38 protein-coding genes, 1 other RNA gene and 1 pseudogene are annotated in these 47,279 nt (G+C 43.0%); 17 read left to right on the top strand and 23 right to left on the bottom strand.

All coding sequences use genetic code 11. The features are described from left to right. The 8 genes from EYR97_RS22565 to tkt all read right to left on the bottom strand — a co-directional run. Nucleotides 1–255: efflux RND transporter permease subunit (locus tag EYR97_RS22565; protein WP_258313275.1), on the bottom strand; the 255-nt coding region annotated here is incomplete at its 3' end. After that, nucleotides 236–1,141 carry an efflux RND transporter permease subunit gene (locus EYR97_RS20865; RefSeq protein ID WP_258313274.1) on the bottom strand — a complete coding sequence of 302 codons (906 nt, stop codon included), beginning with the start codon at nt 1,139–1,141 and terminating at the stop codon, nt 236–238. The genes EYR97_RS22565 and EYR97_RS20865, both read right to left, overlap by 20 nt. A 9-nt stretch (nt 1,142–1,150) precedes the next feature. Then, entirely contained in the window at nt 1,151–2,236 is a 1,086-nt protein-coding gene (locus EYR97_RS20860; protein ID WP_131095687.1) for an efflux RND transporter periplasmic adaptor subunit, read from the bottom strand. A 219-nt stretch (nt 2,237–2,455) separates the two neighbouring features. Then, on the bottom strand, nt 2,456–2,770 hold the full coding sequence (locus EYR97_RS20855) for a hypothetical protein (RefSeq protein ID WP_131095686.1): 315 nt from the start codon (nt 2,768–2,770) through the stop codon (nt 2,456–2,458). Between the two features lie 251 nt (nt 2,771–3,021). After that, complete coding sequence (locus tag EYR97_RS20850) at nt 3,022–3,918, bottom strand: fructose bisphosphate aldolase (protein ID WP_131095685.1); 897 nt, start codon at nt 3,916–3,918, stop codon at nt 3,022–3,024. A 266-nt stretch (nt 3,919–4,184) separates the two neighbouring features. Continuing rightward, a complete protein-coding gene (locus EYR97_RS20845) occupies nt 4,185–5,360 on the bottom strand; it encodes a phosphoglycerate kinase (RefSeq protein ID WP_131095684.1) in 1,176 nt (391 codons plus the stop codon). A gap of 147 nt (nt 5,361–5,507) precedes the next feature. Further along, on the bottom strand, nt 5,508–6,518 hold the full coding sequence (gene epd, locus EYR97_RS20840; RefSeq protein ID WP_131095683.1) for an erythrose-4-phosphate dehydrogenase: 1,011 nt from the start codon (nt 6,516–6,518) through the stop codon (nt 5,508–5,510). Nucleotides 6,519–6,537: 19 nt separating this feature from the next. Continuing rightward, nucleotides 6,538–8,529 carry a transketolase gene (gene tkt, locus EYR97_RS20835; protein WP_131095682.1) on the bottom strand — a complete coding sequence of 664 codons (1,992 nt, stop codon included), beginning with the start codon at nt 8,527–8,529 and terminating at the stop codon, nt 6,538–6,540. Nucleotides 8,530–8,996: 467 nt separating this feature from the next. Between tkt and metK the strand changes: the two genes are divergently transcribed. Together metK and EYR97_RS20825 are read left to right on the top strand one after the other, a co-directional pair. Beyond that, nucleotides 8,997–10,142, top strand: a complete 1,146-nt coding sequence (gene metK, locus EYR97_RS20830) for a methionine adenosyltransferase (protein ID WP_131095681.1) — start codon at nt 8,997–8,999, stop codon at nt 10,140–10,142. A 307-nt stretch (nt 10,143–10,449) separates the two neighbouring features. After that, on the top strand, nt 10,450–10,920 hold the full coding sequence (locus EYR97_RS20825) for a hypothetical protein (RefSeq protein WP_131095680.1): 471 nt from the start codon (nt 10,450–10,452) through the stop codon (nt 10,918–10,920). 29 nt (nt 10,921–10,949) lie between these two features. Here the strand turns inward: EYR97_RS20825 and EYR97_RS20820 are convergent, their stop codons facing one another. Then, complete coding sequence (locus tag EYR97_RS20820) at nt 10,950–11,453, bottom strand: exonuclease domain-containing protein (protein WP_131095679.1); 504 nt, start codon at nt 11,451–11,453, stop codon at nt 10,950–10,952. 312 nt (nt 11,454–11,765) lie between these two features. On the opposite strand from EYR97_RS20820, the gene EYR97_RS20815 reads away from it, so the two are divergent. Next, entirely contained in the window at nt 11,766–12,941 is a 1,176-nt protein-coding gene (locus tag EYR97_RS20815) for an ABC transporter substrate-binding protein (protein WP_131095678.1), read from the top strand. A gap of 2 nt (nt 12,942–12,943) precedes the next feature. Next, nucleotides 12,944–15,820: an ATP-binding protein gene (locus EYR97_RS20810; protein ID WP_131095677.1), complete on the top strand. Its 2,877-nt coding sequence runs from the start codon at nt 12,944–12,946 to the stop codon at nt 15,818–15,820. Between the two features lie 7 nt (nt 15,821–15,827). Here EYR97_RS20810 and EYR97_RS20805 read toward each other — a convergent pair whose 3' ends face one another. The 4 genes from EYR97_RS20805 to EYR97_RS20790 all read right to left on the bottom strand — a co-directional run bounded on the left by EYR97_RS20805 (nt 15,828) and on the right by EYR97_RS20790 (nt 20,365). After that, nucleotides 15,828–16,787 carry a DMT family transporter gene (locus tag EYR97_RS20805; RefSeq protein ID WP_131095676.1) on the bottom strand — a complete coding sequence of 320 codons (960 nt, stop codon included), beginning with the start codon at nt 16,785–16,787 and terminating at the stop codon, nt 15,828–15,830. 186 nt (nt 16,788–16,973) lie between these two features. Next, nucleotides 16,974–17,324, bottom strand: an RNA gene (rnpB, locus tag EYR97_RS20800) — RNase P RNA component class A. Between the two features lie 44 nt (nt 17,325–17,368). Further along, nucleotides 17,369–19,912 (bottom strand): protein translocase subunit SecD, encoded by a 2,544-nt coding sequence (gene secD, locus EYR97_RS20795; protein ID WP_131095675.1) that lies wholly within the window; start codon nt 19,910–19,912, stop codon nt 17,369–17,371. 75 nt (nt 19,913–19,987) lie between these two features. Continuing rightward, nucleotides 19,988–20,365 carry a hypothetical protein gene (locus EYR97_RS20790; protein ID WP_131095674.1) on the bottom strand — a complete coding sequence of 126 codons (378 nt, stop codon included), beginning with the start codon at nt 20,363–20,365 and terminating at the stop codon, nt 19,988–19,990. Between the two features lie 434 nt (nt 20,366–20,799). Here EYR97_RS20790 and EYR97_RS20785 point away from each other — a divergent pair, with 434 nt between their 5' ends. The 6 genes from EYR97_RS20785 to EYR97_RS20760 all read left to right on the top strand — a co-directional run bounded on the left by EYR97_RS20785 (nt 20,800) and on the right by EYR97_RS20760 (nt 30,643). Beyond that, on the top strand, nt 20,800–24,099 hold the full coding sequence (locus EYR97_RS20785; protein WP_131095673.1) for a DUF2126 domain-containing protein: 3,300 nt from the start codon (nt 20,800–20,802) through the stop codon (nt 24,097–24,099). A gap of 21 nt (nt 24,100–24,120) precedes the next feature. Then, on the top strand, nt 24,121–26,697 hold the full coding sequence (locus EYR97_RS20780) for a circularly permuted type 2 ATP-grasp protein (RefSeq protein WP_131095672.1): 2,577 nt from the start codon (nt 24,121–24,123) through the stop codon (nt 26,695–26,697). Further along, complete coding sequence (locus EYR97_RS20775) at nt 26,694–27,569, top strand: transglutaminase family protein (protein WP_131095671.1); 876 nt, start codon at nt 26,694–26,696, stop codon at nt 27,567–27,569. Before EYR97_RS20780 ends, EYR97_RS20775 begins: the two co-directional genes overlap by 4 nt. 14 nt (nt 27,570–27,583) lie before the next feature. Continuing rightward, the gene (locus EYR97_RS20770) at nt 27,584–29,059 is read left to right on the top strand and encodes a circularly permuted type 2 ATP-grasp protein (RefSeq protein ID WP_242635150.1); all 1,476 of its coding nucleotides are present in this window, start codon (nt 27,584–27,586) and stop codon (nt 29,057–29,059) included. A gap of 13 nt (nt 29,060–29,072) precedes the next feature. Further along, nucleotides 29,073–29,993 (top strand): alpha-E domain-containing protein, encoded by a 921-nt coding sequence (locus EYR97_RS20765; RefSeq protein ID WP_131095670.1) that lies wholly within the window; start codon nt 29,073–29,075, stop codon nt 29,991–29,993. Between the two features lie 296 nt (nt 29,994–30,289). Beyond that, the gene (locus EYR97_RS20760) at nt 30,290–30,643 is read left to right on the top strand and encodes a hypothetical protein (RefSeq protein ID WP_131095669.1); all 354 of its coding nucleotides are present in this window, start codon (nt 30,290–30,292) and stop codon (nt 30,641–30,643) included. Between the two features lie 61 nt (nt 30,644–30,704). On the opposite strand, the gene EYR97_RS20755 is transcribed toward EYR97_RS20760, so the two are convergent. Further along, on the bottom strand, nt 30,705–31,163 hold the full coding sequence (locus tag EYR97_RS20755; RefSeq protein WP_131095668.1) for a DoxX family protein: 459 nt from the start codon (nt 31,161–31,163) through the stop codon (nt 30,705–30,707). A 387-nt stretch (nt 31,164–31,550) separates the two neighbouring features. On the opposite strand from EYR97_RS20755, the gene EYR97_RS20750 reads away from it, so the two are divergent. Further along, on the top strand, nt 31,551–32,477 hold the full coding sequence (locus tag EYR97_RS20750) for a LysR family transcriptional regulator (RefSeq protein ID WP_131095667.1): 927 nt from the start codon (nt 31,551–31,553) through the stop codon (nt 32,475–32,477). Here EYR97_RS20750 and EYR97_RS20745 read toward each other — a convergent pair. Next, complete coding sequence (locus EYR97_RS20745) at nt 32,474–33,385, bottom strand: PhzF family phenazine biosynthesis protein (protein WP_131095666.1); 912 nt, start codon at nt 33,383–33,385, stop codon at nt 32,474–32,476. The genes EYR97_RS20750 and EYR97_RS20745 overlap by 4 nt on opposite strands. 98 nt (nt 33,386–33,483) lie before the next feature. Here EYR97_RS20745 and EYR97_RS20740 point away from each other — a divergent pair, with 98 nt between their 5' ends. From EYR97_RS20740 to EYR97_RS20730, 3 genes are all read left to right on the top strand, one after another. Further along, on the top strand, nt 33,484–34,419 hold the full coding sequence (locus EYR97_RS20740) for a LysR family transcriptional regulator (RefSeq protein WP_131095665.1): 936 nt from the start codon (nt 33,484–33,486) through the stop codon (nt 34,417–34,419). Nucleotides 34,420–34,435: 16 nt separating this feature from the next. Continuing rightward, nucleotides 34,436–34,747, top strand: a complete 312-nt coding sequence (locus EYR97_RS20735) for a hypothetical protein (protein WP_242635149.1) — start codon at nt 34,436–34,438, stop codon at nt 34,745–34,747. A gap of 273 nt (nt 34,748–35,020) precedes the next feature. Further along, nucleotides 35,021–35,902 carry a hypothetical protein gene (locus EYR97_RS20730; protein ID WP_131095664.1) on the top strand — a complete coding sequence of 294 codons (882 nt, stop codon included), beginning with the start codon at nt 35,021–35,023 and terminating at the stop codon, nt 35,900–35,902. Nucleotides 35,903–35,999: 97 nt separating this feature from the next. On the opposite strand, the gene EYR97_RS20725 is transcribed toward EYR97_RS20730, so the two are convergent. Together EYR97_RS20725 and zapE are read right to left on the bottom strand one after the other, a co-directional pair. Further along, entirely contained in the window at nt 36,000–36,722 is a 723-nt protein-coding gene (locus EYR97_RS20725) for a YebC/PmpR family DNA-binding transcriptional regulator (protein ID WP_131095663.1), read from the bottom strand. Between the two features lie 239 nt (nt 36,723–36,961). Further along, on the bottom strand, nt 36,962–38,059 hold the full coding sequence (gene zapE, locus EYR97_RS20720; protein ID WP_131095662.1) for a cell division protein ZapE: 1,098 nt from the start codon (nt 38,057–38,059) through the stop codon (nt 36,962–36,964). Nucleotides 38,060–38,321: 262 nt separating this feature from the next. On the opposite strand from zapE, the gene EYR97_RS20715 reads away from it, so the two are divergent. Next, nucleotides 38,322–38,759: a ZapG family protein gene (locus EYR97_RS20715; protein ID WP_131095661.1), complete on the top strand. Its 438-nt coding sequence runs from the start codon at nt 38,322–38,324 to the stop codon at nt 38,757–38,759. 88 nt (nt 38,760–38,847) lie between these two features. After that, a complete protein-coding gene (locus tag EYR97_RS20710) occupies nt 38,848–40,209 on the top strand; it encodes a DegQ family serine endoprotease (protein ID WP_131095688.1) in 1,362 nt (453 codons plus the stop codon). Nucleotides 40,210–40,690: 481 nt separating this feature from the next. Here EYR97_RS20710 and EYR97_RS20705 read toward each other — a convergent pair whose 3' ends face one another. The 5 genes from EYR97_RS20705 to EYR97_RS20685 all read right to left on the bottom strand — a co-directional run bounded on the left by EYR97_RS20705 (nt 40,691) and on the right by EYR97_RS20685 (nt 45,089). Next, on the bottom strand, nt 40,691–41,692 hold the full coding sequence (locus EYR97_RS20705) for an alpha/beta fold hydrolase (protein WP_131095660.1): 1,002 nt from the start codon (nt 41,690–41,692) through the stop codon (nt 40,691–40,693). A 29-nt stretch (nt 41,693–41,721) separates the two neighbouring features. Next, entirely contained in the window at nt 41,722–43,164 is a 1,443-nt protein-coding gene (locus EYR97_RS20700; RefSeq protein WP_131095659.1) for a serine hydrolase, read from the bottom strand. Nucleotides 43,165–43,236: 72 nt separating this feature from the next. Further along, nucleotides 43,237–44,157 carry a winged helix-turn-helix domain-containing protein gene (locus EYR97_RS20695; RefSeq protein WP_131095658.1) on the bottom strand — a complete coding sequence of 307 codons (921 nt, stop codon included), beginning with the start codon at nt 44,155–44,157 and terminating at the stop codon, nt 43,237–43,239. Between the two features lie 390 nt (nt 44,158–44,547). Continuing rightward, nucleotides 44,548–44,850 (bottom strand): type II toxin-antitoxin system RelE/ParE family toxin, encoded by a 303-nt coding sequence (locus EYR97_RS20690; RefSeq protein ID WP_131095657.1) that lies wholly within the window; start codon nt 44,848–44,850, stop codon nt 44,548–44,550. Beyond that, nucleotides 44,847–45,089 carry a type II toxin-antitoxin system ParD family antitoxin gene (locus tag EYR97_RS20685; RefSeq protein ID WP_131095656.1) on the bottom strand — a complete coding sequence of 81 codons (243 nt, stop codon included), beginning with the start codon at nt 45,087–45,089 and terminating at the stop codon, nt 44,847–44,849. The genes EYR97_RS20690 and EYR97_RS20685 overlap by 4 nt, the downstream gene beginning before the upstream one ends. A 763-nt stretch (nt 45,090–45,852) precedes the next feature. Between EYR97_RS20685 and EYR97_RS20680 the strand changes: the two genes are divergently transcribed. Continuing rightward, complete coding sequence (locus EYR97_RS20680) at nt 45,853–46,923, top strand: trypsin-like peptidase domain-containing protein (protein ID WP_131095655.1); 1,071 nt, start codon at nt 45,853–45,855, stop codon at nt 46,921–46,923. A gap of 97 nt (nt 46,924–47,020) precedes the next feature. Here the strand turns inward: EYR97_RS20680 and EYR97_RS20675 are convergent. After that, nucleotides 47,021–47,279 (bottom strand): annotated as a pseudogene (locus EYR97_RS20675) (UDP-N-acetylglucosamine 1-carboxyvinyltransferase); the annotation flags it as partial.

Here is a 47,279-nt window from a genome sequence, read left to right as displayed (position 1 = left end):
TGTACCAATAAGTGACACCGGTACCGCTAACAATGGGATCAATGTTGAACGCCAGTCGCCAAGGAATACAAACACAACCAAGGATACAAGAATGAACGCTTCCACAAGTGTATGAAGTACTTGCTCTATCGAGGCATCTAAGAATTTAGAGACGTCATAGTTAATTTCATACTTCATACCTTCGGGGAAAGTTTTTTCAAGCTCCGCCATTTTCGCTTTTACTTGCGCGATGACTTCATTTTGCACTGCTGCCATAGTTTTGTTTTAAAACAATCGCCGCAGAGGGATAGCCATCTTTGTTAGAGTAGATATCGAAGAACTCACTGCTAAGCTCTACGTCGGCAATATCGCTGAGCTTAAGCAAGCGACCATCGCTGTCTGCACGAATAATAATGTTCTTGTATTCTTCTGGCTCGTCGTAGCGCCCTTCATAAATAAGAACGTACTCTTTTGACTGCGCTGTAATACCAGAGCTTCGTCCTAAACGGCCAGGACGACCAATAAGACTCTGCTCATCAATAGATTCCATTATTTCATCTACCGAGATATTGTAAGCACGCATACGGTCAGGCTTAAGCCAAATACGCATGGCGTATTGCCTGCTACCTAAAATTTTCGCGCTCGCAATGCCATTAACCCGCTGAATTTCAGGAATAAGATTAATATTTGAGTAGTTATACAAGAATTTTTCATCGGCTGCTTCATCCGTACTATAGACGTTGATATACATGAGCATACTCGGCTGAACACGTTCCAATACCACCCCTTCAAGCTGCACCAACTGAGGCAGACGGTTCATTATCTGATCGAGCCGGGTTTTAACATTGATAAGTGCTTGGTTGGGATCAACATCAAGGTCAAAAATAACCTGAATAGTGGCCTCACCCGCACTGGTCGCATCCGATACAATGTACTTCATACCTGGTACACCGTTGATTGAACGCTCAATGGTTACCAAAGAGGATTTCACCAACACGTCTGCACTTGAGCCAGGATACGCCAACGAAATCAAAACCCGAGGCGGCGCGATATCAGGAAACTGCGAGGTGGGTAAGCTAAATACCGACAACACACCCAAAAAGATGATCATCAGCGATAGCATGATTGCCATTACTGGACGTTTTATAAATACACCAAACATAGTGCCCCCTTATTCTGCGTGTAGTGACAGTTCAGCTAATGTGTCACTGGCTGAAATAAGTTCTGGCTCTATCTGCTGGCCATTGCTAACCCGGCGCAAACCTTCAATTAAGATGATGTCGTCTTCTTTAAGACCGTCCTCAACTACATACATGTGAGGCAACTCTGCACTGATAGAAATATGTCGAGTAGCAAGCTTATTTTCATTGTCTAAAACGTAAACATAGCTTTGATCGAGAATTTCAAACGTGGCCTTTTGTGGGATCACTAAGCTGTCTGGGAAGTCAACATCAACCAAGATATTGCCGGTTTGTCCGTGGCGTAAAAGTTGGTCGGGATTGGGGAACGATGCGCGCATTTCTATAGTCCCCGTGTGATTGTCGAAATCTGCTTCGATAGTATCGATAACCCCTTCGTACGGATAAACGCTGCCGTTAGCCAGCTTTAATCGCACCTTGGTATCTTTAGTGGCTTTTCCACTTTGTGCGTAGTCTAAGTACTCGGTTTCAGGCACATTGAAATACACCCACATCTGGCTTAAATCAGACATGGTGGTAAGCAACTCACCCTCATCAAGTAAACTTCCCGTTCTCGCTTCTAGACGGTCCATCTTTCCAGTAAATGGTGCCTTTATGTCTGTGAATGACAAGTGGGCTTTCGCTAGCTCCACTTCCGCCAACGCCTTTTGGTATTCGGCTTCCACTACCGCTAACTCATTGGGAGAAACGATATTCTGCTCTACCAAAGATTTGGTGTTTTTAAATTCCATAAATACCGCTTGCGCCTCAGCTTCCGCTTTACGCAATTCAGCTTCATACACCGTGGGCATAATTTTGAACATAGGCGCACCCTTCTCAACCGTTTGTCCTTCATCTACGAAGGTTGATTGCAGGTATCCTTTTTCCATCGCTCTTACTTCAATGTGTTGAATAGCATGAATTTGGCTGACGTATTGCTTAACCAATGTGGTGTCCTGCCGAATAGGATGCGTCACATCAAATTGTAACGTTGCGTGATGGGTGTCGTGCTCTTGATGACCACAACCGCTTAGCATTGCAGTGAGGATACTTACTGCTACAAGTGTTTTTTTGCTCATGATGTAAATTCGTTTGATAAGAAAAACCATGGTCCCTGCCCTCTTTCAGACACGGCGACCTTTCACGGGCTTTAACAATCAACAAACCGAATTAGTTTGTTGAGTATTGAGAAACACGTGACCTAGCCAGCTTTTGCAAAGCTGGTTTTAATGTAATAGATGTCAAATGAAAGTGACTTTTCTGGTTGTGACGTATAAAAAACACATCGACGAAAAGTCTTACGCCAGAGGAGGTGCTCGGGTAAGCGGTGTGATGTAACTAATGGATTGAATGACACTGGTATATGGCGGCTGAAATAACGTTTTACACAATGTAAACGCGACTTCCACCACGCCTATATTATCAGGCGTAAAGGTGTCATTTTGTGCGTTTTCTTCAACTTCAAATTCAAGAGCCAGCTCCGTCACCGACACATCAAAATGATGTGTATCAGAGATTGGCTTGTAGCCTTGCTTAAGACCAAGTACACAGGTAAACAGAAGCATTATCATGGCAAATGATAATTGCTGTTTTATGAAGTGCTTACTGCTCACTTAAGATATACCCGATAATTAAAAATAGTAGAGTTTAAAAACGCGTCGCTATGCTACACATAGGGTGTGTTTTTGACAAGCGACATTAGGCGATGCCTGACGCAAAATAACGCACTTACGTCACATTGAACATTGAACATTGAACCTTTAAGCAAAGGCTTGCGCGCATAGAAAAAAGTTAAAAAAAGAAAAACGCCCCAAGCTGTTGAGCCAAGGGCGCTTTAAAATATTCTAGCTAAACGACAAGTGTATTATTTAGACGCTTGATAGATACTTTCAATGGCAGCATCTAGTGTTGCTTCAAATTCCTCTTCAGACTGCTTTGCAGATACGCCTTCAGTTAGCGCGCGCGAGAAGCTTGCAATCATGCCTTGGTTTTCAGCTAACTTAGCATTCGCGTCATCACGGCTATATCCACCTGAAAGTGCAACCACTTTTAGCACACGCGGATGGTCAACGAGTTCTTTGTAGAAGTTTGCTTGCGTAGGCAATGTTAGCTTAAGCATCACTTCCTCACCTTCGTTAAGAAGGTTTAGCTGGGTAAGAATTTCAAGCTTAAGTAATGCTTCGGCTTCCGCTTTCTCAGGGCTATTGATATCCACTTCAGGTTCAATAATAGGAACTAGTCCCGCAGCAAGAATTTGCTTGCCTACTTCAAATTGCTGTGCAACAACGTCTTTAATACCTTGTTGGTTGGCAAGCTTTACTACACTGCGCATTTTAGTACCGAAAACGTCTTGCGCCACGGCTTTAGCTAGCAGCGCGTCAAGTTCAGGCATTGGTTTCATTACCTGAACACCGTTGCTTTCATCAGCTAGGCCTTTATCAACTTTAAGAAATGGAATCACGCGCTTTTTCTGCCACAGGAAGTGTGCCGTTGAAAGGCCTTCTATTTCTCTGTCTAGCGTGTTTTCGAACAAGATGGCGCCAAGTACGCGCTCGCCACTAAAAGGGGTGCTGGTGATAATGCGTGTACGCATTTCATGTACAAGATTAAACATCTCTTCATCTGAGCTATATTCAGACTCTTCAATGCCATAGAGACGTAGTGCTTTTGGGGTACTACCGCCACTTTGATCTAACGCTGCAATAAAACCGGTTTGCGTTTTCAGTTTATCCAGCATAGCTTGCTGAGCTTGTGATGCCATTGCAACACTCCTTTTATAGGTTACTGCCTGCTGTAGACAGATGTAGGGTTTATAATTATGAATTGGCTAACGTCTGTGTAGTGCCAATAAAATTGCTTTAGACTGATTTTCAGACTAAATCGCTGCGCCCAAAAATGCTGTTATGTACGCAGCGCATGTACTTTTTTATATTTTTTAGACAGTCGCTAGTGCGGTATTGATTTGCTCACACCAGCGTCTGCTTATCAGTTTATAACGTAGTTTTGTTATTATTCTTTGTAACTACGTTATTTATTTTTCTCTTCTAATACCGCCACTGCTGGCAATGTCTTCCCTTCAAGGAATTCAAGGAACGCACCACCACCTGTGGATATATACGATACCTTATCAGCAATACCGTACTTATCTACCGCAGCAAGTGTATCACCGCCCCCCGCAATCGAGAAAGCCTCGCTCGCTGCGATAGCTTCTGACAAAGCCTTGGTACCGGCACTGAATTGCTCAAATTCAAAAACACCCACTGGGCCATTCCATACAATGGTACCGGCGTTTTTGATGATATCTTCTAGCGCTTTCGACGAGTCTGGGCCGATGTCAAAAATCATGTCATCGTCGGCGACATCAGACACTAACTTCAACGTTGCTTCCGTGTTTTCGTCAAACGCCTTACCCACCACAACATCGGTCGGTACTGGAATGTTACCACCGTTGGCTTGGGCTTCACTCATTAACTGCGTTGCTTGCTCAGTTAAGTCCATTTCTACCAATGACTTACCTACATTGTGCCCCTGTGCAGCAATAAATGTATTCGCAATACCGCCACCCACAATAAGCTGATCTACTTTTTCTGCTAATGTCTTAAGCACCGTAAGTTTCGTCGATACTTTAGAGCCACCCACAATGGCCACCATTGGGCGTTTAGGGTTATCGAGCGCTTTACCTAATGCATCGAGTTCCGCAGCAAGTAACGGACCAGCACAAGCTTTTGGTGCAAACTTAGCTACACCGTGAGTAGATGCTTGCGCGCGGTGCGCAGTTCCAAACGCATCCATTACAAAAATATCGCAAAGTGCTGCGTACTGTTTCGACAAGGTTTCGTCATCGTTCTTTTCACCCTTGTTAAAACGCACGTTTTCAAGAATAACAAGTTCACCGTCGTTAAGCTCAACACCATTTAGATAGTCTTTAACCAATTTAACAGGTACGTCGAGCGCTTCATTAAGATAGTCAACAACAGGTTGAAGAGAAAACTCGTCGGCCGGCTCCCCCTCGGTCGGGCGACCTAGATGAGACATCACCATGACGGCTGCGCCAGCATCAAGTGCGGCTTTAATAGTAGGAATTGATGCTTTGATACGAGCATCAGAAGTCACTTTACCGTCTTTAATCGGTACGTTTAAATCTTGTCTTATCAATACGCGCTGACCGTTTAAGGCCAAATCACTCATACTTGGAATTGCCATTGTCTTTCCTTGTTAATTTAAAATTGTATAGAGAGCGCTCACCAAAATAGTGCAAGAAAATACTTTCTTTCATCTCGATGATGCACACTCAAATTAACTGTGAAAGCTGCGCGGGCTGGTGCTACCAACCCTTGGCAGCATCAATGCTTACTTTGCGTCGAACATCACTTTAGCTGTGTCGAGCATACGGTTTGCAAAACCCCATTCATTGTCACACCACACCAGTGTTTTGACTAACTGCTTGTGGCTGACCCTTGTTTGTGTGCCATCTACAATACACGAGTGTGGGTCATGATTAAAATCTACCGATACCAATGGCTCTTCGGTGTAGTCCAAAATACCCTGTAGTCGACCGGCTTTGGCGTTGCGAAGAGCTTGGTTTACTTGTTCGATAGTTACCTTACTATTTAACGTCACACTTAAATCCATCGCCGTCACATTGATAGTGGGAACGCGAACTGCAATGGCTTCAAACTTACCCGCAAACTTAGGCAGAATGCGCTCTATACCGGCGGCAAGACGTGTATCGACAGGAATAATTGATTGGCTTGCAGCACGGGTACGACGCAGGTCTTCGTGATAGGCATCGATAACTTGCTGATCATGCATAGACGCGTGAATAGTAGTAATCGTGCCACTTTCAACACCAAAGGCCGCATCGAGCGCTTGGATAACTGGAACGATACAATTTGTGGTGCACGAGCCGTTAGAGACTAATTTTTGTTCACTGGTCAACGTGTCTTCGTTGGTGCCAAAGATAACGGTATTGTCTAAATCGGGTGCCCCTGGCGACGAAAACAAGACTTTACCAGCACCTGCGTCTAAGTGAGCTTGCCCCGACACTCTATCGTCGAATTTGCCGGTACATTCCAGCACAATGTCCACACCAAGTTCTTTCCAGGGTAAATCGCAAATATCACTAACAGCAAGCAGTGTAATATCGTCACCAGCTACGGTGAGTGTGTTATTTTCTAAGGCCACATCAAAACGGAACCGCCCGTGGGCGGTATCGTATTTAAGTAAATGTGCGATGCCTTCGGGCTTGGCAATGTCGTTGATGGCCACAACATTGAATTCGTTATTGCGCCCACTTTCATAAAGTGCGCGCAAAACGTTGCGACCAATACGACCAAACCCATTTATGGCAATATTTACCATAGGCTTATTTATTTACCTCTTACAGAGACAGTGCAGCCTCTACTACAGCGTCAGTGGTAATGTTGAAGTGCTTGAAAAGGTCGCCTGCAGGTGCAGACTCACCAAAGGTATCCATACCCACAATAGCGCCATTAAAGCCTACGTATTTGTACCAGCTGTCTTTCGACAATGCTTCTACCGCAACACGCTTAACAACACTTGAAGGCAGAACACTTTCACGGTAATCAGCAGACTGGCGATCAAATACGTCGGTTGATGGCATAGATACAACGCGTACCGCTTTACCTTGCTCGGTAAGTTTCGCTGCCGCTTCTACCGCAAGCTGTACTTCTGAGCCTGTACCGATGAGAATAAGCTCTGGCGTACCAGAGCAATCTTTCAGCACGTAACCGCCTTTGGCAATATCAGCCACTTGCTGTGCTGTTCTTTCTTGCTGCGCAAGACCTTGGCGGGTAAAGATTAACGTTGTAGGGCCGTCAGTGCGCTCGATAGCAGACTTCCACGACACAGCAGACTCAACTTGGTCACACGGGCGCCAGTTATCAAGGTTAGGCGTTGCACGTAGCGCAACCACCTGCTCTACCGGCTGGTGCGTTGGGCCGTCTTCACCTAAGCCAATTGAGTCATGGGTGTAAACGAAAATTGCAGGCTGCTTCATTAATGCGGCCATGCGTACCGCATTGCGTGCGTATTCCATGAACATTAGGAAGGTTGCACCGTATGCTTTAAAGCCACCGTGAAGGGCAATACCGTTCATCATGGCAGACATACCAAATTCACGTACACCGTAGTAGATGTAGTTACCTGATGCATCGTTTGCTTCAACGCCTTTACTGCCTTCCCAAATAGTCAGGTTAGAACCAGCAAGGTCAGCAGAACCACCTAATAATTCAGGAAGTAAAGGACCAAATGCATTCAGTGCATTTTGCGACGCTTTTCGTGAAGCAATGTTTTGAGGGTTGGCTTGAAGCTCAGCAATTATTGCATCGGCCTTTTCGCTGAAATCAGCAGGCAATTCGCCATTTACACGACGCTTAAACTCTGCTGCCAACTCAGGATAAGCAGCTTCATACGCAGCAAAAGCCTCGTTCCACGCATTTTCTGCTGCCGCGCCTTTGTCTTTACCATTCCAGCCATCGTAAATGTCTTCTGGAATTTCAAATGCGCCATGGCTCCAACCAAGCTTTTCACGTGTAGCAACAATTTCATCTTCACCAAGCGGTGCACCGTGACAAGACTCTGTGCCCTCTTTATTTGGAGAACCAAAACCAATAGTGGTCTTACAACAAATTAATGTAGGCTGAGTAGTATTCGCTTGCGCCTTTTCAATAGCCGCTTTTACTTGCTCAGCGTCATGACCATCGACGCCTTCAATCACATCCCAGCCGTAGCTTTTGAAACGCGCTGGTGTGTCGTCTGTAAACCAGCCTTCCACTTCACCGTCAATTGAAATGCCGTTGTCATCCCAAAACGCAATAAGCTTACCAAGGCCTAGCGTACCCGCTAGTGAGCACGTCTCGTGTGAAATGCCTTCCATTAGACAGCCGTCACCTAAGAATGCGTAGGTGTGGTGATCGACAATATTGTGTTCGTCACGATTAAACTGCGCCGCCAATACTTTTTCAGCAAGCGCCATACCTACTGCGTTACTGATGCCTTGACCTAATGGACCTGTAGTGGTTTCAACACCAGGAGCATAACCATACTCAGGGTGCCCCGGTGTTTTAGAATGCAATTGGCGGAAGTTCTTTAACTCTTCAATTGGTAGCTCATAGCCTGACAAATGAAGAAGTGAGTACAACAGCATAGAGCCATGGCCGTTTGACAGCACAAAGCGGTCGCGGTTAGCCCAAGACGGGTTCGCAGGGTTATGAGATAAAAAATCACCCCACAAAACTTGGGCAATATCTGCCATCCCCATTGGGGCGCCTGGGTGACCAGATTTAGCTTGTTGAACAGCGTCCATGCTTAATGCACGGATTGCATTGGCGAGTTCACGACGAGAGGGCATGTTGTCTCCTGATTTAATTCGTTTCTAGTTGTACCACTGTGATAAATTGGTGTGAGCAGGCAGACATACCAATTATACATAAATAATGGCTCGCTCAGCGGGCAATTATTTATGCTAAATGGAAGACATCAATAATCTGCTCAAGCTTTACTTCTCGGCACTTTTGAATGTGGGGGTATTCTTACCTATGCCACCTTTCAGTTCAATGAGTTTTCATTGCCATTATTGAAAGTAAATTTAAAATAGTCATTTTAATTTATTAACCAATAATCACTGCCGATAATTCATCATCCAACTTTCTCTTCGTTCTACATCAATTTAACCCTAATAATAATTGGGTTATGTCAACTATTCGTAACAATCAGAACAAAGAGACTTTTAGACGTCTAGAAGTAAAGACTGGTATTTATAACTTGTTTTGGTACACTATACGACTAATTTGATAATTTAATGTTTACGGAGCTTTTATGGCCACGCATTTATTCACTTCCGAGTCTGTATCTGAAGGACATCCGGACAAAATTGCTGATCAAATCTCAGATGCGGTACTTGACGCTATTTTAGAACAAGATCCCCGTGCTCGGGTGGCCTGCGAAACATACGTAAAAACCGGTATGGTGTTAGTGGGCGGCGAAGTAACGACCTCAGCATGGGTAGACATTGAAGAGCTTACCCGCAACACAGTAAAAGAAATAGGTTATACCCATTCAGATATGGGTTTTGATGCAGACTCGTGTGCTGTATTGAATGCTATTGGTAAACAATCACCTGATATTAACCAAGGTGTTGACCGCGAGAGTTTGGAAGAACAAGGCGCTGGAGACCAAGGTCTTATGTTTGGTTATGCCAGTGACGAAACTGACGTACTAATGCCTGCTCCAATTACGTACTCTCACCGCTTGGTACAAAAGCAAGCCGAAGTACGCAAGTCAGGTAAGTTGAACTGGTTGCGTCCTGATGCCAAAAGTCAGATTACCTTCAAGTATGAAAATGACAAGCCTGTGGGTATTGATGCCATTGTATTGTCGACACAACATTGTGACTCAGTGAGCACTGAAACCCTTCGCGAAGCGGTAATGGAAGAAATCATCAAACCGGTTATTCCTGCTGAGTGGATTGACGCTAACACGCGCTTTCACATCAACCCAACAGGTCGTTTCGTAATCGGAGGTCCTATGGGTGACTGCGGCCTAACTGGTCGTAAAATCATCGTAGATACCTACGGCGGTATGGCACGTCACGGTGGCGGTGCATTCTCAGGTAAAGATCCATCAAAAGTAGACCGCAGCGCAGCTTACGCGGGTCGTTATGTAGCTAAGAACATTGTTGCAGCAGGTCTTGCTAAGCGCTGTGAAATTCAGGTGTCTTACGCTATTGGTGTTGCAGAGCCTACGTCAATTAGTATCGATACCTTCGGAACTGGTGTAGTTGATGAAAAAACGTTAGTTGCACTTGTACGTGAGCACTTTGATTTACGTCCTTACGGTCTGATTCAGATGCTTGATCTTGAACGTCCAATTTATCGTCCTACAGCGGCCTACGGCCACTTCGGACGCAATGAATTCCCATGGGAAGCAACCGATAAAGCAGCAGCGCTTAAAGCATCTATCTAGTACACTGCACCTCAATATTATTGGCGATATGCACTTCTGTATATCGCCAATGACAACACACTAATAAGCATAATCCTCTCTAAATTATATTCTCTAAAGCCTATTTATCTTTAATGGGCAGCTCCGCAGAAGTATAAAAACTCAACCAATTTATTTTCGTGAATTGCTATTTGCAACTATGCTAAATGATGAGACGAGCTTTTCGGTATGCGCAGTTCAAGCCAGATGTATCCCGACATGACTTTAAATCACGGCCTTGGTGTTCATTGTAAAGGCCAACATGCTCTTATTGCTTGGGTTACATACTATGAAATCAAGTAAAGTACATTTTAGTTTGCTTATCATTATTTTGAGCTTATTGCCATTTAGTATTAGCGCGGACGTTGGCAATACGTATTTCAGCCCAATTTCTTTTAAAAGCAAAAAAGTCACAGAGTGGCAGATTAAAAGCCACTTTCGGCGTCTGTCGACGACAGAATCTCATCGTTACGATAGTAGTTTTACCTATTCCACTGGCTCACAAAACATAGTTAGCGCTAGTAGGCAATTTAACACCTTAGTCCCTCAAAAAGTCTACGCCGTGCACAAAACAAATAACACCGCATTTCAACATTATGCAGAGTGGCTCTATATTCCAAGCGATGTTGGCACTTTTACACGTATGGGATGGCTATTAGGGCAGAATCAAGGGTTTAATATGGCTGTTGAGCTTGAACATAGACAAATGGGAAGAGAAGAAAACACGGCACTCTCATTGGGAGTTAACTACGTATTTTGATGGTATAACCGTGCACATTGAGCTGCTTTTCATTTCTGTGATAAGCAACGTGTATGTGCATATGTTTGTTGAATAAGAAGCGCATCAGCACTCGCCCTATGACGTCGTGTATCTAGCTCTTTTGCTAATCTATTTTTCTCTTGATGCCATATATCCATTTGCCCTTGCTTAAGAATATACTCTAACGCACGGCATGAAAATGACATGTCGATTTGTGCCGCGGCATAAAGTTTAATCAACCAAGGGTTATCTACCACCCACCCATCACTATATGCAATAGTATTACCAAGAAAACTGTTGAGCTCTCTACACACTCTAACAGGCTCGACACCATGAGTATTTAACATTTCCAATGAAATGCCATGCAACGCTTCTGCTTTCTTATCCCAATGTACCCAATCATCGAAAGGGCGAATTAGTTTACACCACTTTGCACCATCATAGCGCACAACACCAATTTCTATCGGGTAACTTGCTGCACCAAACCCACTCGCTTCAACATCTAGAATGGTTGGCAGAGTATTTTTTTGCACGCATTCTCCAATCCAATTATTGCCGTGAACCACTGTTTTACTGGCCACCAGCTACTTCCTACTACCGCATGGATTAGGGCGTTTTACTAACTTGCTTACCGCTAGTATCGCTCCATCTCTCATGGGGAGTGCCGAAATAACAAACACAATGGAATGACAGAATCATGCCACTTTTAACTTTATTGAATTCGAATTATTTTTCCTAGAATTGCCGATATCGAAACCCGCACTATACTAAAGAATATATAACTAACCTAAACGACAAACTCTCTTTGCTATACACTAAAGCGTGTTCACGGATTTCTATTACCTATGGCTGTCAGACGTTTTTCTTTTTTCTTTTTCACAGTATTTCTAAGCTTAACATCAGTTAACGCCCAGCAAAGTCGTGTACCTATTATTATCGGTATTGATGCAGATTTTTCTGCCGTCGCCGCAGAAGGAGGAACAGCAATTAAACGTGGAGTAGAACTCGCCGTTGAAGAAATTAACCTTGCAGGTGGTATTCTGGGTAGGCCCGTTGAAATAATTCCGCTTGATCATCGTGGCAATCCAGCAAGAGGTATTGATAATATCAAGCAACTCGGTCAACGAGACGACCTTCTGGCCATTGTTGGTGGTGTACACACCCCCGTTTTACTTGCGGAAATCGAAACCATACATAAGTTTGATGCTCTAATGCTCGTTCCTTGGGCAGCAGGTACGCCTATCATTGACAATGGGTATTCGCCCAACAATGTCTTTCGAATTTCGGTAAGAGATTCTGAAGCGGCACCTGTATTGGTCGAACACGCTATTAATCAAGGCTATACATCTCTGGCTTTAGTGTTAGAACGCACTGGATGGGGTCGGTCTAATTTAATCGCTTTACAAAAGGCGGCTGATGAAAAAAAGGTGTCAATTAGCTCTGTTCATTGGATAAATTGGCAACAAACAGATTTTTCGGAAGACATTAGTGCTATTAAACGAAATAACACAGAAGCGATTATTCTTGTATCCAATGCCCCTGAAGGCTCTGTTGTACTCAACGAAATGGCTAAGCAAAAATTAACATCATTCCCGGTGATTTCTCATTGGGGAATTGCGTCGGGCAATTTGGCGTCACGTCTTTCAACACCTATTCATCAATTTAACCTATCGGTACTTCAAACCTTTCATTTTGATCGGCAAAAGAACAACAAGGCATCTCGTTTATTCATGAAGTATAAAGAAAAATATGGCGCAAGCGATACTACATCAATTAAGGCTACTACGGGACTTGCTCACGCCTATGATTTAACACATTTAATCGCAAACGCAGCTAAGCAAGCCAATAGTACTAACATCAATGCTTTGCGTGAAGCGCTAGAGTCCATACCCTATTATGAAGGTGTTGTAAAAAACTACGCTCCACCTTTTACGGAAAACAAGCATGATGCTTTATGGTCAGAGGATTACTTTATGACGCGATTTAACGAGCTGGGCGACCTAGTATATTCAGGTAACTGAGCATGCAGACAGTGCCGCCGCGGCTTCGAACGCTTCTCATCTCAAGTACATTACCTAGACTATTGGTGCTAATAGTAACAGTTTCAATAGTACTCTTTTCCGTCACGCTCTACTTTATTTTCAAAGAAGCCAATAAATTACAACAACAATCAATAAGTGATCTTGAGCAAAACTTGTCTTTCGTTGTTCGAGACACCACTCGACAGCTAGCCGATTTAGCTGGCAACGATATTATCATTAATGCGCTTATTGATTTTGAGCAACGTGATAATTATTTGCCTATGTTTTTTCGCTCTTTGAGTTTGACCCAAGCTAAGCGTGTTGAATTTGCGCTTTTTGATTATGCAGGTAACAAAATTATTGATAAAAATTGGACCGTACAGATCCCCAATTTCCTTGATGCTGAATGGAGACAATACACTCTGGGTGCATCAATTCCGCACTCTTCAATATCGCACAATGGCGTCATTATCAGTGTTCCGATTTTAATAAGAGGTGTAGCGGAGGGAGCACTTGTCATGTACGTTGACAGTTTACAATCTCTCCTTGCGCCTTATCCGAGGTTAACCAATCAATTAGTTACCGATAGTGAAGATAGAGTACTTTTTAGCAGCGAGGTTTCCCTCATTCCTCCGAGTTCTAACATAAAGAATTTTGATCACGGTAACTACTTAATCAAAAGTAAGAAATGGCAAAACCTGACACTTTTCAGTTTGAAGCCCAAAAGTGAAATACTGCTTCAAGCGGTATGGATTGGTGTTGTTTTACTGATCATGATTATAGGCTTTATTTTCATTACATGGCATATGCTCACGCTAACGGCACTTATGGCTGAAAGTACACTTCTAGATTTGTACAAAGACATAAAATCGAAAATTGATGGTCAACCTACTTTACATAAAAGCAGAAAACAAGATGACGCAAGAGAACTAATCAATATCAGACAGGCGTTTGACAAGTTGGTTAATGACCTCACAAACGTCTCTATTTCAAAAGAGCAATTTTCCAACATTCTCGAATCAATAGGCGACATGCTCTTCGTAGTTGATGAACGCAACAACGTATTACTATGCAATAAACGTTACAGTAATTTCTGTGATTCACTAGAATGTAGTCACGATGATACGTTGCAATTTATCTTGCAGCGACTGTCTTCAAAACAAAGTGATGAGCTTACTCATTTCGCCAAAAGCGATAATGGAAAAGCTTATATTCGATGGACAAAAACATCGCTAATTGATTCCCACGGCACTTCACAAGGTTCTATTTATGTGGGTAGTGATGTTACACAAAGACGCACACTTGAAAGTAATGTAAAAATACTCAACCACGCTATAGAAGAAGCGACCGTTTCAATTATCATTTCTAACGTTACAAAAAGCGACCAACCCGTTGTATACGTTAACAGCGCATTTGAAGCACTAACCGGTTATAGAAAAAATGAAATAATTGGGCAAAATTGTAAGTTCATGCAAGGTCTTGAAACTGATTGCGAGGCCATAGAGGCAGTGAGAACAGCCATTAAAAACAGGGCTCCTATCGATATCACATTACTCAATTATAAGAAAAGCGGACAACCTTTTTACAACAGACTTAATCTAACTCCTGTTTCTATTGATGGAGAAGTCACACACTACATTGGATTTCAGCAAGACGTTACTCAGCAGCATCAAACCGAACAATATTTGAATGACGCAAAAGAAAAAGCAGAAGAATCGGCTCGCCTAAAATCTAGCTTTTTAGCCAGTATGAGCCATGAGATAAGAACACCCATTCATGGAATATCTGGCGTACTTCAATTACTTGAATCATCCCCGTTATCAGAAGACCAAGCCCACTACCTGTCTTTGGCGAAATTCAGCATACAAAGCTTGCTACATATCGTGAATGACATTCTAGACTTTTCAAAAATTGAAGCAGGTCAAATGCAAGTTGAGGACTTCACGTTTGACATTCGCACTACATTAAACAATTTAGAAAGTCAGTATGCCATTATTTGTGAAGAAAAAGGCTTACAACTGCTATTTTCAAACGATCTACAAGGCCATGACTTCATTAAAGGCGACGAAGTTCGCTTAAGGCAAATACTCTCTAACCTTTTAGGCAACGCAATTAAGTTTACTGATACAGGAAGTATTAAAGTTACCACTCACATTGAAAAGCAACCCGATAAAAAACTTGTACTTAACTGCAGTGTCGAAGATACAGGTATAGGTATTGCGCCTGAAAAGCAGGCCAATATTTTTGATGTTTTTACTCAAGAAGATTTATCTACCACACGAAAATTTGGCGGTACTGGGCTAGGGTTATCCATCAGCAAACAACTCTGTGAATTGATGGGTGGGAGTATCCATTTAAACAGTGAAAAAGGAGTAGGGAGTACATTTTCTTTTTCAGTAGAATTTGAGGTGGCAGACGAAGTAGAAATAAACACGACTAAAAGCCATGCTCTATTAAAATCGCAACCCCATAAAAAGTACAAAGTACTTATTGTTGAAGACAATGAGATTAACCAAGTTATTGCCAAGCAACACTTAGCAGACTACACCACATTAAGTGCTATGACAGGAAAAGAAGCAATACAAGCGCTTAGCCAAACCAAAGTGACATTTGATGTTGTACTGATGGATTGCCAAATGCCTGAAATGGATGGTTTTGAAGCCACTAAGAGAATTCGTCAGGGTGAAGCGGGTGAGCGCTATATCAAAGTGCCTATTATTGCCCTTACGGCTAATGCCATGAAAGGAGATAAAGAAAAGTGCAAAAACGCGGGAATGGATGACTACTTGAGTAAGCCCTTTGAGGCAGAAGACCTGATTGAAAAAGTCGAATACTGGTCTTGCATAAACGATGATACAGACCCCTACCCCGTGATATAAGTAAGTCCTAGCTAACTGACTCACTGTGACACGTACGTTTTCTGGGCAATTTATTCCTGTTAAAAAAGGGCAACTTCACTGACTGGATGATTAAGCAAATACAAACCAGCAACATACCTATCCAACCAATTGATTTGAAAGACTCACCAATTAGAAATATTGCGAACAAAGTAGCAACTAATGGCTCGATAAGTGTAATTAGCGTGGCTTTACTCGCATGAATGGTCCGCAGTCCATACCCAAAGAGTAGATAGCCTATGAACATTGGAACAACAGCCATGTAAACCGCCACAGAAGTGTTAACCGCCGAACTAAACAGGTGTGTTCCCGTAAAATACAGTGAAGGTAATAACAGTAAGGCGGCGCCACCAAATAAACCGGCCATTGCTGAGCGTGAATTTATGCCAGAATCTATAAACCTTTTCGCTGACCATGAATAACCTGCATAGGTAGCACCCGCAATTAATCCGAGTATTACACCTATCATGTTGTCACTTTCATTGTCGATTATAGCTTCACTTGGCGCCTTGCCTAACGCCAATAATCCTATGCCGCACGCACCTAAAATAAAACTAAGAAACCACTGTAGTGAAACTGATTTCTTACTGAGCGTGTATTCAAAAATTGCGGCAAAAAGTGGGGCGCTAGCAATAGAAACCACGGTACCTACAGCTACACCGGAAAGCCGCATAGAACTATAAAAAGCTAGTGGGTAAATTGCTACACATAAACTACCTAGCAAAAAATTAAGTGGTTGATCTTGTATCCTTGGCGCATCATTTTTTAGTGCTTTCATAGCACTTAAACACAACAAAATGCCACCAACACCCATAGCAAAAGCACCAATAGCAAGTGGGCTAATATCCGGAGCAAACTGGGCTGACGTTCCCGTAGTCCCCCATAAGAAACTGGCCAATACGATAGCCAAGGTACCCTTTGTACTGCTTTGCGTGTTCACTATATTCATCCGTTTTGTGAAAGTTGAGACTTGCTATGAAAGTTCATAGTGAAATAATACACGCAGGTTTATAAATGTATTTAGCAGAACAGACACATGAATTGACGGTTTAGACGCACTTGAGTGGAGCTTTTTAAGAAGCACTCATAAGAAGAGAGTTAGAAGTATGATGAAAAGCGTCGCTTAACATACAAAAGGTGGAGTTGGCCGTAAGCCGGGTTCTGTCGTGGGCAACCATTCCTCTAGATCAGCAATCACTCACTGATTCAAGCAACCTACCCGATCCCCATGCGGGCCACACGTTAAGGGATCCTATTTGGTCTTGCTCCGGGTGGAGTTTACCTTGCCACACTCTGTTACCAGAGGTGCGGTGCGCTCTTACCGCACCCTTTCACCCTTACCGGCATGTAAACATGCTTAGGCGGTCTTCTCTCTGCTGCACTTGTCGTCGGCTCACGCCGCCCAGACGTTATCTGGCACCCTGCCCTTTGGAGCCCGGACTTTCCTCCCCTTTCTGATGAAAGCGGCGGTTGCCTGGCCAACTCCGCGGCGCATTCTACATGAAAAACACACCGCAATATAGCGATAACCTAAGGTATATGCGCCAATGAGGCCTTTATTTCTTCTGATGTTGGCTTCAACTGTGCTTTACCGCGCTTTTGGCGTCTTTTCCCAAGTAAATAAAGCAGTGTTGATGTGATAAACAAGGTTGAAGAAGTACCTATAATTACCGCAAACACCATGGGTAAAGCAAAGCTTGCCACGGCATCTCCGCCAAACAGCGCCATTGGAAGTAAAGCAAGCAAGGTTGTTACCGAGGTGAAAACCGTTCGGCTCAACGTGCTGTTCACGGCACTATTGATAATCTCGCCAAGCGGCTTTGCGGCATCAAGTCTGATAAGCTCCCGAATGCGATCTAGCACCACTACTTTGTCGTTGATGGAATAACCAATAAGTGCCAACAGTGCAGCCACGGCAGTGAGGTTAAACTCAATACCTGTCAGTGCAAAAAAGCCAATCGTTTTCGTTAAATCAAGAACTACAGTAAGTAGTGCAGCCAAGGCGAAGTGCGCTTCAAACCGCGACCACAGGTAAATCAGCATACCCGCACCTGCTATAAGTAGTGCCAAGATAGACAGTTCAGCAAAGCCACCACTTACTTTAGGACCTACCATATCAACTTTATCAAAGCTTACATTTGCATCGGCGCTTGAAATTGCCAGTTTAAGCTGATCAGTTTGTGATAGGTTAGCCCCTGTAGCCACCTCATTACTTTTCATTGTAGATACAGGTGCACGAAGTAAATAGTGATGTGCACTACCGTATTCTTGAATACTTACTTGCTCAAATCCATTACTTCGAATAACGTCACGAAGCGCGTCAGTGGATAACTTTGGTGCCGTTAATTCAATTAAGGTCCCGCCGGTAAAATCCACGCCATAGTGCAACCCCGGCTTTGCAAATAGTCCAATTGACAACACAGTTAGCACAATAGAAATAGCCAGCGCAAGGCGACGTTTGGCGAGGAAATTAATCCCTTTCAACTTGTCACTTAAGCGCAATAGCGGTGAAGAAAATGTCAAAGGTGTTCGATCACGCATGTCTACTTGTTTGCGCCCTGCCACACTTAGCATTAGCATTTTAGTCAATGCAACCGCAGTAAACACAGAAGAAACAAGCCCGATAGCAATGGTAACGGCGAAGCCTTTTATTGGCCCACTGCCAAACATGAATAACAAACTCACTGCGATAAGCGTCGTAAAGTTAGAGTCGACAATGGTGGCAAAGGCTTTTTCAAAGCCAACTTGTATAGCGCTTGTTGCGGGGCGGCCTTTTTTACTTTCCTCACGAATGCGTTCATTAATAAGAATGTTGGCATCCACTGCCATACCCATGGTGAGAATTAGCCCAGCAATACCTGGTAGCGTGAGTGTTGCACCAAACAAGGTAAGCGCCCCGAAAACCAACGCCATATTCACACACAGTGCTAAGCTCGCAATTGCCCCCCAACGTCCATAAATAACGACCATAAAAGCAAGCACCAGAAGCCCACCTGCCAGTCCGCTTTCAATGCCGGTTTGAATCGCATCGCTACCTAGGTCTGGCCCTACTGTACGCTCTTCAATAATAGAAAGTGGAACAGGTAATGCTCCTGTACGTAACATCAAGGCAACGTTCGATGCTTCAGGTAATGTAAAATTCCCTGTAATCTCTCCCCGTCCGCCAGGAATAACACTGTTTATAACGGGTGCGGTAACCACTTTATCATCAAGAACAATGGCAAGAACGCGTCCTATATTGTCTCGCGTCATGGTGGCAAACTGTTTAGCGCCTACATTATCTAGTCGAAAGGTAACTACTGGCTGGCCATTTTCGTTGCTCAATACACCCGCCGCATCGGTGATATGCTCACCTTCAAGAGCGACTCTCTGTTCAAGCTGGTAGACTTTTCCGCTGTCATCTTGTTTGGTCATGGACTGCCCTGATTGGCTATTAACTTGCCAATGAAATGTCATTTGTGCTGTTGTACCTAGCAGCTTTTTGACTTGTGTGGGGTCGGATACACCGGGCATTTGAACAAGAATGGCATCACTGCCTTGTAGTGTTACGCTTGGCTCTGTTAGCCCTGTTTCATTCAAGCGTTTTCTTACTACATCAACACTTCTATTTAACGCATCTTTTAGCAAACTTTGCGTGTAAAGCTCGCTGAGTTTAAGGGTGATATTGGCATCGTTAATATCAACATCAAGGGCGCTGGAGCCCGATGGCTGCGCAGTAACCGTATAAGCAATTTCTTTGACTTTGCGCCCCTGTTCACTGTCGCGCAAGGTAAAGGCAACTGCATTGCTATCGGCACTGTGTGTTTTACTGTAGCGAATATTTTGTTCACGTAACGCGCTAAAAACATCGTTGGTAAAGCCATCCAACTGCTTTTTGAAAAGTGCGTCAGTATCAGCTGCCAACAGTAAATGAGACCCCCCTTGTAAATCCAGACCAAGAGAGAGTGTGTGTGATGTATACCAACTCGGTAGTTGTTGTTTTAGCGTTTGTGGCAATATGTTGGGCGCTGCGCTGAGAAGGCCGAATAAAACAACCAACACATACACAAGGCCACGAAATGAAAATCGTGTCATTTTATGTTCTCTGAAATAAATAAAAGGCATGACCGACGCACAACACCGCGTGCAGTCAAAATATCATTTTGTGTTTTATTTCAGTGAAATAGGGGGGGCTCGTGGCCTTTGGCTATAGCGAGGTTCTAAACCGCTGAATTGATGTAGCCATTCAGGCAACGCATTGCTGGTAACGACAATGATTTTAGGTATTAGACTAGACAGCAAACCTAATGGGCTATCGTTATCTTCTAGTGCATTGTCTTTGGCATTTAATTTAATGCCATTAAAGCGCAGTGAGTAATTGCTACCGGAGTGGTTAAACTGGGCAAGTGGAGATTGCTTGGTAACCGATTCGTTATCGGAAATTTGGCTGTGCTGGAAGCTTGCACTGAGTATCAGACACGACAACACCCATGCCAAAAACAGCGGCATGTATGAGGGTATTTTGGTCGACAGTGTAGCTGGCTTCAAAAACAATCCGTCAAAAATAGCGTATTAAAGGTCAAGTGTGATTAAAGCGCATTTGGTACAAACCCCGCGCTTCAGCCCCTTTCCTCAGACCCGCGAGGAAACAAAAGAAAAATCAAAGGGAAGCTCTTACGTTTCCAACAAGCTTAAATAGTGTACATCATTGCTGAGGTATGGCGTTAATTTATTTTCCCAATACAATCATTAATGGCTTTTGTTTTGATGAAAATATTATGCTGACACGCGGCTTATTAAACAGACGTTAAACACCCTTTTCACCTTTGCTTTACGACTGCAAAAACGTACCGCAAACGTCAGCACGCTCTAATATAACACCTTGATATTAGGCCCATGTAGTAATGCTTGTAAGTTTCGCTAGATGCATATAAGGTGATTTTTTATGCTGTTTGAATCTCGTTCAGCTTTGGAGCTAAAGCATGACAATCACCATAGGGATAACGCACCATACTGAGTATCATTACGACAAAAGTATCAGTATGGGCCCACACACTTTTCGCCTTCGCCCTGCACCGCATAGCCGCACGCCAATAAAAAGCTATTCATTAAAAGTTTATCCCGAAAATCATTTTATTAATTGGCAACAAGACCCTTTCGGTAATTACCTAGCTCGCGTCGTATTTCCAGAGCAAACCAAAAAATTCTGGTTTACCGTCGATATTGTTGCTGAACTTACCGTTATCAACCCCTTTGATTTTTTCTTAGAGTCTTACGCAGAAAAATTCCCGTTCGAGTACGAAAAACGTTTGGCCAGTGATTTAGCACCTTATCTTGAAAAGGAAACACCTTCATCAGCATTTTTAGCGTTAATAAAAAGCCAGCAACCCAAAGAGCCACAAGCCACGGTTAATTTTCTAGTGGCAGTAAACCAAGCTGTCTACGACTTAATAGAATATGGCGTTCGCATGGAGCCGGGGGTGCTAAGCATTGACGAAACCCTCACGAAAAAGTCGGGCTCATGTCGTGACTCGGCTTGGTTGCTCGTACAGCTATTCCGCCACCTTGGTTTAGCGGCTCGTTTTGTATCGGGTTACTTGGTTCAGCTTTGCGCTGACGAGAAGTCGTTAGATGGCCCAAGTGGCCCAGAGAAAGACTTCACTGATCTTCACGCGTGGTGTGAGGTTTATGTGCCCGGTGCAGGTTGGATAGGCTTAGACCCAACATCAGGCCTGTTTGCCGGTGAAGGGCATATTCCACTTGCTTGTACGCCAGAACCTTCATCTGCGGCACCAGTAACAGGTGCGATAGACAAGTGTGAATCTACTTTTAGTTTTTACAATAAAGTCCAACGCTTACACGAGCCACCACGTGTAACCAAGCCTTACAGTGACGCCCAGTGGTCAGCGATTGAAAACTTAGGCCATGAAATAGACAGAGATCTGAAAGACGCGGGTATTACCTTAACCATGGGCGGTGAGCCTACGTTTATTTCCATTGATGATATGGAAAGCGAGCAGTGGAATACTGCCGCAGATGGCCCTGAAAAACGTCAACTTGCCCACACCCTATTTATGCAAATGACTGAAACGTTTAGCCATGGTGGATTTAGGCACTATGGTCAAGGTAAGTGGTATCCAGGTGAACCATTACCGCGTTGGCAATACGCCAATTACTGGCGTAAAGACGGGGTTCCTTTGTGGCAAAATCCATCGCTGCTTGCTGATATCAACGTTTCATCGTCATACAGTGTAGAAGAAAGTGAAACCTTCACCCATGCCTTGTCTCATGCGCTTGGACTCACACCAGAAATCGTTATCACTGCCTACGAAGATGTGCTTTATCATTTATGGCAAGAAGGAAGTCTGCCTGAAGACCCAACGCCAGATACCCCAGAGTTATTGCATGCAATGACGCGTAAAAACTTCTTGGCCAAGTTAGAGCGAGGCTTGGATAAGCCCGTTGGTTTTATTATTCCTATTACCTATGACACGGTATTTGGAGGCTGGCAAAGCAGTAAATGGACATTTAAACGCGGACACTGTTTTTTACTTCCCGGCGATTCACCGCTAGGGTATCGATTGCCATTGAGCAGTCTTGGGCAACCGGCTATGCTTGTTGACCGCGACCCTGCAGACATGCAGGAAACCTTCGATACCCTGCCAAAACAAAGCGGGTATGTCTCAGAGCAATCTGTACTTACCGCCCTGTGCATAGAAGTACGCGACGGCAAATTGTATTTGTTCATGCCACCTCTTAGCCACTTTGAACATTACGCCCAGTTACTTACTGCCATAGAGAGTGTTGCTGATACACTTAATATTCCTGTGGTGTTGGAAGGTTATACGCCCCCCTATGACAGCCGTGTAGAAAAATTTGCGGTGACACCAGATCCAGGTGTTATCGAGGTAAACATTCACCCAGCGAGTAATTGGCAAACCCTCGTCAGTAATACACAAACCCTGTATAAAATGGCGAAAGCGTGTCGATTAGGCACAGAAAAGTTCATGCTCGATGGTCGACATTCAGGCACAGGTGGAGGCAACCATGTCACTATGGGTGGTCCCACGCCACTTGAAAGCCCTTTTTTAAAACGCCCTGACGTATTGCGTAGTTTCATCACCTATTGGCAACATCATCCAGGTCTCTCATACCTGTTTTCAAGTTTGTTTATTGGCCCCACCAGCCAGGCGCCTCGCGTAGATGAAGCGCGCGATGAAACCTTGTATGAACTTGAAATTGCTTTTTCACAAATTCCTGACGGTGAAGTTGCCGCGCCGTGGCTAGTTGACCGCTTATTGCGTCATCTACTAACAGACTTAACCGGCAATACGCATCGCGCTGAATTTTGTATTGATAAATTGTACAACCCAGATTCAGCAACAGGTCGCTTAGGCATAGTGGAATTTCGCGGTTTTGAGATGCCGCCCCATGCACGCATGAGCCTGATGCAAATGCTGCTTCTGCGTACGCTCTTAATGTGGTTTTGGCGACAACCCTACAAGAAGAAGCTAGTACGTTGGGGTACCGAACTTCACGACCGCTTTATGTTGCCACATTACGTAAGACAAGATATTGCTGAGGTATGTCGTGACCTAAACGAAGCCAACTTCCCGGTGAAGCTGGATTGGTTTGACCCGTTTTTCGAGTTTCGTTTTCCCCGTTGTGGTCGCAGAGAAGTGGGGCAAATTAAATTGGAGCTGTTTAGCGCAATTGAACCTTGGCATGTACTAGGAGAAGAAGCCACAGGTAGTGGAACTGCGCGCTATGTAGATAGTTCACTAGAGCGCGTTCAATTATCTGTATCCAACATGCACATCAATCGATATATTGTTACTTGCAACGGCCGTCGCGTGCCCTTAAAAGCAACAGACATTCGTGGTGAATACGTAGCAGGTATACGCTTTAGAGCGTGGAATCCAGCCTCTGCATTGCATCCAACAATTGGCGTTCACGCTCCTTTGGTATTTGATGTTTACGATAGCTGGTCAGGACGCTCTTTAGGCGGATTTACTTACCATGTAAGCCATCCAGGTGGACGTAACTTCTCAACGGTTCCGGTTAATGCATTTGAAGCTGAAGGACGACGGATTGCTCGATTCTGGGATCACGGGCATACGCCATCGGTTAAACCGAGAGATTTACCTGAGTGGTCGCCACATCTTGCCAGTCATCGTATAACCGAGCATGAAGGACACAGTGATTTTGTAATTCCCATGGAGGAGGCCGAAAACAAAGAGTACCCAAATACATTAGATTTGCGTCGGCCTCCTACCCTATAAGTTTAGGCAACAAGCTAAAATATGAACGACGATTTTGATATGCCAGAGTGGTTGAGTAGTTACGCCAACTCTAGCGCACTACCCACTGGCAATAAGCGTTTGCTTAATACGTTATTTACGCGCTTGGCACGACTAAGCAGTGATGAAATAACGTTAAGAGCCAACGAAATTCGCAGACTAATGCGCAACAGTGGGTTCGCCGAAATTGATGAAAATCAAAAGTGGCAACTCGATCCACTGCCAATGCTTGTCACTAGTGACAAATGGAACACATTGTGTCGTGGCATTGAGCAGCGAGTAAAACTTCTCAACGACGTGCTTGTCGACCTAAATGGCGAATGTCGTTCACTGACAAACGGCGTTTTTTCTACCGAAGATTTGATGAAACACCCTTATTACCTTGCCGAAAGTCACATTCTTTCATCAGTAAACAAAGGGTTATTTCTCACTGCGTTTGACATAGCAGAAGACACTAATGGCGACTTTTATGTGCTTAATGATCACTGTCAATTTCCAAGGGGTCTTGGTCTACTACTAGAGAACAGAATTGTTGCACGCAGGGTGATGAGTGAAGAGTTTGCAGAGTGTGGCGTTCAACGGATCGTAGGCTTTTTTGAACAACTTCAACAAGCGATAAGCCATGAAACCGCATCGTTAAGCGACCCAAGAATAGTCATTTTATGTCGCGGACCTGATGACAAATACTATTCAGAGCAAGCCTACCTAGCTACTTATATGGGCTACACCTTGGTACGCAGTGCCGACTTAACTGTTCGCAAGGGGCAAGTGTGGTTAAAAGCGTTAGACGGCCTTCGCAAAGTAGATGTTATTTTGCGCTGGATAGAAGACCGCTTTTTAGACTCGCTGGAACAGGTAGACTACTCAGAGTTCGGTATTCCTGGGCTTTTACACGCCGTACGTAAACGCAATGTGGTTTTACTAAATCCAATGGGAAACGGGGTTATTCAAATTCCAGCCATTAAAAATAGCCTTGCCAAAGCCGCTGAATTTTTTGGCAGAGAGCAGCTTTTATTACGTCAACAAGAAACCTGCCCCGCTCAATCCTTACCTGAGGAAGATTGGTCACAATACGAATTGCTAAGTAGTGTAGATCCCAACATCAAATTTGACGGTGAACTAGATGTAGAAAGCATTCACCACACCTTTGATAAAAAAGGAGTAGAAAGCTTTTATTGGCGTAGAAAGGTCAATTTGTCTCAAGCGCCGTTTTGGCATGAGTCCGGACTTGTAAACAAACCCATTATCATGCGCTGCTATGCACTGTACTCAGAAGAGCACGTTTATATTTTACCTTCGGCCATGTGCTTTACGCCCACCGCATTTCATGTGGACGGTAATACGGAAATTAAAGATACATGGGTAGAAACCATTGGCCCGCCTCAGCAACGCACCCCGCCAATTCCTAAGTCATTACAGTCTGATGCAGACTTAGCTTTAGTGGAAGGTTTACTGCCCAGTAGAACAGCTGAGAACTTATTTTGGCTAGGCTGCGCAATCGAGCGGAGTGAAAATGTAATTCGTTTGATCAGGGTGTTTATCGACAAATTTACGGAATTAGCCATTTACCCTGATGAAGCGCACAAAAACGCATTAGTACAGCTAAAAGTGGGTTTAGAAAACCAAGCACTAATTTACCCATATACGCCATTGAATCACGCGGATATCCAACCTCTGGAAAGTGGTTATAAGGAACTAGTGGTATCAATGATTGCCGATAATCGCTTTATTGGTGGCTTAAATAGCACCTTAAATATGGTGGTTCAAAGTGCATTACAAGTTAGAGAGCTATTGTCCTACGACAGTCTTCGTATCATTGAAAGCATTGAAGAAGAGCTCCACAATTTCAGCGCCATATCTGAGCAAACACCTACCCATAGGCTACAGAGCATACTCGATAAGCTCATTGGGCTAACTATGGCGTTTAATGGTTCAATTCAAGATAGCCTTTCGAAAAGTAATGGCGCTTACATGATTGAAATTGGTAAGCGCTTAGAACGCAGTAAACAGCTTGTGTCTATGGTACAAACCCTTTTACAGCAACCGTTACCCGAGCAAGAACAGCAAATTGTTTTGGAGATTGTGTTGGTTGCCCAAGTGAGCTCCGTGACACACAGGCGACGTTATCGCGCCTTTAAGAGTATTGAAACAGGATTGGAGCTGCTATTACTCGATTCAGAATACCCGCGCTCTCTGGCCTATCAAATTAAGAAAATTACTGAGCTGTGTAAAAGCTTGCCGGTTAATGCAAAGCCAGGGTTCTTGAGTACGACAGAGAAAATCCTATTGCAACTTACTGCCAGCTTCGCCTTGGCCGACAGGCAAACACTGAACATTAAAGATCCACAATCACCTTCAGGCTTGGTGTCATTACTTATTAGTGTGACCTCTCAGTTACAAAAATTCAGTGAAATGATGCAAACACAATACTTTAGCCATACCAAACCCGCATCTCAACTTCATTGGTCAGTCATGGGTAATACTCAGTTAATTGTTGATGAGGCACCTGCACACCAAACTCAAAAAGGCGGCAACACTACACATGTTGATGCACCAAATGAGGACAAGGGCGCGCTATGAAGTATCAGATTCGACACGTCACTACCTACAAATATTCGGATAAGGTAAGTCTGACTCAAAATCATGCGCGCTTAACGCCATTGAATACGGCTCAGCAACGCAGAATAAAAGCGAGTGTGAAAATTATTCCCGAGCCCGATTATCAAACCGAATTCAAAGACTACTTCGACAATACGGTCACAGTATTTGAAATTCCCACTCTACACGAAGAAATGCAAGTTATCGCCACCAGCGAAGTAGAGATACAAGGCTCTCCTCTACAGGGGCTTTTTTCACACACCATGAGCTGGGAAACAGTAAGGGATCAAATCCGTTTCCCCATAGACAAGACGATGCTCAACGCACAGTTTTTCAGTATTCCAACCAGACTTACACACGCCAATAAAGCCATTGTGGACTATACGTTAACCTCGTTTAAACCCAATAGGCCTATTGTTGAGTCATGTGATGACCTGATGCATCGCATTTTTAGTGATTTTACTTTTGACCCTGCATTTTCAACTATCAACACCCCAGTAAGTCATGTATTTGAACACAAACGAGGGGTTTGCCAAGACTATGCCCATTTAACCCTTGCGTGCTTGCGAAGTATTGGACTTGCCGCACGCTATGTAAGTGGATACATAGAAACCATCCCACCGCCTGGTCAAGAAAAGCTTACTGGTGCAGATGCCACTCATGCTTGGGTGGCATTATTTGTGCCTAGCTTTGGTTGGATTGATTATGACCCAACGAATAACCTGAAACCCTATGACCAGCACGTAACACTAGCAGTAGGAAGAGACTTTGCTGATATCACACCGCTAAAAGGCATTATGTTTGGCGGTGGCAATCAGATTCTAGATGTTTCAGTAGATATGAATCGAGGATAAAAAAGGAGTGTAGTTTGAATAACCAAAAACAAAATCAGGCCTCATCGAAAATGGTCAGCCTTGAGCACTGCAATTTTTCCACGTTCTATGACGAGCTGCTCGACAAAAATGGGAAGACCCGTCCTCATGGCGCAGCATTAGTAGATTATTTGTCTCAGCTGTCTGAGGAAGAGTTAAAAAACGCCCAAGATGCCGCAGAACTAGTCGTAAAAGAAATGGGGATAACCTTCACGGTTTATGGTGAAGGCAGCTCAATAGACCGTGCTTGGCCAATCGATATTATTCCTCGCATCATTGCAAACAAAGAGTGGCAAAAAGTTGAAGACGGTTTAAAACAGCGTGTTCAAGCTCTCAACATGTTCATTGACGACTTGTATCACGACCAAAAAATCATTAAAGACGGTGTTTTCCCAAAAGAGCTGCTATCGAAATCGGTTAACTTTAGAAAGCAATGTGTAGGTGTTTCACCACCTAAGGGAATATGGGCGCACATTTGTGGCTCTGACCTCGTGCGCGACGGTGACGGTACCATGTACGTTTTAGAAGACAATTTACGCGTGCCTTCTGGTGTTTCTTACATGCTAGAAAACCGCTCTGTGTTGAAGCGAGTTTTCCCTGATATGTTCGAAAAAATGGACATACTCCCTGTCAATGATTACCCCTCACAGCTATTTGATATGCTCTCAAATTTATCACCTCGTCCTCAGGACAAGCCCGAAGTAGTGGTACTGACCCCCGGTATCTATAACTCGGCTTATTTTGAGCACTGTTATCTAGCCCAAGAAATGGGCTGTGAACTTGTTGAAGGCCGTGACTTAACCGTTGAAAAAGACGACTGTGTCTACATGAAAACCATTAACGGGTTAAGAAGGGTAGATGTTATTTATCGTCGTATTGATGATATGTTCCTTGACCCTGAGGCATTTAATCCCGACTCGATGCTGGGTGTGCCAGGTTTAATGCGTGCTTGGAGTAAAGGAAAGGTAGCGCTTATCAATGCACCAGGCGCAGGGGTTGCTGACGATAAAGTGGTTTATACCTATGTACCAGACATGATCAAGTACTATTTGGGAGAAGAAATTAAACTGCCCAATGTAGAAACATACCGCTGTTACGAGCCCGATGACTTTAAATATGTTGAAGAAAATATCGACAAATTAGTTATAAAACCAGCGAATGAATCGGGTGGTTATGGCCTTCTTATTGGCCCTAAGTCGACGAAGAAACAACAGCAAGAAACGCTCGCGCAAATTAAAGCTGACCCGCGAAATTGGATTGCCCAACCCACCCTTAATTTATCTACTGTCCCTACTATCGACAATTCAGTTATTGAGGGAAGACACGTAGACCTTCGCCCATTTATTTTGTCATCTGGCGACAGCACCTACGTGACCACTGGTGGGCTTACACGGGTTGCACTAGTCAAAGGATCACTGGTGGTGAACTCATCTCAAGGTGGTGGCAGCAAAGACACTTGGATTGTGGATTAGGGAGTACGTAAACATGTTATCAAGAGTAGCCGAAACACTTTACTGGACCGCCAGATACGTAGAGCGAGCAGAAAACCTTGCGCGCTTGGTTAACATTAACAATTTATTGTTGATGGATTTACCCAAAGGCTTTTCACCTGGCTGGGAGCCTTTACTAGATATAACAGGTAACAGAGAATCATTCGAAAGTATTTTCACCGACTACAGTGAAAAGAATGTGGTTAAATTTTTGACCGTTGACAGTAGAAATCCGTCTTCCATTGTCAACTCACTACAATACGCAAGAGACAATGCACGCACTATTCGAGATGTCATTCCCCGAGAAGTGTGGGAAACGTTAAACGCTTTGCACCTTTCCGTTAAAGAAAACAGCAACAGCTTTTTAAGCAAACGCGGGCGATTTGCTAGCTTAAAACAGGTTATCAACCAATCGTTGCTAACGTTTGGCACCATGGACGCGAGTATGAGCCACGACGAAGGTTATTTCTTCTGGCGTTTTGGTGCAGCCCTTGAGCGCGCAGATATGACATCACGCATTATTGATGTGCGCTCTGCTACGCTTACAGAAGACATGAGCGACTTGCCTTTTGAAAATATATTGTGGATGAGTGTACTTAGGTCGCTAAGCGGCTATCAAATGTATCGTCAGAAGATGGGGGTGCGTATCCGCCCTGGCGATGTATTAGATTTCATGCTGCATAGTAAAGAATTCCCGCGCAGTGTGCTCTTTTGTTTAAATAAACTAAAGAGTTTGTTCTTAAACATCCCAGACAATGAAGCCATGATCGAACGCATCGACCACAGTATCGAAGAACTGGAGAAACAACCCGTTGCTAACCTTCGCGGTAGAGCGCTGCATAATTATATCGACGAACTCCAGATAGACTTTGCCGATATCCACCAGCAACTCGCTGAGCAATACTTTTTGCACTAGTTATTGACGTAAATCTGCATAATTCAAAACGCCTCTTCAACATCACGTGGAGGCATTTTTGTTTCTTCTAAATACGAGCTAGTGCCTCCCCCTCCACTTTTTAACCGGCAATCCGGAATCTCCAAGTCAAAACAAGTTAAATCCTAGGCCTATTCTTCGCCGTTATTGAGCTATTTGATTAGACACCAAATCAACACGCCAAAAGACGAACGGTATTATTATTTGTACGTTGTGCACATTTTATCAAACGCTAAGATCATAAAGTCATGGCTATACTTTCATAATAGCCTTAGCCCATGGAACTTAAAGATATAAACGACGCCACAGCTTTCATAAAAAAAGCGGCAGCACGTAAACCTTGGTTTAACACGACTAGATTTCTTTTGAGTTGCCCGCTAGGACGAAAGCTTTCCACGAAACTCTTTCTCTATCATTGCGAACGCTACTTTGCTGATAATACCTCTTCACATCGATTTTTAATCACTATTGAAAGTAGAAAAATCAGCTTATCACAACGTGAATTTATCCTGTTGTACCTCTCTAGCTATCAAGAGCTAAAAGCACATCAGGTTTCGGCAATCTTGAAGCAGAGTGAAGGCGAAATCATTGACCAACTAGTGAATGCTAAAGCTAAAATAGCATGTTTTTAAAATGCAAAAAGCGCAGATAAACTGCGCGAGAGTTGCAAAAAGGGAAGTTGGAAAAGTGTGTTTAATTCAATGCAGCTGTTCTTTTCTTCACAATATAATCAGCAGATAACTTGCTCGCTCCCCAAAATACAGTATGAAGTAAAATAACACCCCAAATAATATGCTCGTTTAGCGCAGCTGGCGGCATCTCTTCTAAACTTATTACTGCCACAATATTTACGACACTAAGTGCCAACGCACTAAAGCGACTAGCTAAACCAAGTGAAAGTAGTACCGGAAAAACAATTTCTCCGAATGTCGCAAGGTAAGCGGCTAGAGTAAAAGAAAGAAAGGGCACTTGATATTCATATTCAAACAAGAACAAGGTTGATTCAAAATCGCCTATTTTTGTAAGACCCGATGCGAAAAACACCCAAGATACATACAAACGAGCCATTAGGCTCACAATAGGCTGAGAACTTGATAATACGCCAGACAGTTGCTCAAAAAGTCGAAATGGCACAGCGACAAACGGTTTCATAAACACTCTCCTAAAATAGCTAAGTAGTGGGGCCAAGCGCTGATTACAGCTCAACTTGACCTAGCAATAATTGACCAGTGAATAATATGATTTATCGCTTAAGTGGATGAAACCAAACGTATCGCGAAGATAACTATTCGTTCATATTTGCGCCAACCCTAGCGTCTATTTACTTAAAGAAATTTGCTCATTAAATAGTTGATACGTTTGTTCTAGGTAGTCAATTTCGTTGGTTGGTTGATTAAGATCACTTGGTGGATACCGTTTTTTTTAGTCATAGTAGTTTTTCCCAGCGCCTATATTGGCCTTGAGGTTGAGATTGATTTAGAGAATTGAACTTAAAAGACATCGAAAAGAAAATTACCCCGTCGACAAAGGAAAAGACAGTTGGACAGATTTACGGCTATGCAGGTATTTGTTGAAGTGCTCGAGTGCGGTAGCTTTTCTGGTGCAGCACGAAAGCTCAACAAACCGCAAACCACAATTAGTCGACAAGTGAAAGAACTGGAAGAGCACCTTGGAGCTCAACTCATTCTCAGAACCACACGCAACCTCATACTGACTGATGCAGGTAAAAGTTATCTTGCTTCGGCGAAAACGTTACTGGCTTCTTTGCAGGAAATAGAAAACGAAGTTAAAGGCGAGTACAAGGCCCCAAAAGGCAATTTAACCATAACCGCCCCCGTCATGATGGGAAGAATGCATATATTTCCATTAATTGCTGAATATATGAAAGCCTATACCGACGTTTCAGTGCGACTTATTCTCACCGATCAAAATATGCATCTGTACGAAGACTTGGTTGATATTGCAATTCGTGTTGGTAACTTGCCCAATAGTGAGCTTGTAGCAAAAAAGGTGGGCGAGGTACATAAGGTGCTATGCGCGTCTCCAAACTACATAGAAACTAATGGCCTCCCCAAATCACCGTTTGATCTTAAAGAGCATGACGCTATTACGTTTGAAGGCTTAGATTCGGCCACGCAATGGCGCTTCTATGAGGGCCAAAACGAGTTTGATGTTCCTGTGTCATCACGAATAAAAGCGAACTCAATCGACGTAGCCTTACAGGGTGCAAAAAATAGCCTTGGTATTGCTCGCGTGCTCTCGTACCAAGTATTACCTGATCTCGAGAATAATGCATTGGTCGAGGTACTCGGTAGGTATGCGCCAAGCCCTCTTCCTGTAAACCTTCTTTTTATTCGACAAGAGTTTCTTCCGATAAAGCACCGAAGTTTTATCGACTTTGTAGTACCCCGCTTGCAAGCGCGCTTAAATGAAGTGTCACGTAATTGGGATTTGCTTAAACATTAAATATCAATCACTACGTGCTTAAGCATTTTTCCTTTTCCACCGGCCATCAACCCTGAGATTTTGTTATCATTAATCGACAAGTCAACGTGAATCGAGCTAACAGAGGGCACATGCATAAACTTACCTTGCTCTATTTGGAACTCGGTTTTGTCGCCATCTAGAAAGTCATGTAACACGCATGCCAACGGCCCAGCAGCCATTCCAGTAGCAGACTCTTCTTCAATACCATAGCGCGGCGCAAACATTCTTGTTGTGGCGTCTTTGTCTGTAGCATTGCTATCTGTGGTAAACACGTAATAACCAATAAGGTCAAGTTTTTCACTGATCTGTTCAATCAAATTGAAATTGGGTGTAAGTGATTGCAGTGCTTCACCGTTTTTTACCCCAATCACGATAAAGCTATTTCCAGTATTGACCAAAACTGGGCTCACTTTTTCATCTAAATCATCCGTCGCAAGGCCAAGTGAAAAGAGCACCTCATCCAGCTTTACACCTTCTGAAACCCACTGACTAGGAAAACGATATTTGGGGGCAAGTTGTTCCATGAACGCCATTCCATCTTTAATAGAAATACTTCTTGGACCATCTACCGTTTCCTTTGATGTTGTTCCCTCTCCCACTAAACCTTGTTCAGCCATATACGAAAACGTCGCAATGGTTGCGTGACCACAATGCGCTATCCGGCGCGTTGGGGTAAAAAAGTCTAACTTAAACCCCTCTGTTTCAGAGGCAGAAACAAAGGCAGTTTCAGACAAGCCTAACTTAGCTGCAACGTTGAGCATCTGATCTTCTGATAACCTATCTGCCTCTAAAACAACCCCAGCTGGGTTGCCACCTTCACCATTTGAAACAAACCCACTGACAATGTTCGCTGAAACCGCGTGTTCATTTTGTGTAGTATTACTCATAGCAATTCTCTCTTAAGATATAGACATAAACTAGTGTGTATATTAGGTTGCTATTAACGCTGTGATAACTCATATAGACATGAAAGAAACTCATTAACATGAAGAAGCAAGATACGGTAACAAGACTAATACAGAGTACAGCATTACTTGGAGCCATTGGACGAGAAAAGAGCTTTTCCAAAGCTGCTGAGCAACTTGGCATTGACCAGTCTGCGGTAAGCCATAGGATAAAATCCTTAGAAGAAGCCATCGGTTTTGCGCTATTTAATCGAACCACTCGTTCACTCTCTTTCACAAAAGTAGGAGAGATTCTATGTAGCACAGCAAACGATAGTTTAGGACGATGGGAAAAAGCCATTAACCGCATAGAGCAAGTCAACAAGACCGACCAAATTCGTTTATCGTTGTCCTCATCACTTGCAATGAAATGGCTCATGCACATATTGCCCAGTGCATATGAAAGCCACCTCGATTTATCAATAAACACAAATGAAGATGTCATAGACTTTGAGCGTGACGATATAGACGCCGCAATTAGATTTGGTATCGGCCCCTTCCCCGGTCACTACGCGGTAAAACTCTCGAATTGCTTCTTACAGCCAGTGGTCAGTCCTCGTTATATCAATGACCAAGAGCTCGATAGCCATCATATCAATGCTCCAGTAAATTTAGATGAATTACTCTTAAATCCTAATACTGCCTTTCTGGCCGATACACGTGGCAAACAAGACAATACACAGTACAACTGGAAAGCCTACTTTGATAAAGCTAATTTGACCTTCAATAGTGATGCAATCATACATCAGTTTGACCGCGCAGATTTACTGCTGCAAGGTGTTATTAGCGGAATGGGAGTGGGGCTTGGGCGAACTCTGCTTATCGAAGAAGATATAAAAGCGGGCTTTTTGCACCCATTGGGTAAGCCTGTGTTGCTGGATTCGAGTTATTGGCTTGTTTGCTCTTACAGCTTCGCTGAAACAGAACGGTTTAAGCAACTACAAAAATGGTTAAAAAAGCAGGTAAACAAGAATTAGCTCGCAACGCTACTAAATGTTTTTGCACCGCATAAGAATATACACATATATAAAACCCCAGAAATTGGACATTACTTTGAGGGGTCCTAAAAAGCACCTTTATGAACAACTCGTCGCACAGACATGCGAACTTATAGAAGGCCCTTGCACTTATGAGGGAAAGACGATGCTTGAATCACACAAGAATCGCAATATCAAAGAACGAGAGTTCTATATTTTGGTTGAGATTGTACAAAGCGCTATGCGTGACGTGGGCTTGACGTACCAACAGGAAAACCAAATTCTTGCCAAGCTAGCCCCCATTAAATACCAAACTATCAATCTGTAATATTTATAAAACCCTCATCAGAGGGCTTTTTCGATTTAGCCATTTGTAGCTTACTACAACTCCCACTTGAACTGACAATATCTTAAGATGTCAGGATTACTTCACGTTGTACTTGTTTAAGTTGTTCAAAAAATAGTAATTTAAGAAGCCTTGCTATAAAGTGCCGCGGCTTTACGCTGTTGAGCCTTAAATATAGGCATCTAGTCATTAACGCTTATAAAAAAAGACTTAGCCATAAACGCTTATTCATAAAATGTTTGTGAGGTTTCATTGTTGTCATTTATTCCGCGCAGTTTACTCGCTCTTCTGTGCCTTTACTCAACGCTATCATTGGCTGAAGACATTGTTTGGCTGTCTGAATGGCATGTATCTGAGAATAAAACGCTAACAATAGATGAACAAACCCGTGACCTCATTATAAATGAGATGACTGGCTTTAGCGTTACACTTCAGCAAACCCCCTCTAGTCGCGCACTCATGCGTTTACGTGATGAAAACAATGTTTGTGTAAGCGACCGTGTATTCAACAATGAACGGGCAGAATACAGCCTTGTTAGCGACTTGCCGCAGGTTGTAGTACCAGGGCTTAAGTTTTATTTACTCGATACCTTCATTAATAAGCATGATATTTCGCCCAAACAGCTTAGTGAGCTATCTCTACCCGTAATTCTTACTCGCTACCCCAACATGCGCTTGGGCACTGTGGCTGATAGATCCTATGGAAAAGTTATCGACAATGTTTTAATGCAAGAGAACTTAGCTTCTAGACTGTGGAAAAGAAGTAGTAGCGATATGGGTGAAGGAATCATCGAAATGTTGGCTTCAGAGCGTATTGATGCTGTTTTTGAATACCCACCTCTTTTTGAAAAAGTACGTCAGCAAAAGGCCCTATCAATTGGTGTGCAGGCTATATCAATACAAGGCATACCCAAGTTCGGTGTTGGCTTTGTACTTTGCTCACGAAGCCCTGAAGGCGAGCGTGCGATTGCCGCGGTATCAAAAAGCTTAGCTAAGTTAACGAAACAACGGGCGTATTTAGACATACATCTTTCAGCTATGCCTCAAGATTACCGCGAAGAGATGCTGACATACTATAATCAGATATATGGAACCGATTTTACATTGGAAATAAAAAAGCCTCACAGTGTCCCGTGAGGCCTTTGGCAGAAGTTTAAAGCGGAATTACTTACTGCTTATATTGTAGTAAACAGCACTTTTGGTGCTGTTTAAACAACTCAAATAATAAAAGCGCTTAGTTTGGCGTAATCGCGTTGTGATATACGTCTTGTACATCATCACAGTCGTTAAGCATATCCATGAACTTCTCGAACATAGGCATATCGTCTTCGCTTATCTCTGTTTCAGTTTGAGGCATCCAGCTCATCTCTTCGGCGATGAAACTGATATCAGGATAGGCTTCAGTCAATGCTGTCTTAACTTGATAATATTCAGTGTGAGGCGCGTAAACCGTTACCTTACCGTCTTCAACTTCAACGTCAGTTACGTCTACGTCAGCTTCCATCAATACTTCTAAAATGGCATCTTCATCATCGCCTTCAAACTGGAAAACCGCTTGATGATCGAACATGTGAGACACGGCGCCTTGTGCACCTAGCTTAGCATTGGTTTTAGTAAAACAGTTACGTACTTCGGTAATAGTGCGGTTAGCGTTATCTGACAAGCAGTCAACAATTACCATACAGTTTCCTGGACCAAAGCCTTCATAGCGCATTGGTTGAAAATCTTCACCAGCACCACCAGCAGCTTTATCAATCGCCTTTTCAATTACGTGGCTAGGTACTTGGTCTTTTTTCGCTTTATCCATAAGTCGGCGAAGTGATAGGTTAGTGTCTGGATCTGCACCACCATTTTTCGCGCACACGTAAATTTCTTTACCATACTTAGAATAGACTTTGGTTTTTTGCCCAGCAGTTTTTGCCATGGCGTTCTTACGTACTTCGAATGCTCTTCCCATCTTAAAATTCTCTTTCTCGCAATTTAACACTGCGTTGCGGTTCTATCGAGTAACTGTATAAAGCGATACTTTTGCTGCAAGATTGCGCACAAAATATGTCTTTCACTTGCTTTAACACAGAAAAAATTGGCGAAATTCTACCTTATTTTATACCTAACAATACAGCCTTAATCGCGTTTTGTGTTTTGCTTGTGTTGCGTCAATGCGCTACATATTGCGCAAATTTTGCAACGCCAGTGTTAAGGTAAATGTTCAGTAGCCAGGTAATCGTGTGATTGCATTTCTTTTAAACGACTCAAACATCGCCTAAATTCAAAATTGAGCAAACCCTCTGTGTAAAGGCTTTCCAAAGCCACCTCCGCAGATATGATGAGCTTAACATTGCGCTCATAAAACTCATCTACCATAGCAATAAAGCGGCGAGCAACATCGTCGTTGTGTTGCCCCATTTCTTTTACGTTGGCAAGCAATACCGAATGATAACAACGACTTAATTCAATATAGTCACTTTGACTTCGAGGGCCGCCACACAAGTCTTTAAAATCTATCATCAACACGCCATCGGCATTGCGAAGGGTTTGGATTTTGCGGTTGTTAACCTCGATGGTGCTATCAGTAGAGCCCTCTTCAGGGGCTAACTGAGAAAAATAACTATGTAAGTTTTCAGTGGCCTTTTCATCGAGTGGATAGTGATATATTTCAGCTTGCTCCAAAGTACGCAAACGATAATCGATGCCACTGTCCACATTGACTACCCGGGTATTTTGATTGAGCAAATCGATAGCGGGTAAAAAACGCGCCCGCTGCAAGCCATTTTTGTACAGGTCGTCGGGGATAATATTTGACGTTGCCACAAGTACAATACCATGCCCAAAGAGCTCCTCCATCAAGGTGCCTAATATCATGGCATCGGTGATGTCCGACACAAAGAACTCGTCAAAACAGATTACGCGTGCTTCTTTCGCTAATTTGGCAGCAATAATTTTTAATGGGTCTTGCGCTTTTTGAAGTTGCTTTAACTCATCATGTATTCGATACATGAAGCGGTGGAAGTGCACGCGCATTTTCTTTTCAAACGGCAAACAGTCATAAAAGGTATCGACCAAATAGGTTTTTCCACGCCCTACGCCACCGTAGAAGTAAATCCCCTGAATACCCGGTTTAGCATGCCCCTTACCAAACGCGGCTTTTAGTTTTACCCGCCACGTCGTTTTCTTTTCTGGCTGAGTGAGCTCATCGTACAAACGCTGAAGTTCTTTAACTGCGTTTTCTTGCGCTGAATCATAATGAAAGTCAGAAGACTTGAGATCTTGCTGATATTTTTCCCATGGCGTCATCGCCCAAACCACTCCGTAAAAAAGTCAATACTGATGCTTGCTGCACCGACCTGCTTGAATTTATCAATTATGACCTTAATTTTAATGGAAATCACGGTAGAATCGCACATAGAAACTTGTCATACACAGAAACAGTGTAATAAATGTAGTGATGTATGCGCTTTTCGGGTTCGACCTTGCTATATTCAAAGTATGGTCGAGAGCAGCAACGCGATGACTAAACTGCGGCTGCTGTTAGGTGTAGATTGATTCGGAGAATATAATGGAATTGTTGGTATCTCTTGCTTTATTAGTAGTTGGGCTAGTTATTGGCTTTTTTGTAGGGCGCTTTTTTCAACAGAAGCAAGGCGCAGGCAATTCAGCACAAACCGAAAAACACGTGAAAGAAATTCTTGCTCAGCAAGCGCAGCACCACATCCATCAAACTCGTCAAAGTTTAGAGAGTATTGAAAGCCAATGTGATGTGCTCAAGCAGCAAATTGAAGAATACGAAATGCTGTTAACCCAAGGCAACGACTCAGAAGACAGCAAAGTGCCTTTCTATGGTGAGCAAGCTACAACGTATTTGCGTAATAATCTTAAAAAGTCTGACAAGGCAAGAGTAAAACGCGTTGCTGATACACAACCTCGCGACTTTGCAAATTCGGGGTCTGGGTTATTCGTCGGCCGTTCTGAGCAGAATAACGCAGAAAAACAGTAACATTAGGAACTTTTAGCCTGTGTGAGACTCTTTTAGTTCAACTATGCTATGTCGCATATAACATGAAGGAGTGTAAGCGAACATGAAAATGTCTTTCCGCCATTACGTAGTGGCGTCTGCCGTTGTTGTAAGTTCATTGGGCTTTACTGCTAGCACACAGGCGGCGTTACCGTTTTTTTCAGATAAAAAGGATGAAGTCCCTTCACTAGCCCCAATGCTGGAAGAAGCCACACCAGCAGTGGTCAGCATTGCGGTAGAAGGTACACAAACCTCTCGCCAGCGTGTTCCAGAAATGTTTCGATACTTTTTTGGCGCGCCACAGGAGCAAGTACAAGAGCGTCCATTTAGAGGTTTAGGCTCGGGTGTTATCATTGATGCAGAGAAAGGCTATGTGGTAACCAATAACCACGTAGTCGATAATGCCGATGAAATTACGGTAAAACTTACCGATGGTCGCGAATTCACTGCTAAGAAACTTGGTTCTGATGAACAAAGTGACATTGCACTTCTTAAAATTGAACCGGATGATCTAAAAGCACTTCCGCTTGCCGATTCAGACGTACTTCGCGTGGGCGATTTTGTGGTTGCTATCGGTAACCCTTTTGGCCTATCGCAAACCGTTACATCAGGTATTGTTAGTGCGCTTGGGCGTTCAGGTTTAAACATTGGTGGTTATGAAGACTTTATTCAGACAGACGCTGCCATAAATCGCGGTAACTCTGGTGGTGCACTAGTGAACTTACACGGTGAACTGGTAGGTATTAACACGGCTATTTTTGGACCGAATGGCGGTAACGTTGGTATTGGTTTTGCCATTCCATCGAATATGATGAAAAGCCTTGTTGATCAAATTGCGGAATTCGGCGAAGTCCGTCGTGGTCTATTAGGTATTTTAGGCAGCGATATTGATGCAGGCCTTGCCGAAGCCATGAACGCTGAAGTAAATATCGGCGCATTTGTGAGTGAAGTTCAACCAGACTCTGCCGCCGAAAAAGGTGGTTTGCAGGCAGGTGATATTATTACCGCTATTAACGGTAGACAGCTTCACAGCTTCCAAGAACTACGCGCAAAAATAGCAAGTATGGGCGCTGGCGCTGAAGTTAAGCTTACTGTAATGCGTAAAGGTGAAGAGACTACTGTTGACGTAGTACTTGATGATGCAACTGATGCCACCGTTACGGCCGCGCAAATTCACCCAGCATTAGAAGGTGCAACCCTTACTAATGGTGAAGATGATGCCGGTAATGCTGGTGTTGTAGTATCTGAGTTAGAGCGTGGTGCGCCTGCTGCACGCATTGGCCTTCAAGCTGAAGATGTTATTGTGGGTGTAAACCGTGTACGTACATCAAGCGTTGCTGAATTTAGAAATGCACTAGATGAAGCCAAAGGTGTTATTGCATTAAACGTGAAGCGCGGTAACTCAACGCTTTACTTGGTGATCCGCCAGTAATTCACGTTCTACCAGTTATACACGTTATATTTAGAACGTTCAAACAGCGCCTTTATGGCGCTGTTTTTGTTTACATTTAATTATTCAAAAGCACAGCTGTGGATTTGTAGAAAAGTATCTCCCAAACAAAAGGCAGTCATACAAAACATAAAAGCACCACACTTTAATGTTCTTGATATATTGGGCAGCAATAGACAAATAGCAGTCATTCGGCCCACGTGCGAAAATAGTTGTTCGGTCTTATATGATTAACGGAACACTTTTTTGCAGTAGTCCCAATCGAAATGGTCGAGTGTCGGTCAATTATATCTGCGCATTAGAGGACCACAGCTGATTTCAAGTTTAAGATTTTCGATAGTCACCAAATTTCAAATTTACAGCGGGGATAATTCGAACTTGAGTCGATTGTCCCGAGCTCGGAAATGGGTTGCAATAGTTGCTAACAAGCCAGTTCCAGACTCGGACAAGATAATAATAAAATCTAATTATTCTTCATAAATTGAATAACTGTGTTGGCAAACTCATCAGGTTGCTCTGCCCAGGTCCAATGACCAGTTTCTTCCAAAAACTGAATAGTGGCAGTGCCTTCTGGCAGCATTTTAAAGAATCTATAGGCCATTTCTGGCGTTGTTTTCCAATCCTTCCGGCCATTTAGAATTAATGTTGGAATTGCGTAGTCTTTGAACATAGTCTCGTTTATGACAACGTTCTTTAGGGTACCGGAAATTTTTACCTCAGGGTCGGCACCTGCCATATCTTTGTATACTTCAATATTCGAGCGGTCTCGAATATCATTTGAGCGATACTTGCGTAGACCAGCACGTTTGCTTGGGTCATACCAATCAGACATATTACCAATGGCTCTGTTATAAAAGGCTTTCATATACTCAGCACTGCTAGTTAACACGCCTTTGGCTCTGATCTCTTCCATTTGCTCCCATTCTTGTGGAAAAAATGTTTTTCGCAGGTACTTCGCCGCGTCAACATTCATCTGTTGACTATGCCCATCAGCTGACGCACTTAACATTATCAATTTTTCAATATTTTCTGGATATGTCAGGGCGTATTGTACTGCTGGAATACCGCCGTAAGAGTGGCCTGCCAATATAAGCTTAGGAACGTTTAAATGTTTACGTAAAGTTTCTATATCCTCGACGGTAATGGCCGGTGAAAACTTCTGTGGAATTTCTCTAGTCGCTCTGCCGACCCCAGTTTCATCAAAGTAGATAATTTGATAACCATGGGGCTTTAAAAAGTCGAGCGCCCCCCAAAACACGGTGCGAGCAGCACCAGGCCCACCATTGATCATTACGACAGGTATTCCTTCACCGTCTGCTTCATAGTATATCTGCCCAAACATACTGGGTACATAAGTGCCTTGACCAAACGGTTTGGGAAGAACTGAACTGTCAGTTTGCGCCATTGACATCGTACAATGAGTAAATAGAAGCGTTAACAATAGAGCGCGGAATTTTTGCAACATTACATGTTTCCTTTTTCGATGTTTGAAGATTATTTTGCTTGATGAAATTGAATGGCATAGCTTTGGTCCTTACCCACTTTTCCTGCAAAGGAGTGCCGCTGTCCTTCAAACGCAGCAATACCCACTTTATTCACCATTAAGAGTCGTTGAGCATTGCCGACGTCATAAATGAAAACAGGCCACTCTTCTACGGGCTTTCTACTCGAATTAAACGAATTTAACCACTGCGCAAAATCGGTTGTATTGTCAGTTAACGTACATTGGTTTGATTGACATTGGGTAGTGCCTGCTAGTTGTTTGTTATTGCTCGTAATCTGATACTTTGAGCTTTTCATTACAGTGTTATTCGCGTCATCAATGTACAAACTTGCGAGTGCAAAAACCAATTGTTCGATTGAAGCAACCCAACTACTGTTAGAAAGAAATGCAATGCTTAAATCATGTTCGGGGTAAATCGCTAGAATGGAGCGAGCCCCAGGTGTAGAACCGGCATGGTGATATACTTGCCGACCATAAGGATCTTCATCGATACGCCAACCAAATCCAACCTGAAATTGGCGGTCTTCAACAACCTTACCGCCTAGCGTTTGTGTTGGGGTAAATAAAAGTTCACGATACGCTTGATTGTTCTTTGCTCTGTGGAGAACTTTTGCACCAAAACTGGCTAAATCTTCTGATGTCGCCAAGAGACCTGCACCAAATATGCTGTAAGATTTCTCTCCATATTCAATGTGTTTCGCCCCTGATTTATTCAGCTCATAAAGTCTTGTACTTTCTTTTCGTAGACTATGTATGTTCTCAATGGCCGGAGTATTCTTCCCTGTCCAACGACTGATAAAGTCTTGAATACTTTTGGTTAGCGGTTGTGCCGTAACTTTTTCATATAAAGCGCCGGCTAGCGTGTATCCATGAGTAGAGTAAAGATACGCATATCCTGGACGTGATACTAAGTCTCGATTTTTTAGTGTGTTTACTGCTTCAATCGCTGTGGAATAATGATCGTCATAGATATCATAGTCTTTTAGTTGATAATGAGGCATACCTGACGTGTGCGATAGTAGCTGCCTGATGGTAATGCCGTGGTACTTTGAGTTTAATTCGGGATAGTAATGACCAATACCCTGATCAGGATCTAGCTGTTCATTTACTACCAACTCTGCAAGCATCGTAGCTCCAACAATTTTGGAAACACTTGCCAATCTAAACGTTGTGTCAGGTTTTGTTGGGACTTTGCTTTTCAAGTCAGAGAATCCGGTCGCTACTGAAGCAACAAGTTTTCCCTTATGCACTACAGATACTGAGAATCCGGGAACACCCGTTATTGTATTTAGGCTGCTAAGTAAATTGGTAAGTTGTTGCTCGTAATTTTGATTCTTTTTATTCTGACTCGGCTGACTCGTATTTGAATCACCAGCGAAAGCAGATGGCGTGCAAATAAAACAGGCCAAGATCAAGACTAATCGTATATTCATAACATGCTCCTTTTTTTGCTAAGTTGAGCATGTATCTCCCAGAAAGCGTGAGTAAAGTAGGGTTATGAATGGTTATGATGAGTTAGCAAGTGCCCGTAATTCGGCCCATATAGGGTCGTTAGCATAGTCCTTTTGTTGTTTGTTTAAATACAATTTGTTAGAAGAAACGAGCGACTTAATACCGTTCAATTGCGATTCCAGTGTGTCAGTAAAAACTGGATCCGATTCCAGGCTAAACATATTTGAACGCAATATTGTTGCTGTAGTGGGCTCTACAATCTTTAGTGTAATTGTTGTATCATTGTTGCTCTCAATTACTTCAAAATAGCTGATCAACGCAAGTCGATCTTTTCTAGCTTGAATAGGAGTAGAGAGTTCATGTCGTTGATTTGACATTACTAATTGTAATGACGATGTTTTACTTGTTTGTGTAAGCATGTGATCCCAAGTTGAGTAAACCTGTTTGGCTGAGTCCGCCATATGTGCAGGCAGAACATTGGACCAAAGAGCAATGCGATTGTTAGCATTCACCTTGTCACCTTGTTGAGGTGAAAGTGCAAATATGGTGATTGCAATAACAACGAACGCGAAACAAAATGATGCGACATAGCGGCCATACTTAAATTGATTCTGAGTGCTGAAAATCTTCTTTTTAGGTTCTTGTACTCTGGACTTACCCTGATGCATTTCATTCAAATTTTCAATTAACAGTCTATATCCTTCGCCCCTAACCGCCTGAACTTCCAGCCCATTGATTGAAGATTCATCTAGTGCTTTTCGAAGGACGAATACTCGCTGTTTTAGCGTTTCTGGGCTGACTATTTTTTCATGCCAAATAGTGTCTAGTAGTGACTTAATAGACACAACGTCGCCATTTGCTTTTGCCAAAGTTTGAAGCAGTTTAAAACTAAGGGGATTTAAAGTGAGTGTCTCACCATTTTTCATAGCGACGAATCTTAATTCGTCAAACGAAACATCATTGTAGTTGCTCATTAATCACCGTAGTAATTCTGGTTAAACCCTCGCTCTTCATTATATAGGAAATTGTAATATCTATAAATTTTTACTCATTTGGACCGTAAAAACCCAGTAACACCATGAAACTCGATTCAAGTTGTATAGGGATACATTAGAATCTGCCAGTAACTTATTATTTTAAACAGCGAAGGGCGGGTTTACGTACAGAACCGCCTGTCGGTTTTGTAACTTTGTTATGCACAAATAAGTTTCGAACTTTATTGGCATACTTTCTTTGGATAACCACTTTGATGGGTTCTAAGTTTCAATATTTATTGTCACACTAAGCTTCGGTTTGCTATGTGAGAATCGGAATGCGGAAGTGAAAAAGTGCTGTGGTAGCGTTGCTCACCACTTGAGCGGGCGTTATGCGCCAAAGCGTAAAGGATTTACATCCATACTTTTATGAAGAATTCTTATAATCAGAATTTCTTGGCTACCAGTTTGCTTGTAGAAAATAACGTGACTACCTTGCGGAAACTTTCTGTACCCGTCTATTATTTCGTCGCAGCTTTTGCCGATGTCAGGATTTTCAGACAACATCCAAAATGAATCGTCGAACTGCTTTAGGTAAAAATTACGCTGCTCTCGGCCCCATTTCCGTTGCGTAAATAACGCGATATCTTTTAAATCAGATATTGCGAGTACAGTTAGCTTAAATGGTTTCACTCTTTTAATTCACCATCTAGTTCTGATATCAGGTGTTCAAGGTCGTATTCAGCCTCGCCGCTTTCTTCACCCGCTACAAGTAATTGACGCAAAGTGCTTAATTTGGTCTCCTGTGTTTCTAGCAAGCGAAGAGCTGAACGAATTACTTCGCTCGCTGAGCCATATCGACCAGTTTGAATTTGGCTAGCAATAAAGCCATCAAAATGGTCACCAAGAGTAATGCTGGTATTTTTAGCCATTTGCTTTCCCCAAGTACCAATATATACCTGATTATGGTATTTTCGCGCTGTAAGTCAATAGCGCATAACAAACGTATTTAAGCTCGTTATACTTAATTTCATTATCTATTTTGGCTACTTGTGTTCACAGCAGAACATCTTTTACGTCTGAGTATTCAGGGGAAAGGAAAATTGTTTGCTATATGTACATTCAAGCCATTTAAAATGATTCTTTTTTGTAGCGTAATTCGTGCCTACTCTTCAAGAGTTCATAATAAAAGATGATAAATTTAGCGATTGGCGAATAGGTCTTATTCCTGAATGAAAAGTATGATAGTTTTTTGATCAACAACAACACCGTTAAATAGTGACGACATGAAATACGCTCGTTAGCTTTAATCACTTTTGAAAACAAATTTTACCTATCAATACGGTAGTTTATTCAATAAAGTGATATCCTCTACTTATTGATACTCATTATCATAAATTGGTAACTGGATTGATTTTTTTGAGGTATGGTTTCCCAGCGTGAAGCACATAGTAATTGTTACACCAAATTTAAATGCTTACGCCAATGCTTTATAACCGTGCTACATGCCTATTTTTGAAAGGCATGTTCGCTACAATGAGTAGACATACGGATATTATTCTCCGTTCATTAGTACACTAAGTGTGCTTGTATAATTATAAAATGACAGTACTGCAATCTGGTTTTAAGATGTGTTGAATCGTATATCAGCCTGCTCAAACCTAGTAGCAATACTAGAAAAATTAAGTGTATTTCGTGATTGGCCGCTCAATAACTAACTTTTTATTCAAATCTGTTTTACTTGGCGTAACTGTAGCCGCGTTGCTTTTGCTTTTCTTACCTGAGCTCCGTCAGGGTGGTAAGTTTACGCAAGGCTGGTTTTCTGAGCCTTCTGTTAGTGCAAGTAGAGAAAGTTACTTCTCCGCATTGAGTCGCTCAGCCCCCGCTGTTGTTAACATTTACAGTGTTAGTATTGAAAATGATTCTGGCTTTTTCAGAAATCAGCCTCGAGAGCGAACAAGCTTAGGCTCAGGCGTTATTATGACAGAGAACGGTTACATTTTAACCTGCCATCATGTTGTAGAAGACGCGGATAGTATTTATGTAGCGGTTCAAGATGGTCGTATTTTAGAAGCGCAAATCGTCGGAACAGACTCGTTAACCGACCTAGCCGTTTTAAAGGTCACGGCAGACAACTTGCATATTATTCCTCAAGTATCAGAACCCGACACACACGTGGGTGATGTTGTTATGGCCATAGGTAACCCCTTCGATTTAGGCCAAACGATTACTCAAGGTATTGTGAGCAGGGCCGGCAGAAACGGACTGTCTAATTACGTTGATTTTATTCAAACTGACGCGGTACTAAACCAAGGTAATTCAGGTGGCGCACTAGTAGACAGCAACGGTATTTTGTTGGGCATTACCAATGCTAATTTCCAAGTGCGCGACTCGCGTAACCGCGTTCGCAATGTAGACGGCATAAACTTCGCGGTTCCATATGAGTTAGCCAAGCGTGTAATGGACGAAATTATTAGCAATGGACGGGTTATTCGCGGGCAGCTCGGATTCATTGGCAGCGAGAACCGCAATAGGCCTGGTATCGATGTGACTGCCGTCGCTAAAGGAAGCCCTGCTGATATTGCGGGTTTGCGACCGGGAGATATTATTCTCGCCATTGATGGCGTGCGATTAGAAAGTGCCTCAAAAACCCTTGATATGATTGCAGAAACCACACCTGGCACAGAACTTACCATTGAGCTTAGTCGAGACGGCAAGCCTTTAACAATTAAAGCAACAGTAGCTGAATTGAGGGCTAATCAATAATCGATTATGGCTTAACCAAAAACTTGCAATACTTTGATTAACAATAAAAAGCGACCTTAAAGGCGCTTTTTTTATATGACATTACTCGTTTATTCCTTTACTCTTTTACGCGTTCAATATTAGCGCCAAGACCACCGAGCTTTTCTTCAATCGATTCATAACCTCTATCTAAATGATAGATGCGGTTAACGTGGGTTTCTCCTTCAGCGATTAGGCCAGCAATAACAAGGCTAGCAGAGGCACGTAAATCCGTTGCCATGACAGGTGCCCCTTTAAGCTTTGAGCTACCTTTTGATACAGCAGAATTAGCTTCTAGAGCAATCTCAGCGCCCATACGCTGAAGCTCAGGTACATGC

Source organism: Alteromonas sp. KUL42, assembly GCF_006538325.1.
Lineage (GTDB): Bacteria > Pseudomonadota > Gammaproteobacteria > Enterobacterales > Alteromonadaceae > Alteromonas.
The sequence above is the reverse complement of the archived record's forward strand: the minus strand, read 5'-3'. Positions and strand labels throughout refer to the sequence as shown.

Excerpts from the sequence above, each read along its gene's own strand:
- metK (WP_131095681.1), top strand. The coding sequence starts at position 8,997 with ATGGCCACGCATTTATTCACTTCCGAGTCTGTATCTGAAGGACATCCG.
- EYR97_RS20700 (WP_131095659.1), bottom strand. The coding sequence starts at position 43,164 with ATGAATATACGATTAGTCTTGATCTTGGCCTGTTTTATTTGCACGCCA.
- EYR97_RS20715 (WP_131095661.1), top strand. The coding sequence starts at position 38,322 with ATGGAATTGTTGGTATCTCTTGCTTTATTAGTAGTTGGGCTAGTTATT.
- EYR97_RS20745 (WP_131095666.1), bottom strand. The coding sequence starts at position 33,385 with ATGAGTAATACTACACAAAATGAACACGCGGTTTCAGCGAACATTGTC.
- EYR97_RS20755 (WP_131095668.1), bottom strand. The coding sequence starts at position 31,163 with ATGAAACCGTTTGTCGCTGTGCCATTTCGACTTTTTGAGCAACTGTCT.
- EYR97_RS20780 (WP_131095672.1), top strand. The coding sequence starts at position 24,121 with ATGAACGACGATTTTGATATGCCAGAGTGGTTGAGTAGTTACGCCAAC.
- EYR97_RS20685 (WP_131095656.1), bottom strand. The coding sequence starts at position 45,089 with ATGGCTAAAAATACCAGCATTACTCTTGGTGACCATTTTGATGGCTTT.
- secD (WP_131095675.1), bottom strand. The coding sequence starts at position 19,912 with ATGACACGATTTTCATTTCGTGGCCTTGTGTATGTGTTGGTTGTTTTA.
- EYR97_RS20735 (WP_242635149.1), top strand. The coding sequence starts at position 34,436 with ATGTTTTTGCACCGCATAAGAATATACACATATATAAAACCCCAGAAA.
- EYR97_RS20725 (WP_131095663.1), bottom strand. The coding sequence starts at position 36,722 with ATGGGAAGAGCATTCGAAGTACGTAAGAACGCCATGGCAAAAACTGCT.
- EYR97_RS20765 (WP_131095670.1), top strand. The coding sequence starts at position 29,073 with ATGTTATCAAGAGTAGCCGAAACACTTTACTGGACCGCCAGATACGTA.
- EYR97_RS20805 (WP_131095676.1), bottom strand. The coding sequence starts at position 16,787 with ATGAATATAGTGAACACGCAAAGCAGTACAAAGGGTACCTTGGCTATC.
- EYR97_RS20815 (WP_131095678.1), top strand. The coding sequence starts at position 11,766 with ATGGCTGTCAGACGTTTTTCTTTTTTCTTTTTCACAGTATTTCTAAGC.
- EYR97_RS20785 (WP_131095673.1), top strand. The coding sequence starts at position 20,800 with ATGACAATCACCATAGGGATAACGCACCATACTGAGTATCATTACGAC.
- EYR97_RS20740 (WP_131095665.1), top strand. The coding sequence starts at position 33,484 with ATGAAGAAGCAAGATACGGTAACAAGACTAATACAGAGTACAGCATTA.
- EYR97_RS20825 (WP_131095680.1), top strand. The coding sequence starts at position 10,450 with ATGAAATCAAGTAAAGTACATTTTAGTTTGCTTATCATTATTTTGAGC.
- EYR97_RS20695 (WP_131095658.1), bottom strand. The coding sequence starts at position 44,157 with ATGAGCAACTACAATGATGTTTCGTTTGACGAATTAAGATTCGTCGCT.
- EYR97_RS20865 (WP_258313274.1), bottom strand. The coding sequence starts at position 1,141 with ATGTTTGGTGTATTTATAAAACGTCCAGTAATGGCAATCATGCTATCG.
- zapE (WP_131095662.1), bottom strand. The coding sequence starts at position 38,059 with ATGACGCCATGGGAAAAATATCAGCAAGATCTCAAGTCTTCTGACTTT.
- EYR97_RS20845 (WP_131095684.1), bottom strand. The coding sequence starts at position 5,360 with ATGGCAATTCCAAGTATGAGTGATTTGGCCTTAAACGGTCAGCGCGTA.
- EYR97_RS20760 (WP_131095669.1), top strand. The coding sequence starts at position 30,290 with ATGGAACTTAAAGATATAAACGACGCCACAGCTTTCATAAAAAAAGCG.
- tkt (WP_131095682.1), bottom strand. The coding sequence starts at position 8,529 with ATGCCCTCTCGTCGTGAACTCGCCAATGCAATCCGTGCATTAAGCATG.
- epd (WP_131095683.1), bottom strand. The coding sequence starts at position 6,518 with ATGGTAAATATTGCCATAAATGGGTTTGGTCGTATTGGTCGCAACGTT.
- EYR97_RS20860 (WP_131095687.1), bottom strand. The coding sequence starts at position 2,236 with ATGAGCAAAAAAACACTTGTAGCAGTAAGTATCCTCACTGCAATGCTA.
- EYR97_RS20850 (WP_131095685.1), bottom strand. The coding sequence starts at position 3,918 with ATGGCATCACAAGCTCAGCAAGCTATGCTGGATAAACTGAAAACGCAA.
- EYR97_RS20775 (WP_131095671.1), top strand. The coding sequence starts at position 26,694 with ATGAAGTATCAGATTCGACACGTCACTACCTACAAATATTCGGATAAG.
- EYR97_RS20710 (WP_131095688.1), top strand. The coding sequence starts at position 38,848 with ATGTCTTTCCGCCATTACGTAGTGGCGTCTGCCGTTGTTGTAAGTTCA.
- EYR97_RS20810 (WP_131095677.1), top strand. The coding sequence starts at position 12,944 with ATGCAGACAGTGCCGCCGCGGCTTCGAACGCTTCTCATCTCAAGTACA.
- EYR97_RS20705 (WP_131095660.1), bottom strand. The coding sequence starts at position 41,692 with ATGTTGCAAAAATTCCGCGCTCTATTGTTAACGCTTCTATTTACTCAT.